The sequence below is a fragment of the Streptomyces zaehneri genome, from assembly GCF_032248645.1.
GTDB classification, from domain to species: Bacteria; Actinomycetota; Actinomycetes; order Streptomycetales; family Streptomycetaceae; genus Streptomyces; species Streptomyces coriariae.
The window spans coordinates 227531-283413 of the sequence record NZ_JASTTJ010000001.1 but is presented as its reverse complement, the minus strand read 5'-3'; the positions used below and the strand labels follow the sequence as shown (position 1 = coordinate 283413).

Sequence of the window (55883 nt, the reverse complement as noted above, 5' to 3'; positions counted from 1 at the left end):
CTTCCTGTTCTGGACGGTGGGCCAGGACTTCACCGGCCCGGTCAACGCGGCCTCGCACGGGACGCTGACCACGCACGACCTGTGCGAGGCGGTGTCCGAGCACGTCCCCGCCGGCCGGGCGGTGTTCCGGGAGGTCGAGGTCGGTGAGGTGTCCCCGCTCTCCTTCCGCCGCTTCTACGGCATGGACAACACCCGCGCCACCCGGCTCGGGTTCACCTTCGGCAACGTACGGCAATGGCTGCGGCGCGCGGCCGACGAGACCCTGGGGAAGGTGGACTGACGTGCGTCCCCGCACCCTGGGCGGCGTCTCCCGCAGCTCCCTCGACGGGCCCGCCGAGCGGCCCGCCGACGCCCTCGGCGCCTTCCACGAGCCGGCCCTCGAGCTGGGTGTCAGCCCCCGGCAGCTCTGCCCCGCCTGGCTCCTGACCCGCTCCCCCACGGTGATCCCCGTCCCGGGCGCGAGCCGCCCCCGGTCGATACGCGACTCGGCGGCGGCAGCCGGCCTGACCCTGACCGAGGACCGGCCGACCCGCCTGGACGAGTCGGTGCGACGCCAACGCCAACGGCAACGCCCCGCGTAGCGGGGCGTTGCCGGGGGAGGGCCTGCAGGGAGGCCCGGGGAGGGGAGACCGGGCGGCCGGGCCACGGGGGAGTGCTCGGCCGCCCGGAGAGGGTGGGGTGGTGGCCCGGGTGTCCGGCTCCGGTTCAGGCGGAGCCGGACACCCGGAGTCGGGAGGCCTAGGCCTTGGCGAGTTCCTTCTCGCCGCCCTCGCGCTGCTCGGGCACGTCCACCGGGGCGGTCGCGACGCCGTCCCCGTCGCCGTCCCCGTCGTCGAGCAGGGTCTTCTCGTCGAAGGGCAGTCCGCCGGCGAGCACCACCTGGACGCGCTCCTTGTCGATCTCCTTCGTCCAGGTACCGATCAGGACGGTGGCGACGGCGTTGCCCGCGAAGTTGGTGAGGGCGCGGGCCTCGCTCATGAAGCGGTCGATGCCGACGATGAGGCCGATGCCGTCCACCAGGGCGGGCTTGTGCGACTGGAGACCGCCGGCCAGCGTCGCCATGCCGGCGCCGGTGACACCGGCCGCGCCCTTGGAGGCGACGAACAGGAAGAGCAGCAGCGGGATCTGCTCACCGAGCGACATCGGCGTGCCCATGGCATCGGCGATGAACAGGGACGCCATGGTCATGTAGATCATGGTGCCGTCGAGGTTGAAGGAGTAGCCGGTCGGGACGGTGATGCCGACGACGGGCTTGCTGACACCCAGGTGCTCCATCTTCGCGATGAGCCGCGGCAGCGCGGACTCGGACGAGGAGGTGGACAGGATCAGCAGGAACTCCCGGGCCAGGTACTTGAACAGGGCGAGGATGTTCAGACCCGAGACGATCTTCAGCAGCGCGCCGAGCACGATGAAGACGAAGAGGAAACAGGTGGCGTAGAAGCCGAGCATCAGCACGGCGAGGCTCTTGAGCGCGTCCACGCCCGACGAGCCGACGACCGCGGCCATGGCGCCGAAGGCACCGACCGGAGCGGCCCACATCACCATCGCCAGGACGCGGAAGACCAGGCGCTGGATGTGCTCGACACCGCGCAGCACCGGCTGGCCGGCCTTGCCCATGGCCTGGAGCGCGAAGCCGCAGAGCAGGGCGATGAGGAGGGTCTGGAGGACCTCGCCCTCGGTGAAGGCGGAGACGATCGTGGTGGGGATGATGCCGAGCAGGAACTCGGTGGTGTCCTTGGCCTCCGGCGAGACCTGCGCCTGCCCGGTCTCCTTCACGGCGTCCGTGATGGCGAGGCCCGTGCCCGGCTCCAGGATGTTGCCGACGACGAGGCCGATACCGAGGGCGACCAGCGACATGACCATGAAGTAGCCGAGGGCGATTCCGCCGACGGCGCCGACCTTGGCGGCCTTCCGTACGGACCCGATGCCCAGCACGATCGTGCAGAAGATGATCGGCGAGATCATCATCTTGATCAGGTTCACGAAGCCGGTCCCGATGGGCTTCAGCTCCACGGCGAAGTCGGGGGCCGCGAGACCCACGGCGATGCCGATGGCGACCGCGACGATCACCGCGATGTACAGGTAGTGGGTGCGGTCCCGCTTGACCGCGGGTGCGGCAGGTGCCGTATCGGGGGTGCTGCTGGCGGCCACGGCTGCCCTCCTTGACGTCTTCGTCGGCATCACCGGCGTGCGGCTCACGTCCGGGGTTTATGGGGGATTGCCGTGACTATCTCCCGCCCTGTGAGGGCGGTCACCCTTCCGTTCATTTAGTTCACACTTAACGCCGGGGGCACACTGACGACATGCGCATCCCCCCTCTGCCGAGACCCCGCAGCCTGGCCGGCCAGCTCTTCGCCATGCAGGCGGTGCTGATAGCGGTGCTCGTCGCGGGATACGCGCTGTTCACCTACGTCAGCGACCGCAACCAGGCCGAGGAGGCGGCGGGCCGCCAGGCCACGGCCGTGGCCCGCTCGGTCGCCGACTCACCCTCCGTACGGGCGGCGATCCGGACCGCGAAGCCCACCGCAGAGCTCCAGCCCTACGCCCTGCGGGTCATGAGGGACACCGAGGTCGACTTCGTCACGATCATGAACCCGGAGGGCATCCGCTGGACCCACCCGGACAGGACCCAGATCGGCCAGCGCTTCCGCGGCAACACGGCGAAGGCCCTCGAGGGCGACACCTTCACCGAGACCTACACCGGCACCCTCGGCGCGTCCGTGCGCGCGGTCACCCCGATCGAGGACGACGGCACGATCGTCGGCCTGGTCAGCGCGGGGATCAAGGTCGAGTCGATCAGCAAGCGGGTGCAGGACCAGGTGACGGCCCTGTTCGCGGTGGCCGGCGGCGCCCTCGCCCTCGGCGCGATCGGCACGTACGTCATCAACGCGTCCCTGCGCCGCCACACCCATGGCATGAACGCGACCGAGCTGAGCCATATGCACGACTACCACCAGGCCGCACTGCACGCGGTGCGGGAGGGGTTGCTGATGCTGGACGGACAGTACAGGGTGGCGCTGATCAACGACGGGGGCCGGGAGCTGCTGGGCGTCTCGGGAGAGGTGGTGGGCATGTCGGTCGCGGAGCTGGGTCTGCCGGCCCCGCTGACGGGTGCGCTGCTCTCCTCGGAGCCCCGGGTGGACGAGGTGCACCTGACGGCGGACCGGGTGCTCGTGGTGAACACCTCGCCGGTCTCGGGCGGCGAGCGCCGCGGCAGTGTGGTCACCCTGCGCGATGTGACCGAACTCCAGTCCGTGATGGGCGAGTTGGACTCCGAACGCGGCTTCACGCAGGCGCTGCGCTCACAGGCCCACGAGGCGGCGAACCGGCTGCACACCGTGGTGTCACTGATCGAGCTGGGCCGGGCGGAGGAGGCGGTGGACTTCGCCACGGCGGAACTGGAACTGGCCCAGGCGCTGACGGACCAGGTGGTCGCGGCGGTCAGTGAGCCGGTCCTGGCGGCCCTGCTGCTGGGCAAGACGGCCCAGGCGAACGAGCGGGGCGTGGAGCTGGTGGTGTCCCAGGAGAGCGGCCTGGACGACGGCCTGCTGCCGGAGTCGCTCCCCGCCAGGGACCTGGTGACGATCCTGGGCAACCTCATCGACAACGCGGTGGACGCGGCCCAGGGCAGCACCCGGGCGCAGGTGACGGTGACCGCCGCCACGGAGGGTGCCGAGCTGCTGCTGCGGGTGGCGGACACGGGGGCGGGAGTGGATCCCGCGCACGCCACCCTGGTCTTCGAACGCGGCTTCTCGACGAAGCCGGCCGGGCCGGGCGGGCGGGGCCTCGGGCTGGCACTGGTCCGGCAGGCGGTGCAGCGGCACGACGGGACGCTGTCGGTGGCGGAGGCCGCGGGCGGCGGAGCGGAGTTCCTGGTGCGCCTGCCGTTGCCGGCGACGGCTGCCTCCGGTGCCGCAGCGTCCGGCACCACCGGGTCCGGTGCCGCAGCGTCCGGCACCACCGGGTCCGCGTCGGGGTCTGGAGGCGGAAGATGACGAGCGAAGAGCCGATCAGGGTGCTGATCGTGGAGGACGATCCGGTCGCCGCGGACGCCCATGTGATGTACGTGGGCCGGGTGCCGGGGTTCGTCGCGGTGGGCAAGGCGCACACCGGCGCGGAGGCCCGGCGCCTGCTCGACCGCACGCCGGTCGACCTGCTGCTGCTGGACCTGCACCTGCCCGACGCGCACGGGCTCCAACTGGCCCGCTCGCTGCGGGCGGCGGGGTATCACGCGGACGTGATAGCGGTGACGTCGGCGCGGGACCTGACGGTGGTGCGGGAGGGCGTGTCGCTCGGCGTCGTGCAGTACGTACTGAAGCCCTTCACCTTCGCCACGCTTCGGGACCGGCTGGTGCGGTACGCCGAGTTCCGGGGGGCCGCGGGCGAGGCGAGCGGCCAGGACGAGGTCGACCGGGCGCTGGCGACACTGCGCGCGCCGGGACCCGCCGCGCTGCCCAAGGGGCTGAGCGCGCCCACGCTGGAGCGGGTGACGGAAACCGTACGGGAGGCCGAGCAGGGGCTGACCGCGGCGGGGGTCGCCGAGTCGGTGGGCATCTCACGCATCACGGCCCGGCGCTATCTGGAGCATCTGGTGGAGGCGGGAAGAGCCGAGCGGAAACCGCTGTACGGGCAGGTGGGGAGGCCGGAACTGGTCTACCGCTGGGTGCGGACGGCCCGCGGAAAGTGATCTCCCCGCCCCCCTGACCACCCGCGCCCACCATGACCGCCACCCGCTGTCACCTGCCGTCACCTGCCGTCACCGCCCTGACGCGCCGCGACCGCCGTCACTCGCCGCAGGAGCAGGCCGGTTCGGCGAGCCTCGGCGCCAACTCCCGGGCCGGTCGCCGGAACTTCACCCGGCACAACCGACCGAGCGGTCACCGACGCGGATTCCCACAACGGGTGACCATGTCCGAACACCCTGTAGTCACCACACCCCGTGCCCCCCTACCTTGTCCCCCGTGCCCAGACCTCCAGCCCACACCCGTCAGCCGGGTCCCCCCTTCAACGCCCCCGCCGCCCGCAGGCTCCGCGCGGCCCTCGGCATGACCCCGGACCACGTCGCCCACGGACTGCGCGCCTCCTACGCCCTGCCGCACGCCACCTCCGATCTCGTCGTCGCCTGGGAACGCGGGGCACTCACCCCCTCGCATCCCGAACTCACTGCTCTCGCTGGCGTGTTGTGGTGTTCCCCGGGTGAACTGATCGGCAGGCCGCGCACCCTGCGCGAACACCGCGTCGCCCAGGGCTTCGCCCCCGAGGACGTCGCACGGGCCGTGGGGCACGAGTTCCTGGCGTACACGCGGATGGAGGAGAGCGGGCAGTGGCGCGGCACCGACCGGCAGTCCGCGGCCCTCGCCGACCTGCTCGACCTCTCGCTGCCCGACCTGGTCACCGTCACCGGCCTCGAGGCCAAGCTGGCGGACCTGCTGCGCACCGCCGCCCGCACCCGCTGGCAGGCGTACGTCAGACCCGTGGGCAGAATCGTGCCCCTGGACCGGCGCCTCCTGGAGGAGACCCTCCAGGAGCTGCACCAGGACTACCAGGGGCAGACGGCCGCCATGCCGAACCGGGGCGACGGCGGCGCGGCCGGGGAGGCGAGCGACGCCGGGCGGGACTTCCTCGACCGGATCGTCGACGCCTTCTGGACGAGCCTCGAGAACCGGACCGCCTGGGCGGTGTCCGCGAGGCAGCGCCCCGCCGGGGCCCGGCCTGCTAGAAGACCGACTCCGCCTCGACGATCCGGTCCTTGGGGACCGTCTTCAGTTCGGTGACCGCCTCCGCCAAGGGCACCATCACCACGTCCGTCCCGCGCAGCGCGGTCATCTGCCCGAACTGACCCCGGTGCGCCGCCTCCACCGCGTGCCAGCCGAAGCGGGTCGCGAGGACACGGTCGTACGCCGTGGGGACACCGCCACGCTGGACGTGGCCGAGAATCACCGGTCGGGCCTCCTTGCCGAGCCGCTTCTCCAGCTCGTAGGCGAGCGCCGTGCCGATGCCCTGGAAGCGCTCGTGACCGAACTGGTCGATCGCGCCCTTGCTGTAGTCCATGGTGCCGTCGGCCGGGTGCGCGCCTTCCGCGACGCAGATCACCGCGAACTTCTTGCCGCGCGCGAACCGCTCCTCGACCATCTTCACCAGGTCGGCGGGGTCGAAGGGCCGCTCCGGCAGGCAGATCCCGTGCGCGCCCGCGGCCATGCCGGACTCCAGCGCGATCCAGCCCGCGTGCCGGCCCATGACCTCGACCACCATCACCCGCTGGTGGGACTCCGCCGTGGTCTTGAGACGGTCCATCGCCTCCGTCGCGACGCCCACCGCCGTGTCGAAGCCGAACGTGCGGTCCGTCGACGAGATGTCGTTGTCGATCGTCTTCGGCACGCCCACCACCGGCAGGCCGGCGTCCGACAGCATCCGCGCCGCCGTCAGCGTGCCCTCGCCGCCGATCGGGATCAGCGCGTCGATGCCGAAGTCGTGGATCATGTCGGAGGCGCTCTCGCAGGCCTCGCGCAGCCGGTCGCGCTCCAGGCGGGACGAGCCGAGAATGGTGCCGCCGCGGGCCAGGATGCCGCTCACCGCGTTGAGGTCGAGGCCGCGGTAACGGCCGTCCAGCAGACCCGCGTAGCCGTCCTCGAAGCCGATCACCTCGTCGCCGTAGTGGTCGACGGCGCGGTGCACGACCGACCGGATCACTGCGTTCAGGCCGGGACAGTCGCCACCTGCGGTGAGAACTCCGATGCGCATCGTGCTGTGTCTCCTGCTCGCTGTTGGTACCGGTGAGCCAGGTTCGATTGTTTCACGCCGCCGAGCGGGCTGTCTCTTGACGGGCGCCTTAACTACGGCCAGAGGTATTGTCAAGAGGGATCTGCTCACCTAGGTGGGCGATTTTTGTGCCCGTGTCCTCAGGCCCCTGTACAGAGACGGAGAGCTCGCGTGACCCGCAGCGTGTACGTGACCGGAATCGACCGCGGCGACGGCCGTCAGGTCGTCGAGCTGGGAGTCATGGAGCTCCTGACCCGGCAGGTCGACCGGGTGGGCGTGTTCCGTCCCCTCGTCCACGACGGGCCCGACCGGCTCTTCGAGCTGCTGCGTGCGCGCTACCGGCTCGCGCAGGATCCGACCACCGTCTACGGCATGGACTACCACGAGGCGTCCGCCCTCCAGGCGGAACAGGGGACGGACGAACTGGTCTCCACCCTCGTCGAGCGGTTCCACCGCGTCGCCCGCGACTACGACGTCGTCCTCGTCCTGGGAACGGACTACGCCGACACCCAGTTCCCGGACGAACTCGCCCTCAACGCGCGCCTCGCGAACGAGTTCGGCGCGTCCGTGATCCCGGTCGTCGGCGGCCGCAAGCAGCCGGTGGAGTCCGTGTTCGCGGAGACCCGCAACGCCTACCGGGCGTACGAGGTCCTCGGCTGCGACGTCCTGGCCATGGTGACCAACCGGGTGGCCCCGGACGACCGGGAGGAGATCGCCGCCCGGCTCGCGACCCGGCTGCCCGTGCCCTGTTACGTGCTGCCCGACGAGCCCGCGCTCTCCGCGCCGACCGTCGCGCAGATCAGCCACGCGCTGGGCGCGAGGGTGGTGCTCGGCGACGACTCGGGGCTCGCCCGTGACGCGCTCGACTTCGTCTTCGGCGGCGCGATGCTGCCGAACTTCCTCAACGCGCTGACCCCGGGCTGCCTGGTCGTCACCCCGGGAGACCGTGCCGACCTGGTCATCGGCTCGCTGGCCGCGCACAGCGCCGGCACCCCGCCGATCGCCGGGCTGCTGCTCACGCTCGACGAGGTGCCGAGCGCCGAGATCCTCACCCTCGCCGCGCGCCTCGCCCCCGGCACGCCCGTCGTCTCGGTGCCCGGCAACAGTTTCCTCACGGCCGAGCAGCTGTTCTCCCTCGAGGGCAAGCTGAACGCGGCCACCCCGCGCAAGGCCGAGACCGCGCTGGGGCTGTTCGAGCGGTACGTGGACACGGTCGATCTGCTCAGCCGCGTCTCCGCGCCGAGCACCGACCGCGTCACGCCGATGATGTTCGAGCACAAGCTCCTGGAGCAGGCCCGCGTCGACAAGCGGCGGGTCGTCCTTCCGGAGGGGACCGAGGAGCGTGTGCTGCACGCGGCCGAGGTGCTGCTGCGCCGGGGCGTCTGCGACCTCACGCTCCTCGGGCCCGTCGACCAGATCCGCAAGAAGGCCGCCGACCTCGGCATCGACCTCGGCGACTGCACGCTGATCGACCCGGCCACCTCCGAGCTGCGCGACTCCTTCGCCGAGAAGTACGCCCGGCTGCGGGCCCACAAGGGTGTCACGGTGGAGCTGGCGTACGACGTCGTCTCGGACGTCAACTACTTCGGCACGCTCATGGTCCAGGAGGGTCTCGCCGACGGCATGGTCTCCGGGTCGGTGCACTCCACGGCCGCCACCATCCGGCCCGCCTTCGAGATCATCAAGACCAAGCCGGACGCCGACATCGTCTCGTCCGTGTTCTTCATGTGCCTGGCCGACAAGGTCCTCGTGTACGGCGACTGCGCCGTGAACCCCGACCCGAACGCCGAGCAGCTCGCCGACATCGCCATCCAGGCGGCCGCGACCGCCGCCCAGTTCGGGGTGGAGCCGCGGATCGCGATGCTGTCGTACTCCACCGGCACGTCCGGCTCGGGCGCCGACGTCGACAAGGTGCGGGAGGCGACGAAGCTCGTCCGCGAGCGGCGCCCCGACCTGAAGATCGAGGGGCCGATCCAGTACGACGCCGCCGTGGAGCCGACCGTCGCCGCGACCAAGCTGCCGGGCTCCGAAGTCGCCGGCCAGGCAAGCGTGTTGATCTTCCCGGACCTGAACACCGGCAACAACACCTACAAGGCCGTGCAGCGTTCGGCCGGCGCGATCGCGGTCGGACCGGTGCTCCAGGGCCTGCGCAAGCCGGTCAACGACCTGTCCCGGGGCGCGCTGGTCCAGGACATCGTCAACACCGTGGCCATCACGGCGATCCAGGCCCAGACCCCGAACGAGAAGGCTCCCCAGCAGTGACCGCGACCCGTGTCCTCGTCCTCAACTCCGGCTCCTCGTCGGTGAAGTACCAGCTGCTCGACATGCGGGACAGCAGCCGGCTGGCGAACGGTCTCGTCGAGCGGATCGGCGAGCAGTCCTCCCGGCTCAAGCACACGCCCCTCGCGACCGGCGGCGACAGCCGTGAGTGGACCGGTCCGATCGCCGACCACGACGCCGCGCTGAAGGCCGTGGCGGAGGAGCTCGCGAAGGACGGCCTCGGCCTCGACTCCCCCGAACTCGCCGCCATCGGGCACCGGGTCGTGCACGGCGGCAAGCACTTCACCGAGCCGACCGTGATCGACGACGCCGTCCTCGCCGAGATCGAGCGGCTGATCCCGGTCGCCCCGCTGCACAACCCGGCCAACCTCACCGGCATCCGCACCGCGACGGCGCTGCGTCCCGACCTGCCCCAGGTCGCCGTCTTCGACACCGCGTTCCACACCACGATGCCGGAGGCGGCGGCCCGTTACGCGATCGACGTCGAGACCGCCGACGCGCACCGGGTGCGGCGCTACGGCTTTCACGGGACCTCGCACGCGTACGTCTCCCGGGCGACGGCGAAGCTGCTGGGCAAGGCACCCGAAGAGGTGAACGTCATCGTGCTGCACCTGGGCAACGGGGCGTCCGCCTCGGCCGTCGAGAGGGGCCGGTGCGTCGACACCTCGATGGGGCTGACGCCCTTGGAGGGGCTCGTGATGGGTACGCGCTCCGGGGACACGGATCCGGCCGTCATCTTCCATTTGGCGCGTGTTGGTGAAATGTCCATCGACGAAATCGACACTCTCCTCAACAAGAAGAGCGGACTGATCGGGCTGTGCGGTGACAACGACATGCGGGAGATCCGGCGCCGGATCGACGAGGGTGACGAGCGGGCGAAGCTCGCGTTCGACATCTACATTCACCGGCTGAAGAAGTACATCGGCGCCTATTACGCCGTACTCGGGCACGTGGACGCGGTCGCGTTCACCGCCGGGGTCGGGGAGAACGCGGCGGCGGTGCGGGAGGCGGCCGTGGCGGGCCTGGGTTCCCTGGGTCTGGCGGTGGACGACGAGCTGAACGCGGTGCGCGGTGACGAGCCGCGGCTGATCTCGCCCGCCGGCGCGCGGGTGGCGGTCGCCGTGGTGCCGACGGACGAGGAACTGGAGATCGCCACACAGACCTACGCACTGGTGGAAAAGACAAACTGAGCAGGAAAGCAACTGAGCACAACCCCTCTCATTTGTATCTTCCGCCAGACGGAATATTCCGTAGCGAAACAAACCGATAGGATCGCCCCATGCGCCGTTCGAAAATCGTCTGTACTCTCGGCCCCGCGGTCGACTCCCACGAAATGCTCGTGTCGCTGATCGAGGCCGGCATGAACGTGGCCCGCTTCAACTTCAGCCACGGCTCCCACGCCGAGCACCAGGGCCGCTACGACCGGGTCCGGGCCGCCGCCAAGGAGACCGGCCGGGCCATCGGTGTCCTCGCCGACCTCCAGGGCCCGAAGATCCGCCTCGAGACCTTCGCCGAGGGTCCGGTCGAGCTGGTGCGCGGTGACGAGTTCACCATCACCACCGAGGACGTCCCCGGCGACAAGACGATCTGCGGCACGACGTACAAGGGCCTGCCGGGCGACGTCTCGCGCGGCGACCAGATCCTCATCAACGACGGCAACGTCGAGCTGAAGGTCCTGGACGTCGAGGGCGCGCGGGTGAAGACCATCGTCATCGAGGGCGGTGTCATCTCCGACCACAAGGGCATCAACCTGCCCGGCACGGCCGTCAACGTGCCCGCGCTGAGCGAGAAGGACATCGAGGACCTGCGGTTCGCGCTGCGGATGGGCTGCGACCTGGTCGCGCTGTCCTTCGTCCGGGACGCCAAGGACGTCGCCGACGTCCACCGGGTCATGGACGAGGAGGGCCGTCGGGTCCCCGTCATCGCCAAGGTGGAGAAGCCGCAGGCGGTGGACAACATGGAGGACGTCGTGATGGCGTTCGACGCCGTCATGGTGGCCCGTGGCGACCTGGCCGTCGAGTACCCGCTCGAGAAGGTCCCCATGGTGCAGAAGCGCCTGATCGAGCTGTGCCGGCGCAACGCCAAGCCGGTGATCGTGGCGACCCAGATGATGGAGTCGATGATCACCAACTCCCGTCCGACCCGCGCCGAGGCCTCCGACGTGGCCAACGCGATCCTGGACGGCGCGGACGCGGTCATGCTGTCCGCCGAGTCGAGCGTGGGCGCGTACCCGATCGAGACCGTGAAGACGATGTCGAAGATCGTCACCGCGGCCGAGCAGGAGCTGCTCAGCAAGGGACTCCAGCCGCTCGTGCCGGGCAAGAAGCCGCGCACGCAGGGTGGTTCGATCGCGCGCGCCGCGTGCGAGATCTCCGACTTCCTGGGCGGCCGGGGGCTGGTGGCCTTCACCCAGTCCGGCGACACCGCCCGCCGGCTCTCGCGTTACCGCGCGTCCCAGCCGATCATCGCCTTCACCACCGACGAGGGCACCCGCAACCAGCTGACGCTCAGCTGGGGCGTCGAGTCGCACATCGTGCCGTTCGTGAACAGCACCGACGAAATGGTCGACATGGTCGACCAGCAGATCGCCAAGATCAACCGGTTCAGCCCGGGTGAGATCGTCATCATCACGGCCGGCTCGCCCCCCGGCGTGCCCGGCACCACCAACATGCTCCGTGTCCACCACCTCGGTGGCGGCGCCCGCGACTGAGCGGACCGTCCCGGCCGCCCGGTGCGGCTCGTACGGCGCTGAGGGCGCCCCCTGTGGAACAGGGGGCGCCCTCAGCGTTTGTTGCGGCTCCCGGACGGGTCTGGGGAGATCGGCCGGTACAGCTCAGCCGGTCGTGTACTGGTGCAGTCCGGGGACGGTCAGCGTGCCGCCGAGCTGGCCCGCCTGCTGGACCTTCACGTTGGTGAAGTAGATCAGCGGGATGTTCAGCGGCGGCGGGCTCTTCGGGCTGAACGTGATGGGTATCAGGCCGAACAGGTTGCCGGAGATGCTCTCCGTGTACATGATCGTGTCGCCGTCACGGATGGTGGACGTGGTGCCCTTGCCCGCCTGCACGTGGTAGGTCTTGCCGGACTGCTTGTCGTCCACCGTCTGGTGCAGGTCGCCTATGTCGGTGCCGTCGGAGATGACGTACTTCAGCACCTCCTTGACCGTGCCGTTGGCGGTCTTCACCTTGACGATGCCCTGGTAGTCGGCGCCCTTGAGGAGCAGCGAACTGGCGTTCAGGTACCAGGGGTCGTCGGGCAGCCGGATCTTGTTGTCGATCCCGCCCTCGTCGTCCGTGGCGGCGGGGCAGTCCTCGGCGTCCGTGGTGGCGCTCTCCGAGGGACTCGGCGAGGCCGTGGCGTCCTCGGCGGCCTCCTCGGTGTCCTTCGCGGTGTCCTCGGCCTCGTCGGCGGTGTCCTTGACGGTGTCCTTCGCCGTGTCGGTGACCGCGTCGGTGGCGTCCTTGGAGGTACCGGACGAGTCCTTGCCGGAGCCGGAGGAGCCGGAGCCGTCCGAGGAGCCCGAGCCGGAGTCCGACGACGAGTCGCCGGCCGGCGCCGACTCCGAGGCCGAGGCCGAGGCCGACGGAGACGGGCTCGAACCGGCCGTCGCGTCGGCGTCGTTGCCGTCGAAGAGGTCCGTGATCGCGTCGCCGATGGTCTCCAGGACGTTCTTGTCCGTCGCGGAGGCCGAGGGGCTCGCCGTCGCGGTGTCACCGGACGTCGACGACTTGTCGGGCGCGGCGGCCGCCGAGGACGCGGCGGGAGCGGGCTCGGCCGTGTCGTCGGAACCTGAATCCGACGAACCGGAGTCACCCGTGTCGCCCGAGCCGCTCGACGTGTCCTTCGAGTCGTCCGTGGACTCGTCCTTGGAGTCGTCCGCCGATTCGCTCGCGCTCGCCGAGGCGGACGGCGACGGGGAGGCCGACGCGGAGGCGTCCGCGCTCTCCAGGGCCGCCACGCAGTCCTTGTACTCGTCGATCGTGAGGCTCTTGGACGCGGGCTGGTCCTCGGCGTTGGCGAGGGTCGGCGTGAACCCCATGCCCATCAGGACCGCCGTCGGCATGGCCGCCAGGGCTATCGCCTTGCCGGCCGGCATGTGGAACCTGGTGAAGATCGGCTTCTTGGGTGCCGCGTGCCGCGGCCCGGTGGTTCTCACGCGGGCAGCGTCCACATCGCTCCCGGTGGAAACCTCGTCAGCCGGCACTGTGCCTCCCGTTCGCCCCGTTGGCCGGGCTCGTTCCTGACAGATCGTGCAGATCGTGCGGCTCGCCCGCCCCGTGGTCGTCCTTCGTGAAGGACGGCTTCCCGATGGGGGCCGGGCCCGTGCTGTACGGGTTCTCGGTGAGGTCGCCCGCGTCGGCGGGAGGCGCGGGGAACGCGCCCTCGGGAGCGCCTCCCGCGGTCGCGCCGGCTTCCGGCCCCGGAGCCTGGGCGGGCGGCGTGCCCGGTACCCAGGACACGGCCATCGCCCCGCCGATCAGCGCGAGCAGGAAGCCGATGAGGAAGCCGCCCAGGTTCGACACCGGGATGGAGACCAGACCGAGCAGGATCGCCGCGACTCCCGCGAAGACCTGTACGTGCTTCTGGAACCACAGACTGATGCCCAGAACGCCCAGCAGCACGCCGATGATCAGCGACCCCGCGCCCGCGGTGGTGGCCATCGCCAGCGTCAGGTGGCCCACCTGGAGGTGCGCGTAAGGGAAGTAGGCGATGGGGAAGCCGGCGAGGAGGACGAACAAGCCCGCCCAGAACGGCCTGGTGCCCCGCCAGGCGCGGAACTGCTGCCTCCGGCGGGTGAACTGACCGGGGGCGACAGGGGTCTCGGCGCTCATGGAAAACAGCTCCCTGGTGCGGCGTTTCTGTGGTGGTGGGTCGAAGTGCTGGTGAAGCCCCGGGCTTCGGACTGGACGGGCGGGGGCGCCACCGGCCCCCCCGCCCGTCAGAGAGTGCTTAGTAGCACTCCTTGACACCCGTCGACAGCGACATCTTCAGGCCGCTGAGCTTGAAGGTTCCGGCGGTGGTGGCCCACGCCGTCTGCTTCACGTCGGTCAGCGTGGCGGAGTCCGCCTGCTGGGCGAACCCGTACGGGTTCGCCGTGTCACCGCTCTTGAGGCCCGGACCCTTGTTGGCGTCCTTCGCGGCCACACCGATGTCGATGCCCTTGAACACGGCGTCCGCGCTCAGGTCCTCGACGTCGATGTACAGGTTCTCCGCCTCGACCGGCGTACCGCCGCCGCCGGCCTTCAGCGTGAGGCTGACGGAACCGAGCAGCGGGATGTTCGGGGTGACCACGGACTGGCACATGTTCGTGATCGAGGCGCTCTTGAACGCCGAGACGGCAACGGCGTGAGCCGTCTTCTTGCCGTCAAGGGTGTAACCCGAGTCGATCGCGCCGTACTGCGAGAAGCCCGTGCCTTCGAGCTTGTCGGCCGTCACCTTGAACGACTGACCGGACACGCTGAACGACGCGGCCAGTGCACCCTGCGCGAGGGCGACACCTATACATGCCGTAGCGGCGACGCTGGGCACCATGACCACAGCGAAGCGCTTCCATCTGGTCCCGCCACGCACCTGGGACTCCATATTTCCTCCTTCTCGGACGTACATCTCCTGATCCCGTGAGCCCCCTCGGACGGCGGCTCAGCCGGGCAGGGATGGGAGAAGTGCTACGTCCTCGGGAAGGGGAGCGCCTGTCTCGGAGGCGCGAACCGCGCACCGATCACCGGCGATCACCCCCGAGCGACAACCACTGGTCGCGCCTGACACGCATCACGCACAACCTTGCCGGACAGGCTTCACCGCAGCGAAGACCCCCCTGTCCGAGAGCCGACTCCACTGCCGTCGGCTCTGCTCGGTGGGGACCCAGGAAAACCCGTTGACCCAACCGGCTGTCGGGGTACGGGATTGGACCGAGCGTGGCCGATCGTGGTGCATTCTCGCCGCCCGCACAAGGGGGTTCGTTACTCGCTAGTAACGGCCGGATAACCGAACAACGACCCATCGGTCTCGCCCGGCAACACAGGGTGTCATCGACGCCCCGGACAAAGCTGTTGATCGCTGGACAGAATCCGACAGAACAACGCCCAAGTCTTACTTGCAGTAACAGCGGCCGCGATTACCAAGATTTGGTAAAGCGCGGCCGCAGGGGAACCACATCGGCAGAACATTCACTCCGACACCACGGGCTCTGACGTTTAGTGACTGGTCAGAACCCGGCTCCCGCCGGATCAGAACAGGGCGCGCGCCAGCGCTCGTCGGGCCGCCGCGACCCGGGGGTCGTCCGGCCCCACCACCTCGAACAGTTCGACCAGCCGCAGCCGTACGGCTTCGCGGTCGTCACCGGCCGTGCGCCGCACGGTGTCGATGAGCCGTCCGAAGGCGTCCTCGACATGACCGCCCACCAGATCCAGGTCGGCCGCGGCGATCTGCGCCTCGGCGTTCTCGGGCTTGTCGGCGGCGTCCTTGCGCACCTGCTGCGGGTCCATACCGCCCACCCGCTGGAGCAACTCGGCCTGCGCGAGCCCGAGCCCCGCCTCGCTGTTGCCCGGGTCGTCGGCGAGCACGTTGCGGTACGCCTGCACGGCACCGCCGAAGTCACCGGCGTCCAGCGCCTGTACGGCGGCCTCGAGCAGCGCGTCGTACGGCCCGACGGGCTCGGCCTCGGCCGCCTCCACGGCGCCCGGCCCGGCGTCGGCGTCGACGGTCAGACCGGTGAGCCCGAACCGCTGCTCGGCGACCTGCACCAGCTGGTCGAGGGTCTGCCGGATCTGCGCTTCGCCGGCGGCCCCCTGGAAGAGCGGCAGCGCCTGCCCGGCGACGACCGCGAAGACGGCCGGGATGCCCTGCACCCCGAACTGCTGCATCAGCATCTGGTTGGCGTCGACGTCGACCTTGGCGAGCAGGAAGCGGCCGTTGTACTCGACGGCGAGGCGCTCGAGGACGGGGCTCAGCTGCTTGCAGGGCTGGCACCACTCGGCCCAGAAGTCGATGACGACGGGCACCTCGGCGGACCGCTGAAGGACCTCCCGCTCGAAGCCCGCCTCATCGACGTCGATGACGAGATCGGCCGGGGAGACGGCCCCCGCGCCGCCCTGCCGTGCCGTTTCGGCGCGCGTCTGCTCCGCCTTCGCCTTGGCCTCCTGGGCCGCCTTCACCGCGGCGAGGTCGACGACTCCGCTCATGGACATGTTCCGTGGCTGCATGCGTCTATCCTCCCCCGTCCGCGCGCCTGCGTGAAAAGCGTTCCGAATACGTCCCGAACATCCCGAACATGAGCGCCGGGGTCCCCACCCCGCACCCTGTCGGGCCGGCGGCCCGCGCACGTCCCGCACGAGCTTTCGCTACGAGTCGTAGCGTAATGGCACCGAGTGCCTCCGCAACACCCCGCCTCGGTGATCTCCCTCACGGAAGCCCATGACAAACCGCCGGTTATGGTCGGGGAATGCAGATCCGCACCCCCGCCTGTCGTACGGGCCGGCCGCGCAGCGCCGCGGCCGACACGGCGATCCTGGCCGCGACCCGGGAGGCGCTGGTCGAGCTGGGCTGGTCCAAGCTGACGCTGGGGGACGTGGCGACGCGCGCCGGGGTCGCCAAGACGACGCTCTACCGCCGCTGGGCCGGCAAGAACGAACTGGTCGTCGACGCGGTCGCGGAACTCTTCGGCGAACTCGAACTCCCCGACCGGGGCAGCCTCGCCGCCGACATCGAGGGTGTGGTCCTGCAGTTCGCGGCGATCCTGGCCCGGCCGGAGGCCAAGAGCGGCCTGATGGCGGCCGTCGCCGAGTCCACCCGCGACGACGCCCTGCGTGAACGCATCCGCGCCTCCATCGTCGACCCGCAGAAGGACCTGGTGCTGGAGGGCCGCGCCCGCGCCCAGGCGCGCGGTGAACTCCCCCCGCAGACCGACCCGGCCGAGGCCGCCCGCACGGTCGACCTCATCTTCGACGTCGTGGCGGGTGCGGTGGTCCACCGCACCCTGGTCAGCGCGGAACCCGCGGACGCGGAGTGGGTACGCGGCTTCACCCGGGTCCTGCTCCTGGGCCTGACCGCGTCCACCGGCCCGTCCGGGGAACTCCCCGGCGAACACGTTTGAGGGCGGGGGCCGTTCGCCCCCGCCCCCGCCCCCGCCGACGCCCCTGCCGGGGCCGTCTAGAACCCCGCGGGCTCGGTGTACACCCCCCACTCGTCCCGCAGCACGTCACAGATCTCGCCCAGCGTCGCCTCGGCCCGCACCGCGTCCAGCATCGGCCCGATCATGTTGGAGCCGTCCCGAGCGGCGCCCAGCATGGCGGTGAGCGCGCCCCGCACGGCCGTCTCGTCCCGAGCGGCCTTGCGAGCGCCCAACGTCCGCACCTGCTCCCGCTCCACCTCGTGGCTGACCCGCAGGATCTCCAGGTCCCCGGTCACCGACCCGGTGTGCGCGTTGACGCCGACGACCCGCTTCTCGCCCTTCTCCACAGCCTGTTGGTACCGGAAGGCCGACTCCGCGATCTCGCCGGTGAACCAGCCGTCCTCGATCCCGCGCAGGATCCCGGAGGTGATCGGCCCGATCGGGTGCCGCCCGTCGGGGTGGGCCCGCAGCCCCCGCTCCCGGATCTGCTCGAAGATCTTCTCGGCGTCGGCCTCGATCCGGTCCGTCAGTTGCTCGACGTACCAGGAACCGCCCAGCGGGTCGGCGACGTTGGCGACGCCGGTCTCCTCCATCAGCACCTGCTGGGTGCGCAGCGCGATCTCCGCCGCCTGCTCGCTCGGCAGCGCGAGGGTCTCGTCCAGGGCGTTCGTGTGCAGCGAGTTGGTCCCGCCGAGCACCGCCGCGAGGGCCTCCACGGCCGTACGCACCACGTTGTTGTACGGCTGCTGGGCCGTCAGCGAGACCCCGGCGGTCTGCGTGTGGAAGCGCAGCCACTGCGCCTTCTCGGACTTCGCCCCGTACACGTCCCGCATCCAGCGCGCCCAGATCCTGCGCGCCGCGCGGAACTTGGCGATCTCCTCGAAGAAGTCGACGTGCGCGTCGAAGAAGAAGGACAGCCCGGGCGCGAACACGTCCACGTCGAGACCGCGGCTGAGCCCCAGCTCCACGTACCCGAAGCCGTCCGCCAGCGTGTAGGCCAGCTCCTGCGCGGCCGTCGCGCCGGCCTCACGGATGTGGTAGCCGGAGACGGACAACGGCTTGTAGGCGGGGATGCCGGCCGCGCAGTACTCCATCAGGTCGCCGATGAGACGCAGATGCGGCTCGGGCTGGAAGAGCCACTCCTTCTGGGCGATGTACTCCTTGAAGATGTCCGTCTGGAGCGTGCCGTTGAGGAGGCCCGGGTCGACGCCCTGCCGCTCGGCGGCGACGAGGTACATGCAGAAGACCGGGACGGCCGGCCCGCTGATCGTCATGGAGGTCGTGACGTCGCCCAGCGGGATGTCCTTGAACAGGACCTCCATGTCGGCCGCCGAGTCGATGGCGACCCCGCAGTGCCCGACCTCGCCCAGCGCGTGCCGGTCGTCGGAGTCGCGCCCCATCAACGTGGGCATGTCGAAGGCCACGGACAGCCCCCCGCCGCCGTTGGCCAGGATCATCTTGTAGCGCTCGTTGGTCTGCTCGGCGTTGCCGAACCCGGCGAACTGCCGGATGGTCCACGTGCGCCCCCGGTAGCCGGTCGGGTAGAGGCCGCGCGTGAAGGGGTACTCCCCGGGCCAGCCGATCCGCTCGAAGCCGTCGTACGTGTCACCGGGCCGGGGCCCGTACGCCGGCTCCACGGGGTCCCCGGAGAGCGTGGTGAAGTCGGCCTCACGCTTGCGCGAAGCGTCGTACCGGGCCTGCCAGCGACGGCGGCCCTCCTCGATGGCGTCAGCGTCCATGACCCAAATTTACTAGGACGTCCGAGTAAATGTCGATGGCTGTTAGTAGGACATCCTAGTAACTGTGCGTGTCCGAACGCGGAAACCGCCGTACACGCGCGCGTGCGGCACGGGTACGGCGGCGGGACCGGTGCGGGAACCGGCGTCGGACTCGACTCCGGAATCGGCGCCGGAACTAGGCCTTGGCGGCCACGGGAGCCTCGTCGGCGATCCGGCCCTCCAGCTCACGGCTGATCCTGCGCTCCACGAAGAAGGCGGCCGTCGGGACGGTCCCGGCGAGCAGCACCCACAGCTGCTTGCCCACCGGCCACTTCGCCTTGGAGCCCAGGTCGAAGGCGAAGACCAGATAGAGGACGTAGAGCCAGCCGTGCGCGATGGCGACGACGCGGGTGAAGTCCGCGGCCCCGTCGACGTCCAGGCCGTACTTGGCGATCATGCCCAGGCACAGCAGGACCAGCAGCACACCGGTGACATAGGCCAGGACGCGGTAGCGGGTCAGCACGCTCTTCTTCATGCCGACGAGCGTAACGACCCGTTCCGGGAGATCTTGCCCCGGGTCACCCCTGCCGGGGCCGGGTCACTCCTCGTCGAAGTCCTGCGCGGCGACCCGCAGCGGCCGGAGCATCGCGAAGATCTCGCCGCACTCCTCCGCGTCGTACACCCCGAGGCCGAAGTCCATCGCCATCAGGTCGCGGGTGGCCTCCTCGACGACCTCCCGGCCCTTGTCGGTGATGACGGCGAGGGTGCCGCGGCCGTCGTTGGGGTTGGGCCGCCGGGCGACCAGGCCGGACTTCACCAGGCGGTCGACGGTGTTCGTCACCGAGGTGGGGTGCACCTGGAGCCGCTCGCCGATCTTCGACATGGTCAGCTCGCCCTCCTTGGAGAAGGTGAGCAGCACCAGCGCCTCGAAGCGGGCGAACGTCAGGCCGTACGGCTTGACCACGGCGTCCACCTCGGCGAGCAGGATCTGGTGCGCGCGCATGATCGAGGTGATCGCGGCCATGGACGGCGTGTTCCCCCAGCGCTGCTTCCAGAGCTCGTCGGCGCGGGCGATGGGGTCGAACGGGAGACTGGGCGGTTTCGGCACGCCTCCAGACCTTACCGGCCGGTCACATCGTGGTCAGCCCCGTCTCGGCCTTCGGTCCGCCGGACCTCCAGGGCCGACAGTACGCAGCAGACCGTCCCCAGCACACCGGCGCCCGTGACCGCGGCCCGCACGCCCACCACCTCCGCGGCCACCCCGGCGAGAGCCATGCCCACCCCTTGGGAGGTCATGAGTCCGGCGGTGAGCAGGGTCATGGTCCGTCCGCGGAGCTCCTCGGGCACGTCCCGGACGATCCACTGGTCGAGCCCGAGGGTGTACGCCGACCCGGCGCCCGAGACCACCAGCAGGAGCAGCGAGACGGCGAGGCCGGGGTGCAGGGCGTAGCCGAGATAGGGCAGCAGGGTCACACAGACGAGCGGCAGCGCGATGCGCTCACGGGTGACCGGGCGCAGCCGGGAGCCCGCGTACAGCTCGCCGGCTATCGCGCCGACCGGCAGCGCGCACATCAGCAGGCCGAGGCCGGTGGGGCCGACGCCGAGGCCGTCGGCGTAGGGCGCGGACAGCGCCTCCGGGGCGACCGTGAAGGCCGGCGGCACCCAGAAGAGCAGCAACAGCGCCCGTACGCGCCGGTCGGCGAGGATCTGCCGGGCCCCCTTGAGGGAGTCCGTGACCAGGGCGCCGCCGGTCCCGGCCCGGGCCGGGCGGCGGCGGGTGCCGAGCCGCAGCAGCGCGGCGGAGGCGAGGAAGGTGCCGACGGTGACGAGCAGGGCCTGGCGCGGGGAGGCGACGGTGAGCAGCAGCCCGCCGAGTCCGAAGCCGACGAGCAGCGCGCTCTGCGCGGTGATGCGCAGCAGGGAGCGGCCGAGGACGAACAGGTCGCCGTCGCCGAGGATGTCCGCGAGGGTGGCCATCCGGGTGCCCGCGAAGACCGGCGAGACCACGGCGAGACAGCAGCGCAGGGCGAGCAGCACGGCGAGGGGCGCGCCCTGGGCCGTCATCGGCACCACGCACACCGCGCACACCAGGTCGCAGCCCACGAGCACGCGCCGGGCCGGGAAGCGGTCGGCGACCCCGGCGAGCAGGGTGCCGCCGACGACGTAGGGCAGGAAGCCGAGGGCCCAGGCCAGGGCGCTCATCAGCGGGGAGCCGGTCAGGTCGTAGACGAGGACGGACAGCGCGATCTCGGCGACGATCACGCCGAGCATGGACAGCAGATGGGCGGCGAAGACGGCCCGGAACTCACGGACGGCGAAGACGCGCAGGTAGCCGGCGGGTGGCGTCCCGGTCGCGGGTGTCGCCGGTGGCTCGGGCGTCGAGGGCGTCGAGGGCGTCGTGACTTCTGACATGACGGCAGCGTGCTCGGCGGGGCGCGCAGGCCCTAGTGTTTCGGTCACCGCCGAATGTTCGAGAGGTGAGGTCGTGCCGTCGTACCTGCACTTCGGGGAGGACGACTTCCTGCGCTGCCGCTTCGCCGTGTCCCCGCTGTGGGAGGCGCAGGAGGTCGCGCGCACCCTCAAGCGGCCCGACCGGCACGGCTACCACGCGCCCTGGCTGCGCCGGATCCGTACCGCCGCCGAAGCGATCGACCTGACCGGACTGTGGCTGCTGATGCCGCGCCGGGGGCACTCCCCCGACTGGCTGTGCCCGCCACCGGTCGGGCCCGCGGCCGGGTTCGAGGAGGAGCTCGCCGCGGTCCGGGCCGCCGACCCCGAAGCCGCCCTCGCGGACACCGCCCGCTCGCTCGCGGACACCCCCGGCGCGCTGGACTCGCCCCGGGGGCGGGCCTGGCTCACGGATCCGGAGCGGATGATCCGGGAGCTGACCGGCGTCCTGGAGGAGATCTGGCACACCCTGCTCGCACCCGACTGGCCCCGGCTGCGCGCCCTGCTGGAGGCGGATGTCGCCTTCCACTCCCGGCGGCTGGCCGAGGTGGGTCTGGGCGGGCTGCTGCCGGAGATCAACCGGCGGTGCGGCTGGCGGGCCGGGACCCTGACCGTCGACTCGAAGGGCGAGCACGAGCGGCACCTGGGCGGGCAGGGGCTGGTGCTGATGCCGAGCGTGTTCTCGTGGCCGGACGTCGTGAGCGGCTTCGACCCGCCCTGGCAGCCGACGCTGGTGTACCCGGCACGGGGCATCGGCGGCCTGTGGACCGACACTGCCGCCCGCTCCCCCGAGGCGCTCGTCCGGCTGCTGGGCCGGGGCCGGGCCGGCGTGCTCGGCGCGCTCGACGAACCGGCGACCACCTCCACCCTGGCCCACCGGCTCGGCCTCGCCCCGTCCTCGGTCTCCGCGCACCTGACGGTGCTGCGCGACTCCGGGCTGCTGGTGTCCCGGCGCTACGGCCACCAGGTGCTGTACGAGCGGACGCCGCTGGGGATGGCGCTGGTGTCGGGCGAGGCTCAGTAGAGGCTGCGCAGGCCGAGGACGTCGCCCTTGCCGAGGGTGCGGGCGTCCGTGGAGCAGGCGAAGGAGTTCGCGTACATGGTCAGGTTCTCGTGTCCGGCGCCGGAGTGGCCGAGGCCGAAGACGTGCCCGGCCTCGTGCGTGGCGACGCTGCGGATGTCGTACGCGTGCGTGCAGACGCCGGACGGGCGGTTCGTGAACGGGAAGCCACGGGTGTTGAAGCGGACGTCGGCCTCGAGCAGTTCCTCTGGTCCGTCGGGCACCGGACGGCTCCAGGAGCAGGTCGTCGCGACGGCCTCGTCGCCGATGTCGCCCGCGTCCCACACGCTCAGACCGTCCCGTTGGGTGCAGCGGGCCGCGCCGTCGATGCCGGCCTCGTTGCCGGTGCTCGACAGGAACCGGGCCTTCGCCGTGACCGTGTCGTCGTAGCCGCAGTCGTTGCGGCTGGTGGTGATGGTGGCGATGGCGTCCTCGAAGGCCCGCCGGCCCTCGTCGTGGGAGAGCCGGCCCGGCAGGGGCCCGTCGCCGATGAACCACTCGTACGTGCCGTACTCCTTGCGGCCCGCGGTGGCGTAGGCGCCGTCGGCGCAGGGGGCGGGGGCGTCGGCGCGGGCCCTGGAGGCGGCCACCGCCGCGTGGGTCGGCTCGGGGGCCGCCGCGTGGGTCGGCTCGGGGGCCGCCGCGTAGGCGTAGGAGACCGTTCCGTCGGCGGCGACCGTCAGAGTGAAACCGTGCGCCGAGCCGTCCACCGTGAGCGCGTCGACGCTGACCGTCGTGCCGGGTTCGGGCACCGCCACCCCGGCGCCCTCGTGGGTGACCACCCGGCCGACGGCGAGGCAGTCGAGGACGGACGAGCCGGCGGGCAGGTCGTCCACGGTCAGCTCGCCGCGGGCGAGTGCGCACGCGGGCGGCCGGGGCACCTCCCCCACGTGGACCACCGACAGCGATGCGGCCACCAGGAGCGCCGTGACCGCCCTGCCGACCAGTCCCGGTCCGCGCCGCCCTGCCACCGCACACTCCCCTCCCGTGCCACGCCACGGCGCGGAACCCGATCGGCCTCGGGAGACATTAGCCAGGCGGCACCGGCCGAAAACCCCCTCCGATATCACCCTTTCGAGGTATCACTCAAACGGGTGTCCGATTACCGTCCCCTCCCGCTACGCCGAGCGGTCCCCCAGATGCCGTTCCACCGTCTCCACCTTGGAGGTCAGGCCGTCCGTCACACCGGGGCGGATGTCCGCCTTCAGGACCAGCGAGACCCGCGGGGCCCGTTCCTCGACGGCGGCCACGGCGCGCCGGACGACGTCCATCACCTCGTCCCATTCGCCTTCGACGGAGGTGAACATGGCGTCGGTGCGGTTCGGGAGGCCGGACGCGCGGACGACCCGGACGGCGTCGGCGACGTAGTCGCCGACGTCCTCGCCGACGCCCAGCGGCGTGACCGAGAACGCGACGATCATGCCTTCGCCGCCGTTTCCCGGCGGGCGCGGGAGGCGATGACCGCGTCCTCGGCCTCACGGCGCAGCCTGCGCTCGGCGAAGAAGCCGCCGGTCGGCAGGACCGACAGGACGAAGTAGAGGGCCGCGGTCTTCAGGGACCACCTCGCGCGGTTCCAGGCGTCCGCCCAGAAGAGCACGTACAGGACGAACAGCAAGCCGTGGACCGCGCCCATCACGGGCACCGCGTTGAAGTCCGTGGTCCGCTTCAGCACCGAGCAGACCAGCAGCAGAAGGAAGGAAACGGCCTCGGGGGCGGAAACCAGGCGCAGGCGGCGGAGGGCGGAGGCTGTCTTCAGGTCCACGGGTCACCTTCGGGGGGAGGTACGGCGACGAACAGGTCGGTTTGTGAATGCACGCACAAGCGTTCGCCCATTGTGGCAAACGGTCCACCTAAGGGTGCGTTCAGGGTCGTTCTCCACCCCCGGGTGCTGTTCGGCGCACCCGTCCGGCCGATACCTTTCGCAGCGTGGCGATGTTTCGACTTCAAGGCAGCAAGGTGCTCGCCGTCGACGTGACCGGGGACGCCGTGAAGGCGAAGAACGGCTCGATGGTCGCGTACGACGGGCAGATGGCGTTCAAGAAGCTCAGCGGCGGCGGTGAGGGCATCCGGGGGATGGTCACCCGGCGGCTCACCGGCGAGCAGATGACCATGATGGAGGTGAGGGGGCAGGGCACGTGCTGGCTGGCCGATCGCGCCTCCGAGATCAATCTCGTGCAGCTCCAGGGGGACAAGCTCTACGTCGAGTCGAGCAACCTGCTCGCGACCGACGCCGGGCTCAGGACCGGGACGAGTTTCACGGGACTGCGCGGCGCGACCCAGGGCAACGGGCTGTTCACGACGACCGTCGAGGGCACCGGCCAGGCGGCCATCACCTCGGACGGGCCGGCCGTGGTGCTGCGGGTCAGTCCGCAGTACCCGCTCACCGTCGACCCAGGGGCCTACGTCGCGCACCAGGGCAACGTCCGGCAGACCTTCCAGTCCGGCGTGACGTTCCGCACGTTCATGGGTGAGGGCGGCGGCGAGGCCTTCCAGATCCGGTTCGAGGGGGACGGCCTGGTGTACGTCCAGCCGAGCGAGCGCAACACGATCGCGGGGGATGTGTGAGATGACCTTCCGCGAGATCAACTCCAAGATGGTCGAGGCGACGGTCGTCCCCGGCCAACGGCTCTTCAGCCAGCGCGGCGCCATGCTCGCCTACCGCGGCGAGGTGGCCTTCACCCCGAACGTCCAGGGCGGGCAGGGCGGGGTGATGTCCATGATCGGGCGGCGGCTCGCCAACGAGGACACCCCCCTGATGACGGTCGAGGGCAGCGGCACGGTCCTCTTCGGGCACGGCGGCCACCACGTCCAGGTCATCCGGCTCACCGGCGAGACCCTGTACGTCGAGGCGGACCGCCTGCTCGCCTTCGAGGGCACCCTCCAGCAGGGCACGATGTTCCTGGGCTCCCAGGGCGGGGTCATGGGCATGGTCCGCGGCCAGGTCAGCGGGCAGGGGCTGTTCACCACCACCCTCAAGGGACACGGGGCCGTCGCCGTGATGGCCCACGGCGGAGTCTTCGAGGTGCCGATCACCCCGCAGCGCCCGGTCCATGTCGACCCCCAGGCCTATGTCGCCCACCACGGCGACGTCCGCAACAAGCTGTCGACCGCGCTGGGCTGGCGGGACATGGTGGGCCGGGGCTCCGGCGAGGCGTTCCAGCTGGAGCTGAGCGGCAGCGGTGCGGTGTTCGTCCAGGCGTCGGAGGAGAAGCTGTGAGCATGTACGGGGCTCCGGGCGGCGGCCCGACGGTGCACGACCCGATGACCTTGCCGGTCGACGACAACGTGAACAGCTACACCTTCTGCGTGGAGCTCAAGGGGAGCCAGTGGTTCCTCCAGAAGGGGAAGATGATCGCCTACTACGGGTCGATCGACTTCAACGGCATCGGACACGGCCGTCTGGACCGTCTGGTCCGCACTTCGTTCCATTCGCCTCTGCACGCAAGCGACTGGGTCGTGGCGGAGGGCTCGGGCAAGATGCTCCTCGCCGACCGGGCCTTCGACGTGAATTCGTACGACCTGGACGACGGCAACCTGACCATTCGCTCGGGCAATCTGCTCGCTTTTCAGCCAACCCTGTCGCTCAAGCAGTCGATCGTGCCGGGATTTCTCACGCTGATCGGAACCGGCAAGTTCGTCGCGGCATCCAACGGTCCGGTGGTGTTCATGGAACCGCCGATCCGGGTCGATCCGCAGGCGCTCGTCGGCTGGGCCGACTGCCCCTCTCCGTGCCATCACTACGACCACGGGTACATGACCGGCCTGATGGGCGGTCTACGTGCGCTGACAGGCCTCGGAGGGGCTTCCGGGGAGGAGCACCAGTTCGAGTTCGTGGGGGCCGGGACGGTGCTGCTCCAGTCGACCGAGCTGCTCATGGCCGAGCAGGCGACGGGGGCGGTTCCGCACGAGCCGGGAGTGCCCGGCGGGGGCGGCGTACCCGGTGGGCGTGGGGGCCCCGGCGCGCAAACCGGCGCACCGCGCCTTCCCGGACAGCTGGGGGACCTCCAGCGTCGCTTCGGGCTGTGAGCGGTAGTCTGCGGAGTGTGACATCGAACGCGTGCGCACCGTCACACCACCCTCACTAGTTCGCCTTTCAACATTTTAGGTAGACTTCAATTATGGAGACCGAAACGGCCACGCGCTGGCTGACCGATGCGGAGCAGTGCGCCTGGCGCACCCACCTGGAGGTCAACAGGCTGTTGATGTACCAGCTCGAAAAGGATCTCCAACCGTTCGGCCTGACCATGAACGACTACGAGATCCTGGTGAATCTCTCCGAGTCGGAGGGCGTCCGGATGCGGATGAGCGACCTCGCGTCCGCCACTCTCCAGTCCAAGAGCCGTCTCTCGCACCAGATCACCCGCATGGAGAGCGCCAATCTGGTGCGCCGTGAGAACTGCGAGTCCGACCGCCGCGGCCTGTACGCGGTCCTGACCGAGCACGGCCTGGAGACGATGCAGAAGGTCGCTCCCCATCATGTGGAGTCCGTGCGGCGGCACTTCGTCGACCACCTCTCCCCCGATGCCACGACAGAACTGTCCAAGGCCCTGAAGCCCGTCGCGGAACACCTCCGCGGGCAGCGGGGACGCCCGTGAGGGACTCCCGGCGACCGATCGGTTCAGGCGATCGGTCCGGGTGACCTGTCCGGGTGGCCTGTCCGGGAGACCGGGTTCAGGCGATCGGCAGGCGGAGCTCGAACAGGGCTCCGCCTGTCGGCGTCCGGCGCACCGTGAGCGTGCCACCGTGCCGGACGGCCACGTCGCGGGCGATCGCCAGACCGAGGCCCGCCCCGCCGTCGTCACGGCCACGGGCGTCGTCGAGCCGTACGAACCGCTCGAAGATCCGCTCCCGGTCCGCCTCGGGCACCCCGTCCCCGTCGTCGGCGACCTCTACGACGACCTGCCCGCCCGCCCTCCGCACGGTCACGGTGACGGCCGAACGGGCATGCCGGTGCGCGTTGTCGAGCAGGTTGGCCAGCACCCGCCGCAGCTGCACCCGCGATCCGGCCACCTCCCCGGGCGCCCGCTCCCCGGGCTCCACCACCACCGTCACGTCCGGTCGTCCGGCCGCCTCCTCCCGGGCCAGCGCCGCAAGATCCACCCGCGCGCCGGCCACCGGCCCCTCCCCCGCGTCCAGCCGGGCGAGCAGCAGCAGGTCGGCGGCCAGCCGCTGGAGCCGCACGGTGTCCTCGACCGCGCCCGGCACGTCCAGCAGCCCGGGGTGCGCGACACCCACCTCGAGCTGGGTGCGCAGCGAGGCGATGGGGCTGCGCAGCTCGTGCGAGGCATCGGCGACGAACCGGCGCTGACGCTCCACGGAGGTCTCCAGCGCGGCCAGCGTCTCGTTGGTCGTGCGGGCGAGCCGGGCGACCTCGTCGTGGGTGTCCGGCTCGGGCACCCGGCGGGTCAGCTCGGCGGCGGCGGTGATCGCGGCCATCTCCCGCCGGATGTCCTCGACCGGGCGCAGCGCCCGCCGGGTGACCAGCCAGGTCACTCCCGCGACCACGGCGAGCAGCAGGGGGAAGCCGATGAGCATGACGGTGAGCGCGGTGCGCACGGCGCTCTGCTCAGCCGCCAGCGACGCGCCCGCGCACACGGTGAGCAGGCCCTTCTCCGGGTCCTCGACGTCCACGGCGGCGAAGCGGTAGTCGGCCGCGTCGCCGTCGACGGTCGCGGAGCCGTCGCCGAAGCGGGTCTCGTCGCCGATCTCGCCGGGTTCGAGCGAGTCCCGGGCGGAGTCGTCGTCGAGACCCCCGTTCCCGCAGGCCGCCGGCGAGCGACCGGGCCAGTCGCTTCTCGTCCTCCACGATCAACAGCCGCATGGCACCAGGGTCCCAAACCGAACCTGAAGCGATCTTCAGGCTGCTTCAGCGTGCCTTCAGCTCCGTTCGGGCAGCTTGGTCCGCGTCGAAGCCGAAGCAGGCCGAGAGCACACCCATCGGGAGGAACCCCATGAAGCGCAAGCTCGTCATCGCCGCCGTCGCCGCGTCCGTCGTGATCGGCGGAGGTACGACGGTCGCCTTCGCGGACGACGAGGCGCGCACCGGCGCGGCCGAGGTGCGGGCCGCGGACCCGGTGGCCGCCGACCCGGCCGAGGGGAGCACGGCGAGCTCCTCGAAGGCGACCGCCGCCGAGGTGATCGCGGCCGCGCTGCGGCACACGCCGGGCACCGCCGTCGGCGCCGACCGGGAGGACGACGGCGCCGACGCGGGCACCTGGCACGTGGAGGTCGTCCAGGCCGACGGCGTCGAGCGGACCGTCGCCGTCGCCCCCGACACCGGCAAGGTCCTCGGCGTCCACCGCCACACCGATGACGCCGACGACGCCGACGACGATGCCGACGACGCCCGTGCGGAGCTCGCCGCGCTGAAGGGCGCGGACGTGGACGCCCGCGAGGCCGCGCTGGCCGTCACCGCCAAGGGCGCGGTGACCGACGTCGACCTGGACGACGACGACCGCGCCACGGTCTGGAGCGTGGAGACCGCCAAGGCCGGCGAGTGGCAGGTCGACGTGCGCACGGGCAAGGTCACCCAGGAGCTCGACGACTGACCGACCGTCCGACCGTCCGACCCGCCGGCCGTCAGGCGAGGGGCACGAGATCGCTCGTGCCCCTCCGGGCACCTCCGGCGACGGCTACCGCCGTCATCAGCACCACCGCTCCGGTCAGCGCGAAGCAGCCTGCCACCGGCAGCCGCCCGGCCAGCGCTCCGGCGACCGCGGTACCGGCCGTGCTGCCCGCGTTGACGGCCGTGTTGACCCACGCCCCGGCCCGCACCCGGGCCTGAGGCGCGGCGATCTCGTCGGCGATGAGATACGCCGTGGTGATCGCAGGCGACACGAAGAACCCGGCGGCCGCGACGGCGACGGCCAGGGTGCCGAGCCCCGGCGCGAGTCCCGCACCGCACAGCGTCAGCCCGAGCCCCGCCGTGAGCAGCGGCAGCCGCGCCCAGGCCGAAGCCCGCCAGGTGACGGCCCCGTTGAGCAGCCCGCCGACGGCGCTGCCGGCCGACAGCGCGGCCAGTACCCAGGCGGCGCCGGCCCCGCCGGTCCCGTGCCCGTGGCGCTCGGCGAACGCCACGACCAGCAGATCGACCACGCCCAGGGCCAGCCCCACGCCGGCGATGGCGACCACCGGCCGGCCGAGTCCGCGCAGACCGCCGCCGGCCCTCCGCACGGTGGCCTTCCCCGGCTCCACCGCCCGCACGGCCGGCGACGACAGGAACCCGGCCGTCCCCCCGGCCATCAGGGCCGCCCCGACGACGATCCCCGCAGCCGGGGGTGCGAATCCGACGAGCACGCCGACCAGCAACGGCCCGGTGACGAAGAGGAGTTCCTCGGCGACCCCGTCGAGGCTGTACGCGCGTTGCAACAGGGCGCGGTCCGGGGTGAGCCTCCCCCACACCGCCCGCATGGTCGGCCCCAGCGGCGGCACACAGGCGCCGGCGGCGGCGGCCAGGGCGCCCAGCACCGGGGTCGGGGCTCCGGCCGGGCGCGCCAGGGCCAGGGTGAGCAGGACGAGCACCGCGAGGTAGGCGGCGGTCATCGGGAGGAGTGCCCGGCGTGGACCGTGCCGGTCGATGAGGGCCGCCCGGGCGGGCGACAGGAAGACGGTGGTGGCTCCGAACAGGGCCATCACGGTGCCCGCCACCGCGTACGAGCCCGCGGAACGGGTCACGGCGAGCATCAGGGACAGCGGGACGATCCCGTAAGACAGCCGTCCGGTCAGGGCGGCGGCGAAGGTACGGCGGGCGTGCGGAACGCGCAGGACGACGGCATACGAAGGCCGCACGGCAGGCGAAGCGGACATGAGGAGTTCCTCGACTCATGGCAGGAGAAAAAGGGGACGCCTGATCGCCGCGAGCGGGGCGGCCGTAGCCGCTCACCGATCACGGGCGAGGCGGGCCCTATGCCAGGAGAAGGAACATGAACGCGACCGTATCAGCGCGGTCCGGCGCCCGACGAGGGCTTTTGTGAAGAGCTCGTCGGCTCGTCCCGGGGTCCGGCGGGAGGCCGTCGCCCTCCACGGGATGTTCGGCCGGCCGGCTGTCCCGGGCCGGTCGTGGACGCGCAGACCCTGATCAGGCGGGCCCTGCCCGTGCCGGCCCTGCCTGTGTCCTCCGTCGCCTCCGGCGTCGGGCCCGTCCGTCGCGTCCCGCCGAAGGCGACGCCGGGACGCGACCGGCGCGCTGCCCGACCGCAGCGCACGACGCACACGGGGCCCACGTCCCGGTCCCGCCCCTCCCCGCGTCGGTGGCGCGTCCGCCGTGTGTCAGCCCTGGGTGAGCCCCGCCACGAGTTCGTCGGCCGCCCGGTAGGGGTCCAGTTCGCCGGCGAGGATGCGGTCGGCGAGCGTGCTCAGCCTGCGGTCGCCGTGCAGGTCCCCGATGCGTTCGCGCAGGGCCGTGACGGCGATCGTCTCGACCTCGCGGGCGGCGCGTGAGCGGCGCCGTTCGGTGAGGACGCCGTGCTCCTCCATCCACGCGCGGTGCTTCTCCAGTGCCTCGACGACCTCGTCGATGCCCTCGGCGCGGGCGGCGACCGTCTTCACGATCGGCGGGCGCCAGTCCCCGGGGCCACGGGCCTCCCCGAGGCCGAGCATGTGGTTCAGCTCGCGGGCGGTGGCGTCGGCGCCGTCCCGGTCCGCCTTGTTGACGACGTAGACGTCGCCGATCTCCAGGATCCCGGCCTTGGCGGCCTGGATGCCGTCGCCCATGCCCGGGGCCAGCAGGACGACGCTGGTGTCCGCCTGCGAGGCGATCTCGACCTCCGACTGGCCGACGCCGACCGTCTCGACCAGGATCACGTCGCAGCCTGCCGCGTCCAGTACCCGGATCGCCTGCGGGGCCGACCAGGCGAGGCCGCCCAGGTGGCCGCGGGTGGCCATCGAGCGGATGTAGACGCCGGGGTCGGAGGCGTGCTCCGACATCCGGACACGGTCGCCGAGCAGGGCGCCGCCGGAGAACGGCGAGGAGGGGTCGACGGCCAGCACCCCGACGCGTCTGCCCTGTTTGCGGTAGGCGGTGACCAGCGCGGACGTCGACGTGGACTTGCCCACGCCCGGTGAACCGGTCAGACCCACCACGTACGCGTTGCCCGTGAGCGGGGCCAGCGCCTCCATGACCTCCCTGAGCTGCGGGGACGCCCCCTCCACCAGGGAGATCAGCCGGGCCACGGCCCGTGGCCGGCCTTCCCTGGCCTGGGCGACCAGCGAGGAGACGTCCTGCATCACAGCTCCGTTCAGATCCGTTCAGGGTGAGACGTGCACGAGGGGCGCGTCGGTGCTCAGGCCTTGGGTACCCGCACGATCAGCGCGTCACCCTGACCGCCGCCGCCGCACAGCGCGGCCGCGCCCACACCGCCGCCCCGGCGCTTGAGCTCCAGGGCCAGGTGCAGGACGAGGCGGGCGCCGGACATGCCGATCGGGTGGCCGAGGGCGATCGCACCGCCGTTCACGTTCACCTTCTCCGTGGAGACGCCGAGGTCCTTCATCGACTGCACCGCCACCGCGGCGAAGGCCTCGTTGATCTCGACCAGGTCCAGGTCGGAGACCTCCAGGCCGTCCTTCTTCAGGGCGTGCAGGATGGCGTTGGAGGGCTGGGACTGGAGCGAGTTGTCCGGCCCGGCCACGTTGCCGTGGGCGCCGATCTCGGCGATCCAGGACAGGCCCAGCTGCTCGGCCTTCGCCTTGCTCATCACGACCACGGCCGCCGCGCCGTCGGAGATCTGCGAGGAGGTGCCCGCGGTGATCGTGCCGTCCCGGGTGAACGCCGGGCGGAGCTTGCCGAGGGACTCCGCGGTGGTGTCGGCGCGGATGCCCTCGTCCTTGCTGAAGACGACCGGCTCGCCCTTGCGCTGCGGGATCTCGACCGGGGTGATCTCGGCCTCGAAGATGCCGTTCTTCTGCGCGGCGGCGGCCCTCTGATGGCTCAGCGCGGCGATCTCGTCCTGCTCGGGCCGCGCGATGCCGAGCCGCGTGTTGTGCTTCTCCGTGGACTCGCCCATGGCGATGTTCTCGAAGGCGTCGGTCAGACCGTCGTACGCCATCGCGTCGAGCATCTCGATCGCGCCGTACTTGAAGCCCTCGCGGGACTTCGGCAGCAGGTGGGGGGCGTTGGTCATGGACTCCTGGCCGCCGGCCACCACGATGTCGAACTCACCCGCACGGATCAGCTGGTCGGCCAGCGCGATCGCGTCGAGGCCCGACAGACACACCTTGTTGACCGTGAGAGCCGGGACGCTCATCGGGATGCCGGCCTTGACCGCGGCCTGACGGGCCGGGATCTGCCCCGCCCCGGCCTGGAGCACCTGCCCCATGATCACGTACTGAACCTGGTCGCCACCGATCCCCGCACGGTCGAGGGCGGCCTTGATCGCGAAGCCGCCGAGGTCGGCTCCGGAGAAGGACTTCAGGGAGCCCAGCAGTCGTCCCATGGGCGTCCGCGCGCCCGCGACGATCACCGAGGTCGTGCCGTTGGAACCAGTCGAGTCAGTCATGAGCTGCGATTCCCCTTACCGGCCTGCACGGGCCGAGGAATGAACGAGGGTTTACTTCGAATGTACTGAGTGGCACTCCGTGCCGTCATCGGGCCGTCGGTGTGATCGCGCGCACGTTGCGTAACCATCGCGGCCGCGCTCCACTGACAACATGCTGACGCGAATCGACCACATCGGGATCGCCTGCCACGACCTCGACGCAACCGTCGAGTTCTACCGTTCCACGTACGGCTTCGAGGTGTTCCACTCCGAGGTCAACGAGGAGCAGGGCGTGCGCGAGGCCATGCTCAAGATCAACGATACGTCCGACGGCGGGGCCTCGTACCTGCAACTCCTGGAGCCGACACGACCGGATTCGGCCGTCGCCAAGTGGCTCGACAAGAACGGCGAGGGCGTCCACCACATCGCTTTCGGTACGGCGGACGTCGACACGGACGCCGCGGACATCAGGGACAAGGGCGTACGCGTTCTGTACGAAGAGCCTCGACGCGGCTCCATGGGGTCACGAATCACCTTCCTGCATCCAAAGGATTGCCACGGAGTACTGACAGAACTGGTCACTTCGGCGCCCGTTGAGTCACCTGAGCACTGACCCTCGTACATATGGGCCGGTAGGGTTGGGGACGGTCGCCGCTCACACCGGGGCGACCCGGTCCTGCCGTACGGCGGCGGGACGCAGCCGGGGTCCGGGTTTCGGGGGGCGAGCGTCGGGGCAGCAGCCCGTGCTCCGCCGTTGATCTGACACCATTCCCCGGGAGCCCCGTTCGGCGGATGGACGGAGCTCGTTCGGGAAGCTTGCGACCAGGGACGGATGGGACCGCGCAGTGCGGGGCTACGAGAGCCAGGAGCGGGAACCGGCGGCTGACGTCGACCACCTGACTCGGTTCGAAGCCGAGATGAAGCGGCTGAAGACCGAGCGGGAAAAGGCGATCCAGCATGCCGAGGACCTCGGCTACCAGGTCGAGGTGCTGCGCGCCAAGTTGCACGAGGCGCGGCGCACCATCATGTCCCGGCCCGCCTTCGACGGCGGCGACATCGGGTACCAGGCCGAGCAGATGCTGCGTAACGCGCAGATGCAGGCCGACCAGTTGCGGCAGGACGCCGAACGGGAGCTGAGCCAGACCCGGGCGCAGACGCAGCGCATCCTCCAGGAGCACGCCGAACAGGCGGCCCGGCTCCAGGCGGAGCTGCACCAGGAGGCGGTGGCCCGTCGTCAGCAGCTCGACCAGGAGCTGGCCGAGCGCCGGCAGAACGTCGAGTCGCACGTCAACGAGAACGTGGCGTGGGCCGAGCAGTTGCGGGCCCGCACCGAGGCTCAGGCGCGCCGGCTGCTCGACGAGTCGCGGGCCGAGGCCGAGCAGGCCCTGACGGCCGCCCGCGCCGAGGCCGAACGGGTGGCCACGGAGGCCCGTCAGCGGCTCCAGGCGGACGCCGAGGCGACCCGCGCGGAGGCCGAGCAGCTGCTGCTGCGGGCCCGCACGGACGCCGAACGGCTGCTGAACGCCGCTTCCAGCCAGGCCCAGGAGGCCAGCGACCACGCCGAGCAGCTGCGCACCTCCACCGTCACGGAGTCCGACGCGGCCCGCCGGCAGGCCGGTGAGCTGAGCCGCGCCGCCGAGCAGCGCATGTCCGAGGCCGAGGAGGCGCTGCGCAAGGCGCAGGCCGAGGCCGACAAGGTGCTCGCGGAGGCGAAGGCCGCCGCCGAGAAGGCGCTCGCCGGCGCGGAGGCGGCCAAGGAGCAGCGCACCCGTACGGCGAAGGAGCAGGTCGCCCGGCTCGTCACCGAGGCCACCAAGGAGGCCGAGGCGACCAAGGAGGCCGCCGAGCAGCTCGTCGCCGACGCCCGCACCGAGGCCGAGAAGATCGTCGCGGAGGCCTCCGAGAAGGCCCGCACGCTCACCGCCGAGGAGAGCGCGACCCAGCTGTCGAAGGCGGCGAAGACCGCCGAGGACGTCCTGAACAGGGCGCAGGAGGACGCGCAGAACACCACCAAGGCCGCCGCCGAGGAGGCCGAGCGGATCCGCCGTGAGGCGGAGACCGAGGCGGACCGGCTGCGGGCCGAGGCGCACGACATCGCCGAGCAGCTCAAGGGCTCGGCGAAGGACGACACCAAGGAGTACCGCGCCAAGACGGTCGAGCTCCAGGAGGAGGCCCGTCGGCTGCGCGGCGAGGCCGAGCAGCTGCGCGCCGACGCGGTCGCCGAGGGCGAGAAGATCCGCGCGGAGGCCCGCAAGGAGGCCGTCCAGCAGATCGAGGAGGCGGCCAGGACCGCCGAGGAGCTGTTGTCCAAGGCGAAGGCCGACGCCGACGAGCTGCGCCAGAAGGCCACCTCGGACAGCGAGAAGGTGCGCACCGAGGCCATCGAGCGCGCCACCACGCTGCGCCGGCAGGCCGAGGAGACCCTGGAGCGCACCCGCGCGGAGGCCGAGCGCCAGCGCGACGAGGCGGTGGAGCTGGCCGAGACCATCACCTCCAACGCCGAGGAGGCCGCGCGCGAGCTGCGCGAGGAGACCGAACGCGGGGTCGAGGCCCGGCAGGCGGAGGCCGCCGAGGAGCTGGCCCGGCTGCACGCCGAGGCGGAGGCCCGGCTCGCCTCCGCCGAGCAGGCGCTGACCGACGCCCGCGAGGAGGCCGCGCGGATCCGCCGCGAGGCCGGCGAGGAGACCGAGCGGCTGCGCTCGGAGGCCGCGGAGCGGATCCGCACCCTCCACCAGCAGGCCGCCGCGGAGGTGGACCGGCTGCGCAACGAGGCCGCCGCCGACGCGTCCGCCTCGCGCGCCGAGGGTGAGGCCGTCGCGGTAAGGCTGCGTTCCGAGGCCGCCGCCGAGGCGGAGCGGCTGAAGTCGGAGGCGCAGGACACCGCCGACCGGGTGCGCGCGGAGGCGCAGGCCGCCGCCGAGCGGCTGGCCACCGAGGCGTCCGAGACGCTGGCCGCCGCCCAGGAGGAGGCGCTGCGGCGCCGCCGCGAGGCCGAGGAGCTCCTCGGTTCCGCCCGCCAGGAGGCCGACCAGGAGCGCGAGCAGGCCCGTCGGCAGAGCGAGGAACTGCTGGCCTCGGCGCGCAAGCGCGTGGAGGAGGCGCAGACCGAGGCCGTCCGGCTGGTCGAGGAGGCCGACCGGCGGGCCAATGAGATGGTGTCGGCGGCCGAGCAGCACGCGCAGCAGGTGCGGGAGTCCGTCGCCGGGCTGCACGAGCAGGCGCAGGACGAGATCAACGGGCTGCGGTCCGCCGCCGAGCACGCGGCGGAGCGCACCCGGCGCGAGGCCGAGGAGGAGGCGGACCGGGTCCGTTCCGACGCCTACGCGGTGCAGGAGCGGGCGGCCGAGGACGCCAACCGGGTCCGGCGCGAGGCGAGCGAGGCGTCGGAGGCGGCGCAGGCGCTGGCCGAGCAGACCGTCGGCGAGGCGATCGCGGAGGCGGAGCGGCTGCGCTCGGAGGCGTCCGCGCACGCCCAGCGGGTCCGCACCGAGGTCTCGGACGCCATCGCCCAGGCCGACCAGGACGCCTCGCGCACCCGTGCGGACGCCCGGGACGACGCCAACCGCATCCGCTCGGACGCGGCGACGCAGGCCGACACCCTCATCACCGAGGCCCGCAACGAGGCGGAGCGGCTCCAGACGGAGACCATCGCGGAGGCCGAGCGCCTCCAGTCCGAGACGATCGCGGAGGCCGACCGGCTGCGGGCCGAGTCGGTCGCCAAGGCGGAGAAGCTGATCTCGGACGCCGCCGGGGACGCGGAGCGGCTGCGCGCCGAGGCCGCCGAGACGGTGGGTTCCGCGCAGCAGCACGCCGAGCGGATCCGTACCGAGTCCGAGCGTGTCAGGGCGTCGGCGGCCGCGGAGGCCGACCGGCTGATGAGCGTCGCCCGCGAGGAGGCCGACTCGACGCTGGACGAGGCCCGCAAGGAGGCCAACAAGCGGCGCTCCGAGGCGGCCGAGCAGGTCGACACGCTCATCACGGAGACCGCGGCCGAGGCGGACAAGCTGCTCACGGAGGCGCAGCAGCAGGCGCAGCAGGTCACGGCGGACGCGGAGGCGCAGGCCGACTCGATGGTCGGCGCGGCCCGCAACGAGGCCGAGCGGCTGGTCTCCGAGGCGACCGTCGACGGGAACTCCCGGGTGGAGAAGGCCCGTACGGACGCCGACGAACTGCTGGTCGGCGCCCGCCGGGACGCGACCGCCATAAGGGAGCGGGCGGAGGAGCTGCGCGACCGCATCACGAGCGAGATCGAGGGGCTGCACGAGCGGGCCCGCCGCGAGGCCGCCGAGACGATGAAGTCGACCGGTGACCGCTGCGACGCGCTCATCAAGGCGTCCGAGGAGCAGCTCGCCAAGGCGCAGGCGAAGGCGAAGGAGCTGGTGTCGGACGCCAACTCCGAGGCGGGCAAGGTCCGCATCGCCGCCGTGAAGAAGGCCGAGGGGCTGCTCAAGGAGGCCGAGCAGAAGAAGGCGACGCTCGTGCGGGAGGCCGAGGAGCTCAAGGCCGAGGCGATCCGTGAGGCGCGGCGCACGGTCGAGGAGGGCAAGCGCGAGCTGGAGGTCCTGGTGCGCCGGCGTGAGGACATCAACGCCGAGATCTCCCGGGTCCAGGACGTGCTGGAGGCGCTGGAATCCTTCGAGGTGCCGACCGGCGGCAAGGACGGGGGCGTCAAGGCGGGCGCCGCCATCGGAGCGCCCCGATCGGGTGGGAAGGCGTCGGACAGCTAGCGGAATGTGTGAATTGCGTTAAAGTCTGATGCCTTTGACCGGACCTTTGGCAAGCGCTCTGCCGCTCAGCCACCCAAAAGGGGTGTCATTCTCCAGATCAAACACGCATACGCTCGATGACACACCGCTCAGGCCCCTAGGATTCCACCTATCACCTCACCGGTCTCATTCGACAGGAACCCCATGAGCGACACTTCCCCCTACGGCTTCGAGCTTGTGCGGCGTGGGTACGACCGCGCTCAGGTGGACGAACGCATCTCGAAGCTCGTCTCCGACCGTGACAGCGCTCTGGCCCGTATCACTGCTCTGGAAAAGCGCATCGAGGAGCTCCACCTCGAGACGCAGAACGCCCAGGCTCAGGTAAGCGACGCGGAGCCGTCGTACGCCGGTCTCGGCGCGCGTGTCGAGAAGATCCTCCGCCTCGCCGAGGAAGAGGCCAAGGATCTGCGCGAGGAGGCCCGTCGCGCGGCCGAGCAGCACCGCGAGCTCGCCGAGTCGGCGGCTCAGCAGGTGCGCAACGACGCGGAGTCGTTCGCCGCGGAGCGCAAGGCCAAGTCCGAGGACGAGGGCGTCCGGATCGTCGAGAAGGCCAAGAGCGACGCGTCGCAGCTGCGTTCCGAGGCGCAGAAGGACGCGCAGTCGAAGCGTGAGGAGGCGGACGCCCTCTTCGAGGAGACCCGCGCCAAGGCCGCGCAGGCCGCCGCCGACTTCGAGACCAACCTCGCCAAGCGCCGCGAGCAGTCGGAGCGCGACCTGGCGTCGCGTCAGCAGAAGGCGGAGAAGCGTCTCGCGGAGATCGAGCACCGCGCGGAGCAGCTGCGCCTGGAGGCCGAGAAGCTGCGTACCGACGCCGAGCGCCGGGCCCGTCAGACCGTCGAGACGGCGCAGCGCCAGGCCGAGGACATCGTGGCCGACGCCAATGCCAAGGCGGACCGCATCCGTTCCGAGTCCGAGCGCGAGCTGGCGGCCCTCACCAACCGCCGCGACTCGATCAACGCCCAGCTGACGAACGTCCGCGAGATGCTCGCCACGCTGACCGGCGCCGCGGTGGCCGCGGCCGGCTCGCCGTCCACGGACGACGAGCCGATCTCCCGCGGCGTCCCGGCGCAGCAGTCCCGGTAACGTCCACGGGTACGGCGACCGAACATCGGCGAAGCCCTCTGCCACTCCGGTGGCAGAGGGCTTCGCCGCGCTCTAGCGTGGCCGCATGATCGAGTTGTCCGGCCTGACGAAGCGGTACGGCGAGAAGGTCGCGGTGAACAACCTCACCTGCGCCGTCAGACCGGGCATCGTCACGGGCTTCCTCGGTCCCAACGGCGCGGGCAAGTCCACCACCATGCGGATGATGCTGGGCCTCGACCGGCCGACCGCCGGGGACGTCCGGATCGACGGGCAGCACTACGACCGGCTGAAGGACCCCCTCAGGTACATCGGCGCCCTGCTGGACGCCAAGGCCATGCACGGCGGGCGCAGCGCCTTCAACCATCTGCTGTGCCTGGCGCAGAGCAACGGCATCCCGAAGAGCCGGGTGCACGAGGTGCTGGACACCGTCGGTCTCACCTCCGTGGCGAGGAAGAAGGCCAAGGGGTTCTCGCTGGGTATGGGCCAGCGGCTGGGCATCGCGGGCGCGCTCCTCGGCGACCCCCGGATCCTGATGTTCGACGAACCGGTCAACGGACTCGACCCCGAGGGCATCCACTGGATCCGCAACCTGATGAAGTCGCTGGCCGCGCAGGGGCGGACCGTGTTCGTCTCCTCCCACCTGATGAGCGAGATGGCGCTGACCGCCGATCACCTGATCGTGATCGGGCAGGGCCGGCTGCTCGCCGACACCTCGATGGCCGACTTCATCGCGCGGAACTCGCGCTCGTACGTCCGTATCCGCACCCCGCAGCGGGAGCGGCTGCTCGACGTGCTGCACGGCGCCGGGGTCCTGGTCGTCGAGTCCGGCAGCGGGGTGCTCGAGGTCGACGGCGACAAGTCCGAGCACATCGGGGAGCTGGCCGCGGGGCACCAGATCGTGCTGCACGAGCTGAGCCCCCAGCGGGCCTCCCTGGAGGAGGCGTTCATGCAGCTGACCGCGGAGTCGGTGGAGTACCACGCGCACACGGACACGCCCCCCGGCCCGCTCGGACGGTTCGAGCAGCCCGGACCGCGGTGGGGCGACGACCGGACGAGGAGCTGATGATGGCGGCGACCCAGGTCATCCGGTCGGAGTGGACCAAGATCCGGTCGGTGGCGTCCACCGTGTGGACGCTCTCGCTCGCCGTGGTGGTCACCATCGCCCTCGGCATGCTGATCTCGGCGCTGTCCAGGAACGAGTTCGACAACATGAGCCGCGACGACCGGCTCTCCTTCGACCCCACCTTCATCAGCTTCGCCGGGATGAGCCTCGGTCAGCTCGCGATGATCGTGTTCGGGGTGCTGGTCGTGTCGAACGAGTACAGCACCGGCATGATCCGCACCTCGCTGGCCGCCGTGCCGCAGCGTGGCATCTTCCTGTTCAGCAAGATCGCGGTGGCCACCGGGCTCGCGCTGGCCGTGGGGCTGGCCACCAGCTTCGTCACGTTCTTCCTGGGGCAGGCCATGCTCGGCTCCCACAAGGCGTCGATCGGGGACACCGGGGTCCTGCGGGCGGTCATCGGCGGTGGCCTGTACATGACCCTCATCGCCGTCTTCTCGATGGGCGTGGCCACGATGCTGCGCTCGCCGATGCTGTCGCTCGGCATCCTGATGCCGTTCTTCTTCCTGATCTCCAACATCCTCGGCAACGTCCCGGCGACGAAGAAGATCGGCCGGTATCTGCCCGACCAGGCCGGCAGCAAGATCATGCGGGTGGTCACGCCGATCGACGACGACACCCCGTACGGGCCCTGGGGCGGGTTCGCCATCATGGCGCTGTGGGCCCTCGCCGCGCTCGCGGGCGGCTACCTCCTGCTGAAGAAACGCGACGCGTAACGCTTTGGTCTTTGCTTTCATTTGAGCGGAACCGTCAGCGCCCCGATATCCTCCTAACCCTTACGGGGGCGTGTGCCCTGCTGTCCTGAACCTTTCGATGGGTGCGGAGCATGATCGAAGCAGTCGGCCTGACCAAGCGCTACGGCGACAAGACCGCTGTGTACAACCTTTCCTTCCAGGTGCGGCCCGGCGCCGTCACCGGCTTCCTCGGGCCGAACGGCTCGGGCAAGTCGACCACCATGCGGATGATCCTGGGTCTGGACAACCCCACCGCCGGGACGGTGACGATCGGCGGCTACCCGTACCGCAAGCTGCCGAACGCCGCCCGCCAGGTGGGTGCCCTGCTGGACGCCAAGGCGGTGCACGGCGGCCGGCACGCCCGCAACCACCTGCTGAGCCTGGCCCAGCTGTCCGGCATCCCGGCCCGGCGGGTCGACGAGGTGCTCGGCGTGGTCGGCCTCCAGGACGTGGCACGCAAGCGCTCCAAGGGCTTCTCCCTGGGCATGGGCCAGCGGCTCGGCATCGCGGCCGCGCTGCTCGGCGACCCGCAGGTGCTGCTCTTCGACGAGCCGGTCAACGGCCTCGACCCGGAGGGCATCCTCTGGGTCCGCAACCTGATGAAGTCGCTGGCCGCCGAGGGCCGCACGGTGTTCGTCTCCTCCCACCTGATGAGCGAGATGGCGGTGACCGCCGATCACCTGATCGTGATCGGGCGCGGGCAGCTGCTGTCCGACATGAGCGTGACGGACTTCATCTCGGCCAACTCCGCCGACTTCGCTCGGGTCCGCACCCCGCACACCGAACCCCAGCTGCGCGAGAAGCTGGCCTCCGCGCTCACCGAGGCGGGCGGCCATGTGCTGCCCGAGCAGGACGGCGCGCTGCGGGTGACCGGGCTGGCGCTGCCCCGCATCAGCGACATCGCCCACGAGAGCGACGTACGCCTGTGGGAGCTGTCGCCGCACCAGGCCTCGCTGGAAGAGGCGTACATGCGGATGACGCAGGGCGCCGTCGACTACCGGTCCACCATCGACCAGAAGGCCGGTCTCCAGCAGCAGCTCGCGCCCGGCGCGCAGCCGCCCATGCCGGTGCCGGGCCAGGGCCAGCCGGGCTGGTACGCCCCGCCGCCCCCGCAGCACCCCGGATACGCGCCGCCGCAGCAGCCGGCCCAGGCGCCCCCGGCGGCCTCCTACGGGGCGTACGGCGCCCCCGGGGCCCCCGCCCCGGCACCCGGCCCGAACGGGGCCAACCCGTACGCGCAGGCGCCCGCACAGGCCCCGGCCCAGCCGGCCGCCGCGTCGCCGGCGGCACCGTCCGGGCCCGCCCCGGTGGCCGCCCCGGCCGAGCCGGCTCCGGCCGCTCCCGCCGAGCCCGCCGCTCCCGCCCCCGACGCCGCCCCGACCAAGTCCGAGGACGCCCGATGAGCACCCCGCAGCACCCGTCGCCGCAGGCCGCGCCCGCCTGGCAGGGGGCGCCCGGTCCCGCGTACGCCGCGGCCGGCCCCGCCTACACCTCGCCGATCCCGATCGTGCGCACGCACCTCGGGCACGCCATCGCCTCGGAGTGGACGAAGATCCGCTCGGTGCGCTCCACGATGTGGACGCTGGGCGTGTTCGTGCTGCTCGTCATCGGCATCGGACTGCTGGCCGGCGCGGTGGTCGCCGCGAACGCGACCGAGGAGGACCTCGCGGGCGAAACCGCCCTGTCGTTCGGCTTCTTCGGGCTGCTCCTGGGCAGCATGTGCGTCATCACGCTCGGCGTGCTGACCACGGCCTCGGAGTACGGCACCGGCATGATCCGCACGACGATGGTGGCCTGCCCGTCGCGCGGCCGGGTGCTCGCCGCGAAGGCGGTCGTGTTCTTCGCCGTCGCGTTCGTCGTGACGCTCGTGTCCTCGGGCTTCGTCGCCGTGGTGGACGTGGGCATGCTGGGCGACGCCCGGCAGCCGACCGGCTCGGAGTGGCTGAAGGCCACCTTCGGAGTGTCCCTCTACATCGCGCTGCTCGGGCTGATCTCGCTGGCCGTCGGCTCGATCATCCGGCACTCGGCCGGCGCCATCACCATCATGATCGGCGTCCTGCTGGCCCCGCTGGTCATCGCGATCTTCATGTTCTCGTCCTCGCTGGAGGACCTGCGCCAGGCCCTGTTCGAGTACTCGATCCCGAACCAGCTGAGCGTGTTCTACTCGTCCTCGCTCAGCGACAGCGGGCCGAGCGGCTGGGACCCGCTGTGGATCGCGCTCGGCGTGACCGCCGTCGTCCTCGGCGGCGCCTTCGCCCTGCTGGAGAAGCGCGACGTCTGACGTCTGACGGCCGACGGCTGACGACCGCTAGAACTTCGGCGCGTTACGGGACCGCCGCACCCCCGGGGTGCGGCGGTCCCGTGCGTTCCAGCACGCCTTGTGCCAGTGCCGTCGGTCGTCCACGCCCGCGTGCTCGGGCCAGACGACGACATGCGGCACACCGTCGGGGATCAGCTGGTCGCAGCCCGGGCACCGGTACGCCTTGCCCTGGGCGCTCGCGCCGGCCACGTGCCGCACACTCCACTGCTCGCCCTGCCAGCTCTCCCCCGACTGCCAGCCGCCGTAGCGGCTCGCGCGGTCGTCCTCGGCACTCTGGCCGGACGAGCCCTCACCCTTGGGGCGGTTGCGACGCGGGGACACGGGACACCTCACGGGGCTATACAGGGAGCAGGATTGCCGTCCAGCCTACGCGGCGTGCGCGCGGGTACCCGTAGGGCAGCGAGCCGTACAAGTCGCCCTCCCCGACGTCCCATTCTCCAGACAATCCGCAAATCTCTCCGCCAGGCCGTGTCCTCGGCACGTGTCAGACGGTTATGCCGGGTGGGGGAGCTCCGTGTCGGAGCCAAGGAAGCAGGAAAGTCCATGCGCGTTGGAAGTTTCGTGTTGGGAGCCCAGTTCCCCGGCCAGGGTCAGGGAGAGGCGCTGCACCGCGCGGTCCGCTCGGCCGAGGTGGCCGAGGAGGCGGGCCTCGACTCGGTCTGGCTGGCCGAGCACCACTTCGTTCCGTACGGCACGTGCCCGTCGGCGGTCACGCTCGCCGCGCTGCTGCTGGGCCGCACCCGCCGTATCCGGGTGGGCACGGCGGTCAGCGTACTGCCCACCGTCCACCCCGTCGCCCTGGGTGAGCAGGCCGCGCTGCTGCACCTGACGAGCGGCGGCCGCTTCTCGCTGGGCGTGGGGCGCGGCGGCCCGTGGGTCGACCTGGAGGTGTTCGGCGCGGGCCTGGAGGCGTACGAACGGGGGTTCCCGGAATCACTCGATCTGCTGGTGCGCTGGCTGCGCGAGCCCTCGGTGGGGGCCGACGGCGAGCGGTTCCGCTTCCGCGAAGTACCCGTCGTCCCCAGGCCGTCGGAGGCGCTGACGAACGCGTCGGGCCCGGAGGTCGTCGTCGCGTGCACCTCGCCGGCGAGCGTACGGCTGGCCGCCGAGCGCGGGCTGCCGATGCTCCTCGGCATGCACGTGGGGGACGAGGAGAAGGCCGGGATGGTCGCCGCGTGGCGGCAGTACGCGCGCGCGGCCGGGCGGTCCGGGGACGAGATCAGGGGCGCGGCGCATGTCTCGGCGGGCGTCTGCCAGATCGCGGACCGGCGCACGGACGCGGTGGAGACCCTGGTGAAGGCGATGCCGGGCTGGCTGCGGCAGGGGCTCGACGCCCATGTGACGGTGGACGGCCGGGCCCGCTCCATGCGGGACCCGGTGGCATACACCGAACTGCTCTGCGGGCTGCACCCGGTGGGCACCCCGCGGCTGTGCGCCGACCGTCTCGCGGCGACCGGCGAGCGGACCGGCATCTCGCGTTTCGCCCTGCTGGTCGAGGGTTCCGGAGACCTGGCGGCCACCGAGGAGAACGTACGGCGGCTGGGCTCGGAGGTGCTCCCCCACCTCCGGTGAACAGCCCAGCCGGCCGCGAGGCTTGCCGCTCCCGTACTGATGGAACCTCCCGCGTCAGGAGCGGCAAGCAACAGGCTCACGTGTCAGCAGTCCCGGAATTCCGGGGACTGGTTCAGCACCTGGCTGCGGACCGAGGTGAATCGGGCGAGCTTCTCGTCGACAGCCGGCTCCAACGGGAACACCGCCACCCGGTGGCAGTTCTGGAAGGCCAGCCGCACACCGAAGTGCCGCTGCAGCGCGCCGCGTATGGCGTCACTCGCGAGCGCGCGCAGCAACTGCCCGCGTGCCTGCTCGTCCGGCGGGGGCGTCTGGTTGTCGGCGAAGTCTGCGCCGTCCACCTTCAGCTGGGCCACCAGGGAGCTGACCATCTCCCATGCGTAGGGCAGGGAGGTCCGGACGCAGTCGACGAATTCTGCTTCGTCGACCTCGCCTCGCTCGGCCTGTTCGAGTAGGGCCGGTGAGACGTCGAGCGACATGGGTACTCCTCTCGCACCCCCGGAACATCAGGGGTTGCCGGACAGGGAAAGGGAGTTCGCATGCCGAAACACCGCACACGCTGAGTACACGCATCGCGACCTCCCGTTCACTACGGTAGGCAACGGACCGTGACCGCACCAGGAGAATGGGCACATAGGGAACTCCGAGTAGGCACACAATCGGCCACTGTCGAACGACCAGTTACCAGGGCGAATCGCGTGCCAGGTGGGGCGTCGGATAGCGTTGTGCACCATGCGTCTCGTCATCGCCCGGTGCTCCGTGGACTACGCCGGCCGGCTCACCGCCCACCTCCCCTCCGCGCCCCGTCTCATCCTGGTGAAGGCGGACGGCAGCGTCTCGATCCACGCGGACGACCGGGCCTACAAGCCCCTGAACTGGATGTCGCCGCCCTGCACGCTGAAGGAGGGCGCGGGCGACGAGGAAGGCGTCTGGACCGTCGTCAACAAGGGCGGAGAGAAGCTCATCATCACGATGGAGGAGATCCTCCACGATTCTTCGCACGAACTCGGCGTCGATCCCGGCCTGATCAAGGACGGCGTGGAAGCGCACCTTCAGGAGCTCCTCGCCGACCGCATCGAGACCCTCGGCGAGGGCTACACCCTCATCCGCCGCGAGTACATGACCGCCATCGGCCCGGTCGACATCCTGTGCCGGGACGCGGAGGGGCAGACCGTCGCGGTGGAGATCAAGCGACGCGGCGAGATCGACGGCGTCGAGCAACTCACGCGCTATCTGGAGCTGTTGAACCGCGACCCGCACCTCGCCCCGGTGCGTGGTGTCTTCGCGGCCCAGGAGATCAAGCCCCAGGCCCGCGTGCTCGCCACGGATCGCGGCATCGGCTGCCAGGTCCTGGACTACAACGCGATGCGGGGCATCGAGGACGACAAGCTGCGGCTGTTCTGACCCACCCACCCGTACGACGAGAAGGCCGGGTTCCTGGAGGAACCCGGCCTTCACCTGTGCCTTGAGGCTCAGATCACCGAGTCCGAGGCGGAGGGCGTGCTGTCCGCCCTGCTCGGCGACACCGGGGCACTCGATGTCGTACCGCTGGCCGAGGTCCCGGTGGACGGGTCTCCGCTGGGGGTTCCGCCGGTCGGGTCGGGGCTCTCGGTCGGAGGCGTCGTGCTCGGCGAGCTGGACGCACTCGGCGACGACGACGGTGATGACGAGGGCTTCGGACTCGTGCTCGACGACGGCTTCGAGGTCGGCGTCGGGGACGACCCGCCGCCCCCCGACCCGTGGGAACTGCTCGCCTCCGACGAAGGCTCCGCCTCCCCCGTGGGGGAGGGGTCGTCCGAGGTGCCCATCGTTCCGTCCGGGCCCGGGTCCGTCGGCCTGCTGGTCGCCTCGCCCGTGTCCGCGGAACCGCTGTCGTCGCCCGGGGTGTCGGAGTCCAGGCCGCCGTCGTCCAGGCCGGTACTGGCGGACGGGTTGACGCCGACCCGGTCGGAGGGGTCGTTGGCGTCGTTGTTGGAGGTCGCGCCGAGCGTCACGACCGTGCCGAGGACGGCGACGAGCAGCGCGCCGGCGCCGGCCGCGACCAGGTTGCGCTTGGCCAGGCTCCTCAGGCCGCCGCGGTTGTGACGGGTCGGCGGCCCGGCGGGCCCACGGCGGGCTACGACGGTCTCGGCCTCCGGCGGGTAGGTCGGGAGCACCGCCTGGATGCCCCGCGGCGGGGACGCCGACTCCTCGTGGCGGGCGTCGGGCACCTCCTCGCCCGCCGTCGCCGCCGCGAGGCCGGGTAGGTCCCCGGAGCGGTCGGTGACCAGGGCGAGGGCACGGCGGCCGGCGACGGTCCCGCGCTTGTCGGCGATCGCCCCGCGCAGGGCGAGGGAGGCCTCCAGCTCGGAGCGGGCCCGGTCGAGGTCTCCGCCGCAGAGGGCGAGGACGCCCATCTCGTGGTGGAAGTAGGCCCGGTCGGCGGACTCCCCGGCGAGCCGGGCGGCCTCGGCGCCCTCGTGCAGGCTGCTCTCCCAGGCGCTCCAGCGCAGGCCCGCGGCGAAGGCGGGCGCGGCGGCGCGGGCGAGCTGCACGGCGGTGGACTCCTCGTCCTCGCCGGTTCGGGTCGTCGTGGGGACGATCACGACGAGGGCGGCGAGGACGGCGTCGGCCTCCGCGCAGACCCGCTCGGGTGTGACCGAGGGATGTCCGGCCCACCAGGCGTAGTGCTGGGCGGCGGAGTGGGCGCGGGTCTCGACGTCGTCGGCGTATCCGGCGGCCTCGAGCTGGGTCTGGACGCCGGCGGCGAGCCGGTAGCGGGTGCCGACCGGGGAGACGAGTCCGCAGGCGGCCAGTTCGCCGAGGGCGGCGTCGGCGTGGGTGTCGCCGACCAGGGCGGGCAGGTGCGCCTGGTGCGGGACCTCACCGTCCAGGGCGACGGCGAAGCGCAGCGTCGCGCGGGCGGAGGCGCTGAGGCGGGCGGCGAGCAGCGGCGCGGGCGCGGCGGCCTCGCCGAGCGAGGGCAGGGGTATCTCCTCGGCCTCGCCGGCTCCGGCGAGGCCGTCGACGGCGTCGGCGAGCGGCCGGGCGTCCTCGAAGACACCGAACACGTCGACCGCGTCGGCGCCGGCCCGCAGCTGGTCGCGCTGCGAGAGCAGGGCGCCGGCCTGGACGAACCGCAGCGGCAGGCCCTCGGACTCGAACCACAGGTCGCCGGCCCAGTTGGCCTCCTCCTCGGTGAGGACGCGGCCGACGGCGTGCTCGATCACCTCGACACCGCCCGCGCGGTCCAGCCCGGTGAGGACGACCTCCTCGACGGCGGACTCCGCGGAGGGCAGCGGAGTGGCCGGGGTCGCGCCGAGCAGGAAGGCGCACTCGGGCGTCGCGTCCAGGAGTTCGTCGAGGGCGGCGCCGCCGAGTTCGAGGTCGTCGACCACGACGACCGCGCCGATCTCGCGGACCAGCGCACTCAGGTCGTCGCTGTCGGGGCGGTACAGGGGGGCGTCGTAGACGGCGTGGAAGAGGTCGTGCAGGAGGTCGGCCGAGGTGCGGCGGAAGCCGGTGAGGCGGACGACCCCGTCGGGGGCGAGGTCCTCGCAGTCCTCGGCGACGAGGTCGAGCAGGCTGGTGCGGCCGGAGCCGGGCGGGCCGGTGAGGCGGACGGAGCGGCCGCGGGCCAGCAGCCGGACCAGCTGTTCGCGTTCGTCCTGGCGGCCCAGCAGCGGCTGGGCGGGCCGGGCGGTTCCGGCGGGGGCCGGCGGCCGGGCGGCGCGCTCGGCCTCGGCACGCTGCTCCGCGGTGCGCTTGGCGGGGCGCTCCGGTATCTCTCCCCCACTCTCGGCTGCGCTCGAGCGGGAGGGGGCCCCAGGCGGGCGGAGTTCTATCTCGCTGCCGTCGACCGGATTGACCGTGAGCAGGTGTTCGCCCGCGACGAGCCGCACGGTGCGGGCCAGGGCCGGCGCGTGCTGGCCGAACTCGGGTGTGAGGGGATCCCTGGACGGGCGCGGGCGCGGCGTGCCGCCTCCCCCGGTCTCGAATTCACTCGACTGGGAGGTGCCCCCACCGTCCTGGCCGTACTCCTCGGGTCCCCGGGTGTTCGGGTCCATGGGTTCAAGCCCCCCAAAAGCGTCGTGTGGCGGTAGCCCCTCCCGGCCTTGCTGCACACTGCGCTGTCGCTTCTGGTCCGGTGCCCGCTCGAGGGCTGAGAGCGGCGGGCAGACGAACCGTAAACCTTCGCACAGTATCTACGACAGACCGGGGTGCCGGGCCGCCCGAACCGTCACAGTCTCGTGAGGATTGCGCCCGTCGTATGTTTCCCGCCGCAGGCCACGCCCCCTCGGGGGTCAGACCCGGGGCAGGGACTCCACTCCGATACCGCCCTCGATCGCGAGGATCCGGTGCAGTCGGGTGGCCACCAGCAGGCGTTGCATCTGCGGAGGCACCCCGCGCAGCACCAGGCGGCGGCCGCACCGGCCGGCCCTTCGGTGGACGCCCATGATGACGCCGAGTCCGGTGGCGTCCCACGAGTCCAGCTCGGACAGGTCGAGCACCAGGTCGCCGACTCCGTCGTCCACGGCAGTGTGCAGAGCCGTACGGGCATCCGCCGCGCTGCGAACGTCGAGACGACCCCCGACGACCAGCTCTACGTGGTCGCCCCTGATGTGCATAGCGCTCCCCTAAGCGTGCGTCTCGTGCTCCGCGGTGGTGGTGTCCGGTGTTGCATCCTCTGACTGCGGGAAGCGGCCGGAGGTTGCCGTCTGTGAGCGAACCGATACCGAATTCACTCGCAGGGGTGAGGCCCATGGGGCCTGTGCGGTTTCGGTGCCTGTAGAAGCCCTGCCCGCTCAGGCGTCCGATGTCACCGGCGTCAACCATCCGGCGCAGCCGCTCCGCATGCCTCTCGGCGGGAGATTAGCGGGCGTGAGGCGCTGTGTGACCGGTTAGTAACGCGGCTCACGTCTCAGGGCGTGAGACGCCGGTCACGTCGTCAATTACTGTCCGATTCACGCCGATTGGACCGGAACTGGCCGGGCGCCGACAGGAGTGACGAAGGGAACGGAACGGATCCTCCGGGACGGTCTAGATTGGCCGCATGGTCAATCTGACGCGCATCTACACGAGGACCGGCGACCAGGGCACCACCGCTCTCGGCGACATGAGCCGGGTCGCCAAGACCGACCTGCGGATCGCCGCGTACGCCGACGTCAACGAGGCGAACGCGGCGCTCGGCACGGCGCTCGCGCTGGGTGGACTGGACGAGGAGCTCGGCGGGGTGCTCACCCGGGTCCAGAACGACCTGTTCGACGTGGGCGCGGACCTGTCGACACCGGTGGTGGAGAACCCGGAGTTCCCGCCCCTGCGGGTCGAGCAGTTCTACGTCGACCGTCTGGAGGCGGACTGCGACAGGTTCAACGAGCGGCTGGAGAAGCTGCGGTCGTTCATCCTGCCCGGCGGCACCCCGGGCGCGGCCCTGCTCCACCAGGCCTGCACGGTCGTCCGGCGGGCCGAACGCTCCACCTGGGCGGCGCTGGAGGCGCACGGTGAGCGGATGAACCCGCTCACCGCGACCTACCTCAACCGGCTCTCGGATCTGCTGTTCATCCTGGCCCGCACCGCCAACAAGGCGGTCGGCGACGTGCTCTGGGTGCCGGGCGGGGAGCGCTAGCTCATCTTGGCCGGTTCCCGCTCCGATCCGCCGTCCGATCCGCCGTCCGGTCCGGACTTCGGTCCGGACCCCGGTCCGGACTTCGGGAACAGGGTGTAGCTCCCGGCGATGACGAGGTTGATGCCGATCACCCACGTCATCCGCAGCTGCCACGCCCGCAACGATCGGGCCTCGCCGTCCCCGCCCACGTACCAGGCGGCCGCCTGAAGCAGTGCCACGGCGACCAGTGCGGCGAGGATCCAGCGGCCCGCGACCTTCCATTCGTGGACGGCGCGGGCCCTGCCGTACTTCGGCGGCCGCGCGGGCGGCGGGCCGCCGGCGAACCGGTGGGCGACCCGGGCGTCCGCCCACCTGACGGTGGAGTGGCCGAGGCCCACGGTGAAGCCGATGTACACCGCGGCGAGGCCGTGCCGCCAGTCCGGCTCGGCGCCGTTCCTGAGGTCGATCGCGCTCACCACGAACAGGACGACCTCCAGGAGCGGCTCGCACAGCAGCAGGGCCAGCCCCAGACGCGGCATCCGGAACACGTACCGGAAGGCCAGTCCGGCGGCCAGCAGCACCCAGAAGGCCACCTCGCAGGCGATGATCAGTGCGACGATCACGGTTCACTCCTCTCGCTCCCCCTTCCAGGCTCCCGGCCGGGAGAGCGCGTCTCGTCGTCGTGGGTGACGAACTCGCGGTACATCGAAAGATGCAGTTCGGGACCGTTCCCGGGAAGCAGGCGGACGGGAGACGAGGCGTGTTGGATGGAGGACATGGCCGTCCGAGACCTGCGCCGCCCGCACCGCCCGCACCGCTTCGACGTGTACATCGCGGTCGGCGGGCTGCTCGGCGGGCTGCTGTTGGTCGCCATCGGCCTGGGCACCCGGCCGTCCGACGATCCGATCACGCTCCTCGACGGCCCCTGGCCGGTCCTGGTGCCGCTCTGCGTGATGGCCGGCTGTGAGGTGCTGCGCAGGGTCGCGCCGCGCACGGCCCTGCTGACCGGCACGGCCGCGATCGTCCTGGACACCCTGACCCAGGGCAACCTGTTCACGGTGCTGATGTACACCGACCTGATGTACGCGGCCGTCCTGTACGGCCCGCTCGCGTCGGCCCGCCGGATCCAGTGGATCACCGGACTGCTGACGGTGGCCGGGACGCTGGTGCCCTTCGCGGTGTGGCGGGTGCCCGAGGCCCTGCTCATCGGGGTGGTGGTCGGCATCGTGGCCTACGCGCCCGCCGCCACCGGCTGGATCGTGCGCAACCACCGCGACGCGGCCGAGGCGGCCCGGCTGCGGGCGGAACAGACCGCGCTGCTCGCCGAGATGGACCGCACCCAGGCCGTCACGACAGAACGGGCTCGGATGGCAAGGGAGTTGCACGACATGGTCGCCAACCACCTGTCCGCGATCGCGATCCACTCGACGGCGGCGCTCTCGATCGACGACCCGGACACCTCCCGGCAGGCGCTGTCGGTCATCCGCGAGAACAGCGTCGAGGGGCTGGCGGAGATGCGGCGACTGATCGGGATCCTGCGCGACGGCAGCGGGGACCGCGAGCCCGCCGCGGCTCCCACCCTGGACGGCCTGGAGGCCCTGGTCGACGGTGCCCGCGCCAATGGTCTCGACGTCACCCTCGACCGCGAGCCCGGTGCGGTGCCGGCCCCCGTCGAACTCGCCGCCTACCGGATCGTCCAGGAGTCGCTGACCAACGCGCTCAAGCACGCCTGCCCCGGCCGGGTCAGCGTCGCCCTCACCCGGCGCGACGGGGTGCTCGACGTGCGGGTACGCAGTCCGTACGGCCATCGGGACGGGCCCCGCGCCCCTGGCTCCGGCGCCGGGCTCGTCGGCATGCGGGAGCGCGCGGCGCTGCTGGACGGCACGTTCGACGCCGGGCCGCAGGACTCGTACTGGACGGTGCGTGCCACGTTCCCCCGCACCGAAGGAGAGCCCGTATGAGCTCCGCCATCCGGGTCCTCGTCGCCGAGGACCAGTCCGCCGTACGCGCCGGGCTCGTCCTGATCCTGGGCAGCGCGTCCGACATCGAGGTGGTGGGCGAGGCGGCGGACGGGGAACAGGCGGTGGCGCTGGCCCGGGAGTTGCGGCCCGACCTGGTCCTGATGGACGTTCAGATGCCGCGTCTCGACGGGGTGTCGGCGACCCGGAAGGTCGTCGAGGAGGGGCTCGCGGACGTGCTGGTGCTGACCACCTTCGACCTCGACGAGTACGTGTTCGGGGCGCTGCGGGCGGGTGCGGCGGGGTTCCTGCTGAAGAACACGGAGGCCGGGGATCTCCTGGCGGCGGTCCGTACCGTGGCGGCCGGGGAGGGGCTGATCGCTCCCGCGGTGACCCGCCGGCTGATCGCCGAGTTCGCCGCGAAGCCGGCGCGGGCGCCGAAGGCCGACCCCGCCGTTCTGGACGCCCTCACCCGGCGCGAGCGCGAGGTGCTGGCCTGTCTGGGCGAGGGGCTGTCCAACGCGGGTGTCGCCGGGCGCCTCGACATGGCGGAGGCGACGGTGAAGACGCACGTCAGCCGTCTGCTGGGGAAGCTGGAGCTACGCAGTCGGGTGCAAGCGGCTGTGTTGGCGCAGGAGTTGGGGATCCGGGCGGGATCCGAGGGGGCTCCGGAGGTTTAGCGGGCCGCAGTGGTCCAGACCTATTGACCTGTGGTCCAGACCTTTCTATTCTCGCGGCACCGTGGGCGTGAAGGCTCAGTCACGCCCCCCGACTCCCCCCGAGGAGGCGCAGGATGCGCTTCAGACACAGAGCCGCGGCAGGGTTCGCGACGCTGCTGCTCCCGCTGGCCGGCCTGGTCGGCCTCGCGAGCCCCGCTCAGGCCGCCACGACCGCCACCGCCACCTATACCAAGGCATCGGACTGGGGCACCGGCTTCGAGGGCAAGTGGACGGTGAAGAACACCGGCACCACCGCCATCAGTTCATGGACGGTCGAGTGGGACTTCCCCTCCGGCACCTCCGTCACCTCCGCCTGGGACGCCGACGTCACGTCCGCCGGCACCCACTGGACCGCCAAGAACAAGTCCTGGAACGGCACCCTCGCCGCGGGCGCCTCCGTCTCCTTCGGCTTCAACGGCGCGGGCGCCGGCTCCCCGTCCAACTGCAAGCTCAACGGCGACAGTTGTGACGGCACCACGGTCCCGGGCGACGCCTCCCCGTCCGCCCCGGGCACCCCGACCGCCTCCGCCCTCACCGACACCTCGGTGAAGCTGACCTGGTCCGCCGCCACCGACGACAAGGGCGTCAAGAACTACGACGTCCTGCGCGACGGCGCCAAGGTCGCCACGGTCACGACGACCTCGTACACGGACAGCGGTCTGACGGCCGGCACCGACTACTCCTACACCGTCCAGGCCCGTGACACCGCCGAGCAGACCGGCCCGGTCAGCGGCGCGGTCGCGGTCCACACCACGGGCGGCGGCACCACTCCCCCGACCACCGGTTCCAAGGTCAAGCTCGGCTACTTCACCGAGTGGGGCATCTACGGCCGCAACTACAACGTCAAGAACCTGGTGACGTCCGGTTCGGCCGCGAAGATCACGCACATCAACTACGCGTTCGGCAACGTGACAGGCGGCCAGTGCGCGATCGGCGACTCCTACGCCGACTACGACAAGGCCTTCACCGCGGACCAGTCGGTCAGCGGCGTCGCCGACACGTGGGACCAGCCGCTGCGCGGCAACTTCAACCAGCTGCGCCAGCTGAAGGCCAAGTACCCGAACATCAAGGTGCTCTGGTCCTTCGGCGGCTGGACCTGGTCCGGCGGCTTCGCCCAGGCCGCGGCCAACCCGGCGGCGTTCGCGCAGTCCTGCTACAACCTGGTCGAGGACCCGCGCTGGGCCGACGTCTTCGACGGCATCGACATCGACTGGGAGTACCCGAACGCCTGCGGTCTGTCCTGCGACACCAGCGGGGCGGCGGCCTACAAGAACCTGATGCAGGCCCTGCGCGCCAAGTTCGGCACGGGCAACCTGGTCACCGCGGCCACCACCGCCGACGGCACCTCAGGCGGCAAGGTCGACGCCGCCGACTACGCGGGCGCCGCACAGTACGTCGACTGGTACAACGTGATGACGTACGACTTCTTCGGCGCGTTCGACGCGGACGGCCCGACCGCCCCGCACTCCCCGCTCACCACGTACAGCGGCATCCCGCAGACCGGGTTCACCACGGCCGACGCGATCGCCAAGTTCAAGTCGAAGGGAGTGGCCGCGAGCAAGCTCCTCGTCGGCATCGGCTTCTACGGGCGCGGCTGGACCGGAGTCACCCAGGCGGCACCCGGCGGCACGGCGACCGGTCCCGCGGCCGGCACCTACGAGCAGGGCATCGAGGACTACAAGGTCCTCAAGACGTCCTGCCCAACCAACGGCACCATCGCCGGCACGGCATACGCCTACTGCGGCAACAACTGGTGGTCGTACGACACCCCGGCCACCATCGCCGGCAAGATGACCTGGGCCAAGAACCAGGGTCTGGGCGGCGCGTTCTTCTGGGAGTTCAGCGGAGACACCAGCAACGGCGAGCTGGTGAGCGCCATCAACAGCGGACTGTCGTAACCGTCGTAGAAAAGTCCGCGTGATCCATCCACGTTGACTCTCCTCCAGACTTCACTTCGTCTGGGGGAGAGTGAATGCGGTTACGCCACATTCACTCGCTGTCCGGGCGGGGCCGCCTCGAGCCACGCAAGAAAACCGGTCAGCGCGTCTTCGCTCATCGCGAGTTCGAGACGCGTGCCCCGGTGCACACAGGTGAGGATCACCGCGTCGGACAGCAGCGCCAGCTCCTCCTCGCCCTCGGGAAGACGACGGCCGGCCACCTCGATCGAACCGCGCTCCAGCACCCGGCGCGGGCGGTAGGCGTACGAGAAGACGCGGTACCACTCGATGCGGTCGCCGTTGTAGCGGGCGACCCCGTAGCTCCAGCCCTTTCCGCTCGTGTCCGGTTTCTCGGAGACGTCCCAGCGCAGGGAACAGTCGAAGGTGCCGCCGGACCGCTGGATGAGTCTGCGGCGCAGGCCGAAGACGAACAACCCCAGCGCCACCAGGGCCACGACGATTCCGCACACAGTCAGAGCGAGGACCATCGACACCGACCTCCTCGTCTCCTAGGTACCGAAAATAGGTAACGGAACGGAAAAAACATCCATATCTGCCTCAGCCGCGGTCGGCTCCGGATTGCTCCGGTGCCGACCGCGGCTGAGTGACGTCAAGCGGTTACACGCTGGCTCAGCGCGAGGCCGCCGCACGCAGTCGTACGTCCGCGCGACGCTCGGCGGCGGCATCGCCCTCCGCCTTCGCGCGCTCGAGTTCCCGCTCCACGCGCTGGACGTCGATCTCGTCCGAAAGCTCGGCGATCTCGGCCAGCAGCGACAACTTGTTGTCCGCGAACGAGATGAAACCGCCGTGCACCGCGGCGACGACCGTTCCACCATCACTCGTACGGATGGTCACCGGGCCCGACTCCAGCACACCGAGCAGCGGCTGGTGACCGGGCATGACGCCGATGTCGCCCGACGTGGTGCGCGCGACGACCAGGGTGGCCTCGCCGGACCAGACCTCTCGGTCGGCCGCGACCAGCGCGACGTGCAGCTCAGCAGCCAAGGTGGCTCCTCGGGTCACCACCCGGCTTTCCTGCCGGGTGTTGCGTATAAGTCTAGTAGGGCTCCGAGCACCAAAGTGCCGGGGTCCCGCCCCAGGACTCTGCCGGGGGTCCGGGGGGTGTCTCCCGGAAGATACGGCGTGGGCGTACGAAGAGGGGCGGGACGCACCCGCCCCTCTTCAAGAGCACGAGGCTCAGGAAACGCCGAGCTCCTTGGCGTTGGCCTTGAGGTCCTCAATGCCACCG

At 71.3% G+C, this 55883-nt stretch carries 52 protein-coding genes and 1 pseudogene (2 of these 53 running past the window's edge); 28 read left to right on the top strand and 25 right to left on the bottom strand.

What is annotated here, in order from left to right:
* Nucleotides 1-280 carry the end of an NAD-dependent epimerase/dehydratase family protein gene (locus QQM72_RS01320; RefSeq protein ID WP_314218920.1) on the top strand. Its footprint begins 716 nt before the window's first position, so only the last 280 of its 996 coding nucleotides appear in the window; its start codon lies off the left edge, out of view; it ends in the stop codon at nucleotides 278-280.
* 1 nt (nucleotide 281) lies between these two features.
* Nucleotides 282-581, top strand: coding sequence for an aldo/keto reductase (locus QQM72_RS01315; protein WP_314218919.1), 300 nt, complete (start codon nucleotides 282-284; stop codon nucleotides 579-581).
* Between the two features lie 157 nt (nucleotides 582-738).
* Here the strand turns inward: QQM72_RS01315 and QQM72_RS01310 are convergent, their stop codons facing one another.
* Nucleotides 739-2181, bottom strand: a complete 1443-nt coding sequence (locus tag QQM72_RS01310) for a cation:dicarboxylate symporter family transporter (protein WP_314219156.1) — start codon at nucleotides 2179-2181, stop codon at nucleotides 739-741.
* A 122-nt stretch (nucleotides 2182-2303) separates the two neighbouring features.
* Between QQM72_RS01310 and QQM72_RS01305 the strand changes: the two genes are divergently transcribed.
* The 3 genes from QQM72_RS01305 to QQM72_RS01295 all read left to right on the top strand — a co-directional run bounded on the left by QQM72_RS01305 (nucleotide 2304) and on the right by QQM72_RS01295 (nucleotide 5774).
* Nucleotides 2304-3995, top strand: a complete 1692-nt coding sequence (locus QQM72_RS01305) for a sensor histidine kinase (RefSeq protein ID WP_314218918.1) — start codon at nucleotides 2304-2306, stop codon at nucleotides 3993-3995.
* A complete protein-coding gene (locus QQM72_RS01300) occupies nucleotides 3992-4687 on the top strand; it encodes a response regulator (RefSeq protein ID WP_314218917.1) in 696 nt (231 codons plus the stop codon). The genes QQM72_RS01305 and QQM72_RS01300 overlap by 4 nt, the downstream gene beginning before the upstream one ends.
* Nucleotides 4688-4952: 265 nt before the next feature.
* On the top strand, nucleotides 4953-5774 hold the full coding sequence (locus tag QQM72_RS01295; RefSeq protein WP_314218916.1) for an XRE family transcriptional regulator: 822 nt from the start codon (nucleotides 4953-4955) through the stop codon (nucleotides 5772-5774).
* Here QQM72_RS01295 and QQM72_RS01290 read toward each other — a convergent pair.
* Nucleotides 5716-6741, bottom strand: a complete 1026-nt coding sequence (locus QQM72_RS01290) for an ATP-dependent 6-phosphofructokinase (protein WP_314218915.1) — start codon at nucleotides 6739-6741, stop codon at nucleotides 5716-5718. The two genes, QQM72_RS01295 and QQM72_RS01290, sit on opposite strands and share 59 nt — an antisense overlap.
* Before the next feature lie 189 nt (nucleotides 6742-6930).
* Between QQM72_RS01290 and pta the strand changes: the two genes are divergently transcribed.
* From pta to pyk, 3 genes are all read left to right on the top strand, one after another.
* A complete protein-coding gene (gene pta, locus QQM72_RS01285) occupies nucleotides 6931-9021 on the top strand; it encodes a phosphate acetyltransferase (RefSeq protein ID WP_314218914.1) in 2091 nt (696 codons plus the stop codon).
* Nucleotides 9018-10229 carry an acetate kinase gene (locus tag QQM72_RS01280; RefSeq protein ID WP_314218913.1) on the top strand — a complete coding sequence of 404 codons (1212 nt, stop codon included), beginning with the start codon at nucleotides 9018-9020 and terminating at the stop codon, nucleotides 10227-10229. The genes pta and QQM72_RS01280 overlap by 4 nt, the downstream gene beginning before the upstream one ends.
* Nucleotides 10230-10318: 89 nt before the next feature.
* Nucleotides 10319-11749 carry a pyruvate kinase gene (gene pyk, locus QQM72_RS01275; RefSeq protein ID WP_314218912.1) on the top strand — a complete coding sequence of 477 codons (1431 nt, stop codon included), beginning with the start codon at nucleotides 10319-10321 and terminating at the stop codon, nucleotides 11747-11749.
* A 123-nt stretch (nucleotides 11750-11872) separates the two neighbouring features.
* Here pyk and QQM72_RS01270 read toward each other — a convergent pair whose 3' ends face one another.
* From QQM72_RS01270 to QQM72_RS01255, 4 genes are all read right to left on the bottom strand, one after another.
* Nucleotides 11873-13240 (bottom strand): hypothetical protein, encoded by a 1368-nt coding sequence (locus QQM72_RS01270; RefSeq protein ID WP_314218911.1) that lies wholly within the window; start codon nucleotides 13238-13240, stop codon nucleotides 11873-11875.
* Entirely contained in the window at nucleotides 13230-13868 is a 639-nt protein-coding gene (locus QQM72_RS01265; protein WP_314218910.1) for a DUF6114 domain-containing protein, read from the bottom strand. The genes QQM72_RS01270 and QQM72_RS01265 overlap by 11 nt, the downstream gene beginning before the upstream one ends.
* Before the next feature lie 118 nt (nucleotides 13869-13986).
* Complete coding sequence (locus QQM72_RS01260; RefSeq protein ID WP_020131135.1) at nucleotides 13987-14619, bottom strand: DUF6230 family protein; 633 nt, start codon at nucleotides 14617-14619, stop codon at nucleotides 13987-13989.
* 644 nt (nucleotides 14620-15263) lie between these two features.
* Nucleotides 15264-16238: a tetratricopeptide repeat protein gene (locus QQM72_RS01255; RefSeq protein ID WP_314218909.1), complete on the bottom strand. Its 975-nt coding sequence runs from the start codon at nucleotides 16236-16238 to the stop codon at nucleotides 15264-15266.
* A 239-nt stretch (nucleotides 16239-16477) separates the two neighbouring features.
* Here QQM72_RS01255 and QQM72_RS01250 point away from each other — a divergent pair, with 239 nt between their 5' ends.
* Nucleotides 16478-17128 carry a TetR/AcrR family transcriptional regulator gene (locus tag QQM72_RS01250; protein WP_314218908.1) on the top strand — a complete coding sequence of 217 codons (651 nt, stop codon included), beginning with the start codon at nucleotides 16478-16480 and terminating at the stop codon, nucleotides 17126-17128.
* A 56-nt stretch (nucleotides 17129-17184) separates the two neighbouring features.
* On the opposite strand, the gene QQM72_RS01245 is transcribed toward QQM72_RS01250, so the two are convergent.
* The 4 genes from QQM72_RS01245 to QQM72_RS01230 form a co-directional block, all read right to left on the bottom strand.
* A complete protein-coding gene (locus QQM72_RS01245) occupies nucleotides 17185-18885 on the bottom strand; it encodes an acyl-CoA mutase large subunit family protein (protein ID WP_314218907.1) in 1701 nt (566 codons plus the stop codon).
* A gap of 175 nt (nucleotides 18886-19060) precedes the next feature.
* Nucleotides 19061-19399 carry a DUF3817 domain-containing protein gene (locus QQM72_RS01240; protein ID WP_057603486.1) on the bottom strand — a complete coding sequence of 113 codons (339 nt, stop codon included), beginning with the start codon at nucleotides 19397-19399 and terminating at the stop codon, nucleotides 19061-19063.
* A gap of 63 nt (nucleotides 19400-19462) precedes the next feature.
* A complete protein-coding gene (locus QQM72_RS01235; protein ID WP_020131140.1) occupies nucleotides 19463-19972 on the bottom strand; it encodes a MarR family winged helix-turn-helix transcriptional regulator in 510 nt (169 codons plus the stop codon).
* Nucleotides 19973-19983: 11 nt separating this feature from the next.
* A complete protein-coding gene (locus tag QQM72_RS01230) occupies nucleotides 19984-21276 on the bottom strand; it encodes an MFS transporter (protein ID WP_314218906.1) in 1293 nt (430 codons plus the stop codon).
* Between the two features lie 73 nt (nucleotides 21277-21349).
* On the opposite strand from QQM72_RS01230, the gene QQM72_RS01225 reads away from it, so the two are divergent.
* Nucleotides 21350-22336 carry an ArsR/SmtB family transcription factor gene (locus tag QQM72_RS01225; protein ID WP_314218905.1) on the top strand — a complete coding sequence of 329 codons (987 nt, stop codon included), beginning with the start codon at nucleotides 21350-21352 and terminating at the stop codon, nucleotides 22334-22336.
* Here the strand turns inward: QQM72_RS01225 and QQM72_RS01220 are convergent.
* The 3 genes from QQM72_RS01220 to QQM72_RS01210 form a co-directional block, all read right to left on the bottom strand.
* Nucleotides 22330-23343, bottom strand: a complete 1014-nt coding sequence (locus tag QQM72_RS01220; RefSeq protein WP_314218904.1) for a matrixin family metalloprotease — start codon at nucleotides 23341-23343, stop codon at nucleotides 22330-22332. The genes QQM72_RS01225 and QQM72_RS01220 overlap by 7 nt on opposite strands.
* A gap of 147 nt (nucleotides 23344-23490) precedes the next feature.
* Entirely contained in the window at nucleotides 23491-23793 is a 303-nt protein-coding gene (locus QQM72_RS01215; RefSeq protein WP_314218903.1) for an MTH1187 family thiamine-binding protein, read from the bottom strand.
* Complete coding sequence (locus tag QQM72_RS01210; protein ID WP_314218902.1) at nucleotides 23790-24134, bottom strand: DUF3817 domain-containing protein; 345 nt, start codon at nucleotides 24132-24134, stop codon at nucleotides 23790-23792. Before QQM72_RS01210 ends, QQM72_RS01215 begins: the two co-directional genes overlap by 4 nt.
* A gap of 170 nt (nucleotides 24135-24304) precedes the next feature.
* Here QQM72_RS01210 and QQM72_RS01205 point away from each other — a divergent pair, with 170 nt between their 5' ends.
* The 4 genes from QQM72_RS01205 (at nucleotide 24305) to QQM72_RS01190 (ending at nucleotide 26967) form a co-directional block, all read left to right on the top strand.
* Complete coding sequence (locus tag QQM72_RS01205; RefSeq protein WP_037736072.1) at nucleotides 24305-24937, top strand: AIM24 family protein; 633 nt, start codon at nucleotides 24305-24307, stop codon at nucleotides 24935-24937.
* A 1-nt stretch (nucleotide 24938) separates the two neighbouring features.
* Nucleotides 24939-25589, top strand: coding sequence for an AIM24 family protein (locus QQM72_RS01200; protein WP_314219155.1), 651 nt, complete (start codon nucleotides 24939-24941; stop codon nucleotides 25587-25589).
* Between the two features lie 2 nt (nucleotides 25590-25591).
* Nucleotides 25592-26398 (top strand): AIM24 family protein, encoded by an 807-nt coding sequence (locus tag QQM72_RS01195; RefSeq protein ID WP_108222053.1) that lies wholly within the window; start codon nucleotides 25592-25594, stop codon nucleotides 26396-26398.
* 92 nt (nucleotides 26399-26490) lie between these two features.
* Nucleotides 26491-26967, top strand: a complete 477-nt coding sequence (locus QQM72_RS01190; RefSeq protein ID WP_314218901.1) for a MarR family winged helix-turn-helix transcriptional regulator — start codon at nucleotides 26491-26493, stop codon at nucleotides 26965-26967.
* Nucleotides 26968-27043: 76 nt separating this feature from the next.
* Here the strand turns inward: QQM72_RS01190 and QQM72_RS01185 are convergent.
* Nucleotides 27044-28093, bottom strand: a pseudogene (locus QQM72_RS01185) (sensor histidine kinase); the annotation flags it as partial.
* A gap of 230 nt (nucleotides 28094-28323) precedes the next feature.
* Between QQM72_RS01185 and QQM72_RS01180 the strand changes: the two are divergent.
* Nucleotides 28324-28920, top strand: a complete 597-nt coding sequence (locus tag QQM72_RS01180) for a PepSY domain-containing protein (protein ID WP_314218900.1) — start codon at nucleotides 28324-28326, stop codon at nucleotides 28918-28920.
* A gap of 31 nt (nucleotides 28921-28951) precedes the next feature.
* On the opposite strand, the gene QQM72_RS01175 is transcribed toward QQM72_RS01180, so the two are convergent.
* The 3 genes from QQM72_RS01175 to QQM72_RS01165 form a co-directional block, all read right to left on the bottom strand.
* The gene (locus QQM72_RS01175) at nucleotides 28952-30178 is read right to left on the bottom strand and encodes an MFS transporter (RefSeq protein WP_314218899.1); all 1227 of its coding nucleotides are present in this window, start codon (nucleotides 30176-30178) and stop codon (nucleotides 28952-28954) included.
* 462 nt (nucleotides 30179-30640) lie between these two features.
* Nucleotides 30641-31597, bottom strand: coding sequence for a methylmalonyl Co-A mutase-associated GTPase MeaB (meaB, locus tag QQM72_RS01170; RefSeq protein WP_314218898.1), 957 nt, complete (start codon nucleotides 31595-31597; stop codon nucleotides 30641-30643).
* A 56-nt stretch (nucleotides 31598-31653) separates the two neighbouring features.
* Nucleotides 31654-32865 (bottom strand): acetyl-CoA C-acetyltransferase, encoded by a 1212-nt coding sequence (locus QQM72_RS01165; protein WP_314218897.1) that lies wholly within the window; start codon nucleotides 32863-32865, stop codon nucleotides 31654-31656.
* 151 nt (nucleotides 32866-33016) lie between these two features.
* Between QQM72_RS01165 and mce the strand changes: the two genes are divergently transcribed.
* From mce to QQM72_RS01130, 7 genes are all read left to right on the top strand, one after another.
* The gene (gene mce, locus QQM72_RS01160; protein WP_314218896.1) at nucleotides 33017-33457 is read left to right on the top strand and encodes a methylmalonyl-CoA epimerase; all 441 of its coding nucleotides are present in this window, start codon (nucleotides 33017-33019) and stop codon (nucleotides 33455-33457) included.
* Nucleotides 33458-33689: 232 nt separating this feature from the next.
* A complete protein-coding gene (gene scy / locus QQM72_RS01155; protein WP_314218895.1) occupies nucleotides 33690-37571 on the top strand; it encodes a polarized growth protein Scy in 3882 nt (1293 codons plus the stop codon).
* 183 nt (nucleotides 37572-37754) lie between these two features.
* Nucleotides 37755-38693 carry a coiled-coil domain-containing protein gene (locus QQM72_RS01150; protein ID WP_314218894.1) on the top strand — a complete coding sequence of 313 codons (939 nt, stop codon included), beginning with the start codon at nucleotides 37755-37757 and terminating at the stop codon, nucleotides 38691-38693.
* Between the two features lie 85 nt (nucleotides 38694-38778).
* Nucleotides 38779-39756 (top strand): ABC transporter ATP-binding protein, encoded by a 978-nt coding sequence (locus tag QQM72_RS01145; protein WP_314218893.1) that lies wholly within the window; start codon nucleotides 38779-38781, stop codon nucleotides 39754-39756.
* Nucleotides 39757-39758: 2 nt separating this feature from the next.
* Nucleotides 39759-40529, top strand: coding sequence for an ABC transporter permease (locus QQM72_RS01140; RefSeq protein WP_314219154.1), 771 nt, complete (start codon nucleotides 39759-39761; stop codon nucleotides 40527-40529).
* 110 nt (nucleotides 40530-40639) lie between these two features.
* Nucleotides 40640-41950 carry an ABC transporter ATP-binding protein gene (locus tag QQM72_RS01135; RefSeq protein WP_314218892.1) on the top strand — a complete coding sequence of 437 codons (1311 nt, stop codon included), beginning with the start codon at nucleotides 40640-40642 and terminating at the stop codon, nucleotides 41948-41950.
* Complete coding sequence (locus QQM72_RS01130) at nucleotides 41947-42828, top strand: ABC transporter permease subunit (protein WP_314218891.1); 882 nt, start codon at nucleotides 41947-41949, stop codon at nucleotides 42826-42828. Before QQM72_RS01135 ends, QQM72_RS01130 begins: the two co-directional genes overlap by 4 nt.
* Before the next feature lie 27 nt (nucleotides 42829-42855).
* On the opposite strand, the gene QQM72_RS01125 is transcribed toward QQM72_RS01130, so the two are convergent.
* Nucleotides 42856-43188, bottom strand: a complete 333-nt coding sequence (locus QQM72_RS01125; protein ID WP_020131163.1) for a hypothetical protein — start codon at nucleotides 43186-43188, stop codon at nucleotides 42856-42858.
* A gap of 222 nt (nucleotides 43189-43410) precedes the next feature.
* On the opposite strand from QQM72_RS01125, the gene QQM72_RS01120 reads away from it, so the two are divergent.
* A complete protein-coding gene (locus QQM72_RS01120; RefSeq protein ID WP_314218890.1) occupies nucleotides 43411-44439 on the top strand; it encodes an LLM class flavin-dependent oxidoreductase in 1029 nt (342 codons plus the stop codon).
* Nucleotides 44440-44522: 83 nt separating this feature from the next.
* On the opposite strand, the gene QQM72_RS01115 is transcribed toward QQM72_RS01120, so the two are convergent.
* Nucleotides 44523-44915 (bottom strand): SCO5389 family protein, encoded by a 393-nt coding sequence (locus QQM72_RS01115; protein ID WP_189919647.1) that lies wholly within the window; start codon nucleotides 44913-44915, stop codon nucleotides 44523-44525.
* A gap of 253 nt (nucleotides 44916-45168) precedes the next feature.
* Here QQM72_RS01115 and nucS point away from each other — a divergent pair, with 253 nt between their 5' ends.
* Nucleotides 45169-45840 (top strand): endonuclease NucS, encoded by a 672-nt coding sequence (nucS, locus tag QQM72_RS01110; RefSeq protein WP_020131166.1) that lies wholly within the window; start codon nucleotides 45169-45171, stop codon nucleotides 45838-45840.
* Nucleotides 45841-45908: 68 nt separating this feature from the next.
* On the opposite strand, the gene QQM72_RS01105 is transcribed toward nucS, so the two are convergent.
* Together QQM72_RS01105 and QQM72_RS01100 are read right to left on the bottom strand one after the other, a co-directional pair.
* Nucleotides 45909-48482: an ATP-binding protein gene (locus QQM72_RS01105; RefSeq protein ID WP_314218889.1), complete on the bottom strand. Its 2574-nt coding sequence runs from the start codon at nucleotides 48480-48482 to the stop codon at nucleotides 45909-45911.
* 237 nt (nucleotides 48483-48719) lie between these two features.
* Nucleotides 48720-49043 (bottom strand): STAS domain-containing protein, encoded by a 324-nt coding sequence (locus QQM72_RS01100; RefSeq protein WP_020131168.1) that lies wholly within the window; start codon nucleotides 49041-49043, stop codon nucleotides 48720-48722.
* A 425-nt stretch (nucleotides 49044-49468) separates the two neighbouring features.
* On the opposite strand from QQM72_RS01100, the gene QQM72_RS01095 reads away from it, so the two are divergent.
* Nucleotides 49469-50041 (top strand): cob(I)yrinic acid a,c-diamide adenosyltransferase, encoded by a 573-nt coding sequence (locus tag QQM72_RS01095; protein ID WP_314218888.1) that lies wholly within the window; start codon nucleotides 49469-49471, stop codon nucleotides 50039-50041.
* Here QQM72_RS01095 and QQM72_RS01090 read toward each other — a convergent pair.
* Nucleotides 50038-50643, bottom strand: a complete 606-nt coding sequence (locus QQM72_RS01090; protein WP_314218887.1) for a hypothetical protein — start codon at nucleotides 50641-50643, stop codon at nucleotides 50038-50040. The two genes, QQM72_RS01095 and QQM72_RS01090, sit on opposite strands and share 4 nt — an antisense overlap.
* 144 nt (nucleotides 50644-50787) lie before the next feature.
* Between QQM72_RS01090 and QQM72_RS01085 the strand changes: the two genes are divergently transcribed.
* The 3 genes from QQM72_RS01085 (at nucleotide 50788) to QQM72_RS01075 (ending at nucleotide 54595) form a co-directional block, all read left to right on the top strand.
* Nucleotides 50788-51981 (top strand): histidine kinase, encoded by a 1194-nt coding sequence (locus QQM72_RS01085; protein ID WP_399075505.1) that lies wholly within the window; start codon nucleotides 50788-50790, stop codon nucleotides 51979-51981.
* Entirely contained in the window at nucleotides 51978-52658 is a 681-nt protein-coding gene (locus QQM72_RS01080) for a response regulator transcription factor (protein ID WP_314218885.1), read from the top strand. Before QQM72_RS01085 ends, QQM72_RS01080 begins: the two co-directional genes overlap by 4 nt.
* Before the next feature lie 113 nt (nucleotides 52659-52771).
* Complete coding sequence (locus QQM72_RS01075; RefSeq protein ID WP_314218884.1) at nucleotides 52772-54595, top strand: glycoside hydrolase family 18 chitinase; 1824 nt, start codon at nucleotides 52772-52774, stop codon at nucleotides 54593-54595.
* Nucleotides 54596-54675: 80 nt separating this feature from the next.
* Here the strand turns inward: QQM72_RS01075 and QQM72_RS01070 are convergent, their stop codons facing one another.
* The 3 genes from QQM72_RS01070 to atpD form a co-directional block, all read right to left on the bottom strand.
* The gene (locus QQM72_RS01070; protein ID WP_020131174.1) at nucleotides 54676-55122 is read right to left on the bottom strand and encodes a DUF2550 domain-containing protein; all 447 of its coding nucleotides are present in this window, start codon (nucleotides 55120-55122) and stop codon (nucleotides 54676-54678) included.
* A gap of 142 nt (nucleotides 55123-55264) precedes the next feature.
* Nucleotides 55265-55639: a F0F1 ATP synthase subunit epsilon gene (locus QQM72_RS01065; RefSeq protein WP_057584029.1), complete on the bottom strand. Its 375-nt coding sequence runs from the start codon at nucleotides 55637-55639 to the stop codon at nucleotides 55265-55267.
* A 192-nt stretch (nucleotides 55640-55831) separates the two neighbouring features.
* Nucleotides 55832-55883: the end of a F0F1 ATP synthase subunit beta gene (gene atpD, locus QQM72_RS01060; protein WP_314218883.1), read on the bottom strand. 1385 nt of this gene lie beyond the right edge of the window; only the last 52 of its 1437 coding nucleotides appear in the window; its start codon lies beyond the right edge, outside the window; the stop codon is at nucleotides 55832-55834.

Bases quoted from the DNA above. Each gene is read 5' to 3' on its own strand.
- QQM72_RS01310 (WP_314219156.1), bottom strand. From the start codon at position 2,181: ATGCCGACGAAGACGTCAAGGAGGGCAGCCGTGGCCGCCAGCAGCACC.
- QQM72_RS01305 (WP_314218918.1), top strand. From the start codon at position 2,304: ATGCGCATCCCCCCTCTGCCGAGACCCCGCAGCCTGGCCGGCCAGCTC.
- QQM72_RS01300 (WP_314218917.1), top strand. From the start codon at position 3,992: ATGACGAGCGAAGAGCCGATCAGGGTGCTGATCGTGGAGGACGATCCG.
- QQM72_RS01290 (WP_314218915.1), bottom strand. From the start codon at position 6,741: ATGCGCATCGGAGTTCTCACCGCAGGTGGCGACTGTCCCGGCCTGAAC.
- pyk (WP_314218912.1), top strand. From the start codon at position 10,319: ATGCGCCGTTCGAAAATCGTCTGTACTCTCGGCCCCGCGGTCGACTCC.
- QQM72_RS01265 (WP_314218910.1), bottom strand. From the start codon at position 13,868: ATGAGCGCCGAGACCCCTGTCGCCCCCGGTCAGTTCACCCGCCGGAGG.
- QQM72_RS01260 (WP_020131135.1), bottom strand. From the start codon at position 14,619: ATGGAGTCCCAGGTGCGTGGCGGGACCAGATGGAAGCGCTTCGCTGTG.
- QQM72_RS01255 (WP_314218909.1), bottom strand. From the start codon at position 16,238: ATGCAGCCACGGAACATGTCCATGAGCGGAGTCGTCGACCTCGCCGCG.
- QQM72_RS01250 (WP_314218908.1), top strand. From the start codon at position 16,478: ATGCAGATCCGCACCCCCGCCTGTCGTACGGGCCGGCCGCGCAGCGCC.
- QQM72_RS01245 (WP_314218907.1), bottom strand. From the start codon at position 18,885: ATGGACGCTGACGCCATCGAGGAGGGCCGCCGTCGCTGGCAGGCCCGG.
- QQM72_RS01240 (WP_057603486.1), bottom strand. From the start codon at position 19,399: ATGAAGAAGAGCGTGCTGACCCGCTACCGCGTCCTGGCCTATGTCACC.
- QQM72_RS01230 (WP_314218906.1), bottom strand. From the start codon at position 21,276: ATGTCAGAAGTCACGACGCCCTCGACGCCCTCGACGCCCGAGCCACCG.
- QQM72_RS01215 (WP_314218903.1), bottom strand. From the start codon at position 23,793: ATGATCGTCGCGTTCTCGGTCACGCCGCTGGGCGTCGGCGAGGACGTC.
- QQM72_RS01205 (WP_037736072.1), top strand. From the start codon at position 24,305: ATGTTTCGACTTCAAGGCAGCAAGGTGCTCGCCGTCGACGTGACCGGG.
- QQM72_RS01200 (WP_314219155.1), top strand. From the start codon at position 24,939: ATGACCTTCCGCGAGATCAACTCCAAGATGGTCGAGGCGACGGTCGTC.
- QQM72_RS01195 (WP_108222053.1), top strand. From the start codon at position 25,592: ATGTACGGGGCTCCGGGCGGCGGCCCGACGGTGCACGACCCGATGACC.
- QQM72_RS01190 (WP_314218901.1), top strand. From the start codon at position 26,491: ATGGAGACCGAAACGGCCACGCGCTGGCTGACCGATGCGGAGCAGTGC.
- QQM72_RS01180 (WP_314218900.1), top strand. From the start codon at position 28,324: ATGAAGCGCAAGCTCGTCATCGCCGCCGTCGCCGCGTCCGTCGTGATC.
- QQM72_RS01175 (WP_314218899.1), bottom strand. From the start codon at position 30,178: ATGTCCGCTTCGCCTGCCGTGCGGCCTTCGTATGCCGTCGTCCTGCGC.
- meaB (WP_314218898.1), bottom strand. From the start codon at position 31,597: ATGCAGGACGTCTCCTCGCTGGTCGCCCAGGCCAGGGAAGGCCGGCCA.
- QQM72_RS01165 (WP_314218897.1), bottom strand. From the start codon at position 32,865: ATGACTGACTCGACTGGTTCCAACGGCACGACCTCGGTGATCGTCGCG.
- mce (WP_314218896.1), top strand. From the start codon at position 33,017: ATGCTGACGCGAATCGACCACATCGGGATCGCCTGCCACGACCTCGAC.
- QQM72_RS01150 (WP_314218894.1), top strand. From the start codon at position 37,755: ATGAGCGACACTTCCCCCTACGGCTTCGAGCTTGTGCGGCGTGGGTAC.
- QQM72_RS01145 (WP_314218893.1), top strand. From the start codon at position 38,779: ATGATCGAGTTGTCCGGCCTGACGAAGCGGTACGGCGAGAAGGTCGCG.
- QQM72_RS01140 (WP_314219154.1), top strand. From the start codon at position 39,759: ATGGCGGCGACCCAGGTCATCCGGTCGGAGTGGACCAAGATCCGGTCG.
- QQM72_RS01135 (WP_314218892.1), top strand. From the start codon at position 40,640: ATGATCGAAGCAGTCGGCCTGACCAAGCGCTACGGCGACAAGACCGCT.
- QQM72_RS01130 (WP_314218891.1), top strand. From the start codon at position 41,947: ATGAGCACCCCGCAGCACCCGTCGCCGCAGGCCGCGCCCGCCTGGCAG.
- QQM72_RS01120 (WP_314218890.1), top strand. From the start codon at position 43,411: ATGCGCGTTGGAAGTTTCGTGTTGGGAGCCCAGTTCCCCGGCCAGGGT.
- QQM72_RS01115 (WP_189919647.1), bottom strand. From the start codon at position 44,915: ATGTCGCTCGACGTCTCACCGGCCCTACTCGAACAGGCCGAGCGAGGC.
- nucS (WP_020131166.1), top strand. From the start codon at position 45,169: ATGCGTCTCGTCATCGCCCGGTGCTCCGTGGACTACGCCGGCCGGCTC.
- QQM72_RS01105 (WP_314218889.1), bottom strand. From the start codon at position 48,482: ATGGACCCGAACACCCGGGGACCCGAGGAGTACGGCCAGGACGGTGGG.
- QQM72_RS01100 (WP_020131168.1), bottom strand. From the start codon at position 49,043: ATGCACATCAGGGGCGACCACGTAGAGCTGGTCGTCGGGGGTCGTCTC.
- QQM72_RS01095 (WP_314218888.1), top strand. From the start codon at position 49,469: ATGGTCAATCTGACGCGCATCTACACGAGGACCGGCGACCAGGGCACC.
- QQM72_RS01085 (WP_399075505.1), top strand. From the start codon at position 50,788: ATGGAGGACATGGCCGTCCGAGACCTGCGCCGCCCGCACCGCCCGCAC.
- QQM72_RS01080 (WP_314218885.1), top strand. From the start codon at position 51,978: ATGAGCTCCGCCATCCGGGTCCTCGTCGCCGAGGACCAGTCCGCCGTA.
- QQM72_RS01075 (WP_314218884.1), top strand. From the start codon at position 52,772: ATGCGCTTCAGACACAGAGCCGCGGCAGGGTTCGCGACGCTGCTGCTC.
- QQM72_RS01070 (WP_020131174.1), bottom strand. From the start codon at position 55,122: ATGGTCCTCGCTCTGACTGTGTGCGGAATCGTCGTGGCCCTGGTGGCG.